Below are 42,286 nucleotides of genomic sequence, written 5' to 3'. Positions count from 1 at the left end.
CCCTTTTTTCAAGATTAGATAGTTCTTTTTTGCTGTGTGATATATTAAAGCCCGTGGGCTTCCATATCGAGGGAATCCACGGGCTTTGTTGCGCTTTTTTTACAGCGTCAATATTTTGTGTTGTGATCTTTAGTTAAGTATCCAAATCTGAGCTGAGTTTTCAGGCTCAAGGTCAGCAAAGGAGAGCTTTCCGCCCTTTGAGTTTGCAAGCACCTTTACATAGTCTGTGGACTCAGTGGATATTCTGAAACGTCTTTTTCCCAGTGCAGTTACCCTGAACTGAACAGGCTTGCCGTCTATCTTCAGATAGTCATAGCCCTTGCATGAAGCGTTTACATATCCGCCGTCGCCTATCTTTAAACCAAATGTGCCGTCCTCTGTAAGACAGACCGTCAGCTTCTGTTCAAGCTCCTTGTCAGGCTTTTCAAGCTGTAATCCCTTAGGAGTAACAGTGAGTACAAGACCTGATATCTCGTTTTTGAATGTGTAAGCCTTGCCGTCAAGTATGTAATTTCCTGCGTCAGAGGTGCAATCGTCATAGAATTTCAGAAGAAGCGCTGTGACATTCTGCTGTGTAACAGGCAGAGTGTTCTTTGCAACGTCATCGAAAGCTCTTGGGTCAAGGTGAGAAATGGTGTCAACGAACTTGCCTGCGTATTTTACAAGCTTGTTTGAAGCCTCGCCAAAGTTATCCTTGCCGTAGTATTTCAGCAGACGCTTGTCGAAGCTGTCGGCTGTGTGTCTTGTGCAGGTGGTGGAAACGTGCTTCTCAAAAGCGTAATGCACGTTGTTTGCCTTGTCCTGATATTTCATGTTTGCAACGTGAACAGTGCAGCCCATGTCTGAAATAAAATGTGCGGCTCTGCCGAGAACACGCATGGCGTTTTTTATGTCACCGCTTTTGTAAAGAGATACTGCGGCGGTGTAGTTTTCTTCGAGGCAAGTTCTTGCGCTCACTGCAAGGTCACCAAAGCGGTTGCGGTAATAGCCGTTAGTTTCAGGAAGCTCCTTGCCCTTTGGATTAACGCAGGAGTAATAATGCTTGCCATGACCTTTGTCCATATCGTTCTCCTCGTCAGGCTGTGTGCAGCCCTTGAGTATCTCGCTGTGATAGTCTTTATAGAATGTCACCTGCTTCTGCTTTTTCTCCTTTTCCAGAAGTGCAAGTGATTTTTTTACAATGTCCTCGTGAGTAGTGCCGCTCCATGCGTACGCTTTGATAGGTCTGAGCCTATAGCATACAGCCAGCGCAACTGCGGCTGTGAGAATTTTTTTCATAACTCTATTTTCCTTTTCTGATATTTTTGTTGTTTTTCTTTTTCCTTACTGAGTAGCCGAACGTTCCAAGCTTTTTGCCAAGACCGTAATACTCTCCGTGAGCGTAGGCAAGAAGCCCCGCTTTGTCAAGGCAAAGCTTTCCTTTTTCGTCAAGCAATTCTTTTGCAACGTCAAGCCCCACGATATCCGCAATGAACATATCATGTGTTCCAAGGCTCACGACCTCTCTTACTTTGCACTCGATATTCACAGGAGATTCTGCCAGCAAAGGTGCCGATACCTTTGCGGACGGCTCTGCGGTAAGGTGCATTTCCTTGAACTTATCCACTTTTCTGCCGGTTTTCACACCGCACCAATCCACAGCTTTCACAAGCTCTCTTGTTGGCAGATTTATGACAAACTCACCGCTTTGATTGATAAGCTCGTGGGAATATCTCTCAGGTCTGACGGAGATGTAGGTGACAGGCGGCTGAGTGCAGAGAATGCCTGTCCACGCAACTGTGAACACATTAGGCTTCTCCATATTGCCGCAGGTAACGAGAGTAGGCGGCAGGGGAGAGGTTATGACGCTGCCTTTCCACTGTTCCTTGGTGTATTTTGTGTACTCCATTATTTCACGCCTTTCTCGTTGTCGAGTTCAAAATTATGTACTCGTCTGTATATCTTGTCATAGTCCTTATAAAGAAGCTGAGTCTGATTTTCAAGAAAATAGTAGTGCTTTATATAAGGCACAAGCAGTACGAGAAACGCAATGGCAAGGGGTAAGAGTATCATGACCTGCCAAACTGCAATGGCAATGAACGTCATGACAGTACAAAGTGCAAAAAGCACCGTCACGATAAGATGTATCAGCCGTTCGTGCTGAAAAAAAGCGATATGTTCTTTGTGATAATCAAGGAGCTTTGCAAAGTCGCAGTCTTTATCATCAAGACAGCTTGCAACAAAACTGCGGTAACGCTTGAAATATTCCGTCATGATATCACCTACAGTTCAATAAACTCAGCGTCTTGTATCTCAAGGTCACGGAGCTTGGTCTTGTATGAATTTTTCTTTTTAAGAGCCGCACGTTCCTGCTCTTTTTTCTTGACGTCCTTTGCAACTGTCATAAGCATTATATTGTCGATAGTTTTATAGTGCTTTGAAACACGCTGAGCAAAGCTTTTGCGCTTTGCAGGCTTTTTCTTTTTGCCGTCAAAAATAATGGCAAGAACAACGGATATCGTCATTGCAATAATAGTTTTCTCTGCATTTGAGTTCACAGAGATAACTCCTTTTTTCATACTATCACCATTCCTTCTGCCTGAGTTTTCCTATCAGGATAACAACATATAAGGCTATTATACTATATTATCCCGAAGATTTCAAGTATTATCTATTAATAAAAAAGTAACGGTGTTATTATGAGAGCTATCGTTTTTGTTGTGCTTTAATGGTCACGGAGATGCTGGACTGTCAAAAAATGAATGCCATATGTATCAAAAAAACTACCGCTTGTGCATTATTATTACCACTTGTGCAAATGTTGTTGACTTTTTGTTAATAACAATGTACTATTATTGTGAACATTAATGCTATTTGGCAGGAATGTCTGGCTAATGCACAAGCAGGAGGATAATGATGGAGAATAATGAGAATAAAGCAAAAAAACAAAAGATCATAATAGCTGCACTTATTCTGGGCATGATGTTTTGCATAGGCATTACGATTTGGGCTGTGTTTTTCAGAAAGTCAGAAACAAAATCTCTAGTACCTGATTATGCACCTCAGCAGACAGAGCAGAATGCTGAACCTTTGGAGGACAACAGCAGAAGTCTTGATGTGCCTGAGGGTGGCGGAGGAATTTCTCTTGAATACGAAAATACAGTGAATATCAAGCTATCTGATAAAACAGCTTATTTTAGTTATAAGCATCCAAGCAGTTCAACTCAGGATATCGTGCTTTGTATCGAGGTAAATGGTGAGATCATCGCACGCTCAGGTACTATAAAACCAGGCAATCAGCTTAAAACGCTTCCTTTGCTTGAGGGCGAGGCGGACAAACTTAGTGAAGGCACTTATTCAGACGCAAATTTCAGAGTTTTAAGTTATGATCCGCAATCAGGTGAAAAAGCAATGGTCGATACTGTGGCAAAAATAACTGTCACTGTGGAAAAATAAATAACGGAGGAATTTATCATGAAAAGCAAATTGGCGATCATTGCCGCATTAGTGCTAGCAAGCACTAGCGTGGTTACAGCATATGCGGTAAATTCAGAAAAAAATGACGGCAGCGAACCAACAAATATCAAGGTTACAGGAAGCTATATTGATTCCAAGTCAACGACAATTTCTGTGGACGTTGAGTGGGAGGAAATGAATTTTACCTACTTTGGCGGATATAAGGTATGGGATCCTGAAACACATAGCTATACCACAGAGTCTGCATGCTGGTGGAATGAGCCTAAGGAGATAACTGTAACAAACCATTCAAATTCGGCTATTAAAGCACAGATGAATTTTACATCAAAGGTCGAAGGACTTAACGGCATGTTTGATGAAGATGTTATTTTATTGGAAACAGCCGAAGGCACCACTGTTGACGCCGCACCTAAAGTTTCAGCACATTTCAGTGTAAGTGGAGCAGGGATAGAAACAAACAATACGGATCTTGGCACTATCACAGTAACGATCTCTGAAGACATTCAATAAGTAACTGACGCAATGGTTGCTTCTACCCATGTTGATACAACTCTTTATTATGTAACAGGATCAAATGTAGCATGGAGGGTAGTAAGAAACAATGATATTGAGATTGTACCGATAGCGTAATTAAAAAAGTATTCATATCAGGGGGCTTATGATGGATAAGCAAAAAAATGACGGAAAGCTGATCGTATCAGTGCTTATGGTCTGTTTTGCAGTTACCATTGGCGTGATGATATTTGCATTGTGCCGTCCAAATGATAAAAAAAGTGCAGAATTTACCCCACCGCCTTTTGAAAGCACAGCACAGCATGGCAAGCCTGAGGTTTCGGAAAATTTAGGCTATAGCTCTCCGAACAGAGATGATATGAGCTATGATTTTGCGGTGTGCGGAAACGTCACTATGGAAGGCGATAAGGCAATAGTATATCTTACAAATATCGAGGGCAACAATGCCTGGATAAAGCTCAGAGTGTTTGACGAACAGGGAAATATGCTTGGAGAAACTGGTCTTATCAAGCCAAACGAGTATGTGAAATATGTTACGCTCTCAAAGACGCCGGAGGTCGGTACAAAGATAAAGCTTAAGATCATGGGTTACGAGCCGCACACTTATTATAGTGCAGGTGCAGCTTCCTTGAATACACAGATAGGGGGTCAAATAGGCCAATGAAAAAAATGACTTCATTTCTTGCTCTTGTGCTTGCATTAAGCGTACCTTCTGGTGCTTATGCGGCCGAGGCAAAGCTTGATGATAATAATACAACTGCAAATGGAAATGTTTATGCGGTCTATACAGAAGATGTTCCATGGAACAGTGTGCCTGTGGACGACGATGGAAATGCTGTTATTGATTTTCCAGATGGCACAAGCGTGAAGATCGAGAATGCCGATAAAGATAAAAATCTTGCGGTGGATCAGGTCACAGAGAAGGAAGCTCTTGACTGGTTAAACAGCGTCATGGGAAAAAAGTCTGAAAACACCGTAGCATTTCATATTTATTACATTGACGGAGATTCTATTCTGCCGGCAAATGGAATAAAGGTAACGATAAACACAGACAAAGATCAGGTAAATTCCGTTAAAGGTGATGGTACAGTAAGCAGTCTTAAATGTGAAGAGTCTGATGCAGAAATATCCTTTGTCACAGACGATGCACCTTTCTATGTCCTTGGTACAAAAACGCCTGAAAGTTCATCAGATATATCACCAGACAGCACAGGCAAAATAGATGATAGCTTACAAAACAGTTCACAGACAGCAGTTCAAAATGTAAACAAAGATGGTGATAAGTCACCTAACACAGGCTTAGGAGCAGGTGCAGCATTGACAATGTTGCTCCTTGGTGCCGTTGCTGTAAGCGTGTCAAAAAAAACAAAGGATAAATGATCTGTTATTCATAAGGCTCGCCGTTTGCATTGGCGTTATTAAGCAAAAAAAGACTCGCACGAAAAAGGGCAACTCAATAAGGGATTTGTAATCCTGTAAAATATCGGCATAGTCGTAATAATCGGCTATGCCTTTTTTACATTGCTTGGAATATGTACTTCACCAATGAAGTTGAAAATTATCTTTAGCTTTTTAGTGTTTCTGTCCCATGGCTTCTCATTTCCGTAAACATATATCTTTTCAATAAAAGTTCTGATGATCTCAGCATTAAGTTCCTTGATATCTGTGTAAGTCTTAACCAATCGAAGGAAACTGTCTGCGTTAGAGGATTTCTGTTTGGCTGCATCAATGATATGTCGAAGTTCTGCAAGACGATGCGTTAGTAGATTCTGCTCGGTTTCATAAGTTGCTAACATTTTCGCAAAACGCTCATCACTGATTTTACCTTCAACATTGTCTTCGTACAACTTTTGAATGATGGTATCGAGCTTGCTGATCCTTGTCTGTGATTGTTCGTATTCTTTCTTGCTTTCACGAATTTCACGTTCGACTGCTTTGGCGTTGGATTTTGTAACCATCTCAACAAACTCATCTTCATGCTCTCTAGCAAACGCTGTCACCTGCTGAATCATGTAAAGCAGGACATTTTCAATATCCACATTGCGTATTTGATGAGAGGTGCAGATGTCTTTACTTCGTTTGCGATAGTTGGCACAGACCATATATTCTTTGTCATGACTCCAGTCTTTGCCTCTGACTTGATATAACTTTGAACCACAGTCTGCACAGAATACCATGCCGGACAATACTGGCATTTCTCCGAGCGGTGTAGGTCTGCGTCTTCCGTCACGAATTCGCTTTACCGTCTGAAATGTATCTTCATCAATAATAGCTTCATGTGTATTTTTGAAAATTTGCCACTCTGATGGATCGTTCTTGATTGTTTTCTTTAACTTATAGGATTTTTTCCTTGTCTTGAAATTGATCGTATGACCAAGGTATTCCTGCCTGTCGAGAATATCTGCTACCGTCCTAGGCACCCATGCATAAGGCTCTTCGGTGGTAGGTGCTGTCGGATACAAGCCGATTTCTTTGAAATAGGATGAAGGTGTAAGTACCTTGTCATTCTCAAGTTTCTTTGCAATCTGACTTGGACCATATCCCTCAATACATAGTTGAAATATTCTTTTTACGATCTCTGCGGCAGGTTCATCCAAGATCCAATGATTCTTATCCTTAGGGCCTTTCATATATCCATAAGGTGGATTTGTACACAATGGCTTTCCCGATTCACCCTTAGCCTTAAACACGGCTTTGATTTTCTTGCTCGTGTCCTTGGCGTACCATTCATTAATAATATTAAGAAATGGTGTAAAATCACTTTCTTGCTGATTGGCACTGTCAACTCCATTGTTGATGGCAATAAATCTGACTTCAGCTTCCGGAAAAGCAATCTCCGTGTAATAACCTACCTTGAGATAATCTCTACCGAGTCTGCTCATATCTTTTACAATAATCGTTGCGATATGACCTGCGTCCATTTCTGCTATCATTCTTTGAAAACTCGGTCTGTCAAAGGTTGTACCACTCACACCGTCATCAACAAAAAATTCAGTTTTAGTAAATCCGTTATCATCAGCGTATTTTTTTAATATTGCTTTTTGATTCTTTATACTGTTGCTGTCACCCTGAAGTTCATCATCACGAGATAATCTGCAATAAAGTGCAGTTTTCTTTTCAGGGGCTGCATCATAAGGCTGTCTGTTTAAATTATTCACTTTCTATTCCTTTCCGACAGCCTTCAAGCGGAACACCCTATATAGGGTATTGTCATATTACCGTACTATTCGGCATTAGTCGAGTTATATTACGCTGATAATTGTGTTATTTCTGATAACTTTTCATGGTCGGTTGCATGGCTTGTAATAAGCCTTTTTACCTTATCATAGGCTGTTTCTGTAGCCGTATCACTTGTTTCGTACTCAACGATGAATAAGGTATTCCCGATCTGAAGTTCAGTTACACCGGATTTACTTTCCACTGAATCCACCTCGTTTCGTTTGTTCTTATTTAAGCTGAAGCACCCTGACAGCTTCAGAACGTATTAGTTTTGCATCAAGATACTCATGTGCAAGATATCCCACTTGATGGTGCATGGTAAATAACTCTGTTAAAGCACGTACGCTGATTGGCATACGGTTGATGATCCAGTAATAGCTGAAATCACCAAATGCGATAATCTTATCTGTGCTTGGCATTGCATTGCAGATGTACACAGGTCTGCTCATGATAGTGTCATTGCTGTGATTCCAAATATAGTTACCATCCTTATCCTTAAGAGTGCGTAACTTCTGTGCAGTTTCATCATTCATTAGCCATACACTCTTAGTGCGATATTCTGGTTTTGCCGAGAAGTAAAGTGCAATGACATCATCATAGGTAAGTGCTTCTGCCGTTACTCCGGCCTCAGCACCATCGGCATCGTGTAGAATTCCTGTAGGCATATCTACACCAGTACCATTTACAAATGCATCTTCCTCAGCTTTACCAAATCTTTTAGCAAAGCGGTTTACAAGGAAGTCTTCCATGTCGAATTTCATATCCTGCATAAAATCCATATCCATTCTGTCGATGATGGCAAGTTTGTGGCATTTCACCTTTTTCTTAGTGAAAGATGATGCTACATCTTTGATAAAACGGTCGGTATTGCTTACTATCCATTCGGCTGGCTCATCACTATCAGAAAGCCAAATATCCAAATCAGAGTCAATAGTGGTAATGCTTGTACCGATATTTCTGAAGATACATTCTTTCTTTAATGCATCCATAAACATACGATTACTGTCGTATGGAATAACGAACATATCACTTCCGGCGTTTCCTTTTCCCATGGTGCTATACGGAACACCTTTTCCTTTCATCATCGTGTTCCAGAATGCTTTTCTGTAGGATTCGGATTCAATTGTAAAAGTGTCGTAATTCATAATCTTAAATCTCCTTTGCATTGGTGTTAATATATTTTTTCTTAAGAGAATCAGCTTCTCCGGGTGAGATATGTCTGCACTCTATAAGTGCATCCATCATATGATCAAATGACTGATAAGGATACTGTTTACCCTGATACCAGACAAAGAACACTTTGTCTTCAGTTGGATATAGTGGGCAAAGAATAACAACAGCCTCATCTTTGTTTTGAGGGATGATATCCAGAATATAGAATGTCTGAAAATCGATCCATGTATTGCGTAAATAATGTGCAACTTTCTTATCAATGTTCATGTGTTAATTCCTCCATTTTCTCATAAAAAATTAATGTGTTTGATTTGGGTTTAATTACCCCTTTGATTTCGCCTTGTTTGTACACAAAACCCCACGCCGTTCCACGATAAAAGAAAGCGTTGAGATTTGCACCGCCCCTAGGGGTTAAAGTTCAATGCGACACTTGTTCTGACAGAAATTAGAAAGCTTTTTATTGTATATCCTGTCATCTTCTTCCGTCCACTCGTGAAGGTTGTTGCTGATAATAAAATCTTCTAAGTCCTTACGGGATAGAAATGTCGCATCGAATAAATCTCCGACAATGCTCCAGCAAGCATGGTCTGCCTTGGTGCTGCACTGTACAAGAAAAGCTTTTCCTTTACGGTTTGCAAGCATAACCACAGGCTGGTATTGAGCTGTTTGTTTCATGTCATGTACATATCGGTCGAAGATAGATGTATCAAATCTGTATTTGCTCATGTGTCTGCTCCTTTCCAGGCTGTTGCCTTAATCGTTGATGTTCTTAGGTTATCTAGCACATACGCATCACCTCCTGTTACAATATAATTAGTCGGGTAAGACCTTACAAGCCGGTAAGGGTTTACACGCACTTGTTACTTAAGCTATACTGAAAGCAGTAATTGGACTGACGATCACCTCCCTGGGACAAAGCGCCCGTAACGAAGACAGTCACCCATGCTTTCATTATAGCGTTCGGTTTATGCAGGTTGAGCCACAGAATAATGTGCGTTCGTGTCACCAAACAGATTGAATAGGTAATGAGTAAAGCATGGTTTGCCCGATTACAATATCAAATCAGGAGATGTAGATTATTATGAACGCAGTAGGTATTGATGTTTCCAAAGGTAAAAGTACAGTTGCTGTACTTCGCCCTTATGGTGAGGTTGTGGCTTCGCCTTTTGATGTTGCTCACACCGGAAGTGATTTAAGAGCGTTAGCTGATTCAATCAAGAAACTTCCTGGTGAGACAAAGGTTGTCATGGAGGCAACTGGAAACTATTTTGAACCCATTGCCCGCTGCCTCCACGAACAAAATATATTTGTTTCCGTAGTCAATCCTGTGTTGATAAGTGACTTCGGTGGAAACACGTTAAGAAAGCCAAAAACAGATAAAAAGGATTCGGTAAAAATCGCTTCATATGCGTTAACTTACTGGCATGACTCGAAGAAATATACTCCTCAGGAAGATTTGAGAAAATCCTTAAAACTGCTGAACAGACAATATCAGCAGTCAATCAAGTTGAAAACCATGATGAATAATAATCTGATTTCGTTACTTGACCTTACTTTTCCGGGAGTCAATAAACTGTTTACATCACCTTCCAGAGAATCAGATGGGCATGAAAAGTGGGTGGACTTTGTATTGGAATTCCCTCACTGTGACATAATTTCCAAGCTTACCATAAGGGCTTTTGCAAGGAAATACAAGAAGTGGTGCAGCAACAACTCATATCACTTCACAGAATCACCATGTGAGAAAATATACGCTTTTTCAAAGGAATGTGTCAGCAGCGTTTCTTCTGATGAAGCAATAGTTTTCTCTGTTGTACAAGCTGCTAAAATGCTTGTTTCTGCTACAGAGAACTGTCATGCCATCCAGACTGAAATGAACCGTGTTGCTTCTCAGCTTCCCGAATACGATACTGTAATGAATATGTATGGTGTTGGAAAAGCTGTAGGTCCTCAGCTTATGGCTGAAATCGGAGATCCAAGACGTTTTCACAGCAGAAAAGCAATTACTGCTTATTTTGGCTATGACAGCGAGAATAACGATTCAGGTCAGAAAACTACCAGATCAAATCCGATGACAAAGAAAGGTTCCGGAGCTCTCCGACGCACGTTGTTCATTATTATGAAGGTACTGCTGCAGAATAAGCCACAGGACAATCCTGTTTATGATTTCCTGATCAGGAAACAGTCAGAAGGCAAGCACTATTACTCGTACATGAACGCAGCTGCAAACAAGTTTCTGCGCATTTATTATGCGAAAGTAAAAGAAGTACTACATACTACAGAAACACCCCTTACATGATTGTCTATTCATAGATTCTGAACCGGGGACAACCCAGGCACGGCGCAGCCGCTTGACCTTGACAGGTTATCATAAAAATGCTAAAATGGCTGACTCGACGGTAACTGGATTTGTCTATTCATGAGTTCCTCACCGTCGGCACGACATACAGGGCATTTTTATGATGTTCTGTCAAGGTTGCCAACCCACTTTTATTTTTTTAGGCTGCTGAGGCAGTCTTTTTGTCGTACCAATTTTTATTCAGAAAATTTTTTCTGTTTTTTCATTTTAGGGCTTGACTTTTATTTGCAGGTCTTCACAGTTGGGGCAATGGGGCAGATAAATATATATTTTCTCTATAGAGAGTAGAATTTTAAATTAACTGTATATACTTGCCACAATGCCCCAAATACTTATTCAAGAAAATCCGAAAGCAATCTGTACCCTGTGACCATTGTGGTTTTTTCTCCGCCACCTTTCGGTCTTTTCCTGACTACGGTTGCCACGGTTTCAAGGCTTTGTTTAAAGTTCTTCATGCTTTCGGCATAGTGACCGTTCTCGGCGCACCAATCCTTATAGCGTCTGTATACAGAAGAAGTCCTTTCTTCAAAGTCCCCTTGTTCCATGCAGTCTTCCATAAAGAGGACCATCTTATCGCTGTCATGCTGATATCTTGCCGTTGCATCTTTTACGGACTGTGGAAGTACAAGTCCTTCTTTTTGTAGTAGTGCATAACCTTCAAGTAGCCAATTCAAAATAGCACTTTGTACTTCTGGCTTTGAAAATTCCTGCTTTAAAGACTTGTCCTGTTCCGACTCATCAAAATGCCTTTCAAAAGGAACAATGATGACTCGACCACTTGTAAAAATGGTCGTATCATTGACTGCAGGCAGATAATTGGTATTGATGTAAAGTTTGAACAATGGCTGAAAATCAAAACTGTTCTCATGAAGAAAACGGGCATTTATTGTGTCATTACCTGTCATACTTTTTACCTGTGCAGCATTAAGGACAAGTCCTTTACCGGGTTCCGAGATATTGACAAATCGCACTCCTGCAAGACGGGCAATGTCTTCGGTTGGCTGAGAACTGTTTGCATTATTCTTTTGAGCAAGTGTTTCGGGCCTTGCCGTACAACCATAAGAGCCAAGTACCTTTAATACACTTTCACAGAGTGTTCCTTTGCCATTGCGTGTACTTGCACCATAGAGAATGGTCATACACTCATGTCTTGTATCTCCTGTAAGTCCGTAACCAAATAGTTTCTGCAGAAATTTTGCTTTTTCCTTATCTCCGGACATGATCTCTGAGATAAACTTATCCCATCTATGACTTTTGGCATTTGGGTCATATATGACATTGGAAAATTTCGTTAATTTATCACTGCTTTTATGCTCCAGACATTCAAAGGTATCCACACGAAGTGTTCCGTTTTTACAGTTGAAGATATATGGATCGGTATCAAATTCTGATACGGAAATGGGATGATACACCTGTGCATCTTTTAGAATATTGACTCTGCACCCATGTGACTGCCATCGTTTGGAATAGTCCATATAGCTTTTTCGTTTATGCTCGTCTGTAATTTTCAAAGCATACATATGTAGAAGATTTGCAAGATTCATACATAACTTCATGGCTTTCAGTCCGCCGACATCCTGTTTCCATATGCCGTTTTCGTAATAAAACCACGACTTTCGCTCAGGCACATAGCGAAGACAGTTTCTATAAAAATCTGCAAAAAGCATTCCTGCACCGATATCCGTCCAAGGATACTTTGTAATATCTTCAGGATTTAAAGCAATAAGCCTATTCATTTCATCATCAAAATCTTCATTTGCAGGAGCAGGAACTATCGGAGAATAGAAGTTTTTCATACCCGACAATGCTTTATCTATCGTCATTTCTCCATAAGTTTTGCTTCCATGTCTTTCGTCCCATTTGCTACGAAACAAGGCAGACTCACGAAACATTCTGTCAATCTGTTCTTTATTTCCGTTGCAATAGAATGAGAGTATAGATACAAGTCCTAAGTCTGCTTCACTCTGTGACGGATAATCGGAAATATCACCGTGCCACAGCTTTTGAAATTTCTCACTTTGCTTAGATACCGTTGCTTTAGCAATGACACTTTCATCAGATAACAGGGATGGCCTGTTTTCAAAATTCAAATCGTTAATTGTCGGTACTTTTCTTTTCATATATGTATCAAGCAGCCACTGTAAACCATCTGTATTTTCTGCTATTTCATTTTTAAGATATACATCACCTGTGATAGTGACAAATCGATTGGTAGCACCTGCAACATAAACCTCAATATCACCTTTCTTGACATGGTAAGTGTCTTTGTCATAGACATAAGCGTCAGATGCAAATACGATGATACGCAGTCCTGCTCCGCTAGGACTTATCTCTATGTATGTATTTCCGAAATGAGATGTAATATCTTCAGCCCAAGAACTGAGCTTTCCGTCTTCAATACAGTGGTCTAGGTCAATAGCAATCAACTTACCGTCCACACGAATTCCAATACCATCGTAACCATTCAGTGCATTAATTACTGAATCAAAGTCAGTAAAAGAGCTTGGGATTTTCACTGAAGCGTGAGCGTTAGTCATTGGATTGTATGGAACTTTTGTCATTCCAGAATCTCTATTCTCGTACCTCCAGTTGCACCATTTGGCATTTGCTTTTAGATATGGCGGTATATTTTCAGCTTTTACCATATGAATTCCCTCCTTTATTTCGTCTTCAATAGTGGAAGGACAAAACCGATACGTTTAAGTACCAATTCTTAAAATCTTTTTTCCTTACAAGTTACAGGCAAAGAAAAATGTTTGCTTTTTTACCCCTTCAAGAAAAATTTTTAAATTTCCCTCTAACTAATAGCCACGGGAAGATAACTAAAAGGACGTTCTTGAAGAATAAAAATAAAAAATCCTCCAAGTCATATAGACCGGAGGATCTAAGAGGTAGAAAAATTCATAAGTTTGTGCTATAATAACGCTATATCGTTGACATACAGCACAAGGAGAAATAAACATGACTTATTCAGAAGAAATAAAGAAAATTCGTCAGAAATGTTTTTTATCACAAGAAGCATTTGGCCGAGAACTTGGAGTTTCCTTTTCATCAGTAAATAGATGGGAAACCGGAAAGAGTAAGCCAAATATGATTGCTATGAAGAAAATCAAAGATTTTTGCGAATCACATGAATTAGATTTTAACAGCTTAGAAAAGGCATGGAATGAAATATAGATAAAACAGGTAGAGAGGTTGTTTAAGATGACACCAGAACAAGAAGCAAGAATTATAATTGATGAAAAATTAAATCAGTCGGGATGGATAATTCAAAACGTATCACAGCTTAATCTTAGTGCGTCCGCAGGTGTAGCAATAAGAGAATTTCCTACCAGCACTGGACCTGTTGATTACGCTCTTTTTGTGGATGGAAACCCAGTAGGTGTTATTGAAGCTAAAAAGAGTTCAGTCGGAGAAAATATTACTACTGTTGAGGAGCAGTCTGCTAGATATGCAAACAGTACCTTCAAGTGGATTAACCATGAATATGAAATTAGATTTGCTTATGAGGCAACTGACAAGCTGATTCGATTTACTGACTATAAGGATATTAAGTATAGATCCCGAAAGGTTTTCTCTTTTCATAGACCGGAATATTTACGTTCTTTGCTTGCTGCACCAGACACAATTCGTAATAATATGAAGAATTTCCCAGAGCTTGATACTACGAGATTTCGTGATTGCCAGATAAATGCTATAAAAAATATGGATAAGTCATTCTCAGAGAACAGACCTCGTGCTCTTGTGCAGATGGCTACTGGTGCTGGAAAGACTTTTACTGCTATTACGGAAGCATATCGATTATTAAAATATGCAAAAATGAATCGAATTCTTTTCCTTGTTGATACTAAAAGTCTTGGAGAACAAGCAGAAAGAGAATTTCTTGCCTATACTCCAAATGATGATACACGCTCTTTTTCACAGTTGTACGGAGTTCGAAGATTAAAGAGTTCATATATACCAAACGATGTACAAATATGCATAAGTACAATCCAGAGAATGTATTCTATTTTAAAAGAGGAAGATATGGATGAATCTGCAGAAGAAGAATCATTCAATGAATATGTAACTGCTGACACTAAAGCTCCTAAAGAAGTTGTTTATAACGAGAAGTATCCACCAGAATTTTTTGACTGTATTATCATTGATGAATGTCACAGATCTATTTACAACGTATGGCAGCAGGTGCTTACATACTTTGATGCTTTTTTAGTTGGACTTACTGCAACACCGGACAAAAGAACATTTGCTTTCTTTGACGAGAATGTTGTCAGCGAGTATCGAAGAGAACAGGCTATTATCGATGGTGTAAATGTCGGAGAGGATATTTTCCTTATTGAAACGGAGGTTTCTCAGAAAGGCGGTCATATTTTAAAAAGGTTAATCGAATACCGTGACCGTTTATCAAGAGAAAAACGCTGGGAACAAATGGACGAGGATGTGGATTACGACAAAAACAAGCTTGATAAAGATGTCGTAAATCCAAGTCAGATAAGAACCATCGTCAAAACTTACAAAGATGCACTGTTTACAACACTGTTTCCAAGAAGAAAAGAAGTTCCTAAGACTCTAATTTTTGCAAAAACGGATAGCCATGCAGATGATATTATCAATATTGTCCGTGAAGAATTTGGAGAAGGAAATGAATTCTGCAAAAAGATAACTTACTCTGTTGAGAATGCTGAAGGTGTTTTAAGTTCATTTAGGAATGACTATTATCCTCGTATTGCAGTTACTGTGGATATGATAGCGACCGGAACAGATGTCAAACCTATTGAATGCTTAATTTTCATGAGAGATGTGCGTAGTAAGAATTACTTTGAACAGATGGTTGGACGAGGAACCAGAACAATCGGTGTAGATGACCTTCAGAAGGTTACTCCTTCTGCTACAGAGAATAAAGACCACTTTGTTATTGTTGATGCAGTCGGTGTTACAAAATCAAAGAAATCGGAAACAAGAAGCCTTGAGCGTAAACCTACTGTTTCAATGAGAGAATTAATGATGAATGTTGCCTTAGGTGATAAGAGCGAAGACACTCTGACATCTCTTGCAAATCGTGTGTCTCGTTTGGATAAGCAGATGACAGAAAAGGAACATAGGGAATTTACAGAGAATGTTGGTGCGTCTGCCCGTAACATTGCAAATAATCTTCTCAATGCATTTGATGAAGATGTAATCAATGATAGAGCAAAAACTATAGCTTCAAGTGGTATTCCGTCTGATGATGATATTGCAAACGCTCAGAAAGAATTAATTAAAGAGGCAACACAGCCTTTCTTTAATTCGGATGTAAGAGATTTCATTGAGAACATTCGCAGGAGCCATGATCAAATCATTGATACCGTTACCCTTGATTCAGTCATCTTTGCAGGCTTTGATTCACAGAAAGAAGAAAATGCAGATAAGGTTATTCAGACATTTAAAGAATTCATTGAAGATAACAAGAATGAGATTATTGCACTTCGCATCATTTACAATGAAGCTTATAAAGACAGACCTATGGTCATTGAGCAACTCAAAGCATTATATGAAAAATTAAAAAAGAAAAATATAACTATTGAGCGTCTATGGGATTGTTATTATATTAAGTATACGGATAAGGTCAAGCGTGGTACTACAGCACAGATTACCGACCTTATCTCAATCATAAGATTTGAAATTGGAGCAACAGACGAACTAACAACATTTTCCGATAAGGTAAATGCCAATTTCAAAGAATGGACGTTCAAGAAAAATGCCGGACATACTCAGTTTACTGAAGAACAAATGGAATGGCTTAGACTAATAAAAGATCACATTATTTCTTCGCTAAGCATTTTAGACGAAGATCTGGATTATACTCCTTTTGACCATAAAGGAGGGCTTCTTGGATTCTATGAGGCGTTCGGCGATAACTATAAAAATATATTAAATGAATTAAATGCCGCATTGGTGGCTTAAGGAGGATACCGAATGGAACTAATTGAATTGGGCACCATCCTTCATATGGAAAAAGGTAAAAAACCACTATCACAAGTAAAAGAACCCACTGAAGGATATCTTCCTTATGTGGATATTAAGGCTTTTGAACAAGGAGTAATAGATAATTACGCATCACCAGAAAAGTCTCTTCTTTGCGAGGAAGGAGATTTGTTGATTGTTGGTGATGGTTCACGTTCGGGTTTGACTGGACGTGCCATTAAAGGGGTTGTAGGTTCGACTCTTTTTAAGATTTATGCGGACGGAGTATCTACAGATTACTTAAGGTACTTTATTGAAAGTAAATATCTATTGTTAAACACAAAAAAGAAAGGCACTGGCACACCACATTTAAATGCAAATATTCTTAAAGAATCTAAAATTTTTGTTCCTTCACTTGAAGAACAAGAACGCATTGTAGCAAGGATTGAAGAATTGTTTTCAGATTTGGATGATGCTGTAAAGACCTTAAAAGCAACACAGCAACAATTGAATTTATATAAACAGGCAGTGCTGAAAGATGCGTTTGAAGGAAAGCTAACTTTTTCTTGGAGAGATAAACATCATAACGAAAATCCAAGAGACGATTTTGAAAGAATAAAACGCAATAATGAAGTTTTTAAGGATACGTCAGGTGATGAAAATGAAATATCTCTCACAATGCCTAAAGAATGGAAGAAAGTTAGATTAGGCGAAGTGTTCGAGGTTCAAGTCGGTGCAACACCTAGTAGACGAGTTCCAGAATATTGGAACGGAAATATTAACTGGGTAAGTAGCGGTGAGGTGCATTTTAACAATATATATTCTACAAGGGAGCAGGTGACAGAAGATGGAATATTACATTCATCCACTAATATACATCCTATTGGTACAGTTATGCTTGCTATGATTGGGGAAGGAAAAACAAGAGGACAGGCAGCTATTCTAAATACCAAAGCTGCCCATAACCAAAATACTGCTGCAATATTAGTATCAGAAACACCTTGTTCGTCCAAATATATTTATTATTTTTTACTTTTGAATTATGAGAACACAAGACGTGTTGGTTCTGGTAATAATCAAAAGGCTCTAAATAAGGAAAGGGTTCGTGCACTACGGTTTCCATTTACATCTTTTAAAGAGCAAGAAGAAATAGTTGCAGAAATCGAATCTCGTTTATCTGTTTTCGATAGCATTGAACAAACCATAGATTGCACACTGTCACAGGCAGAGGCACTGAGACAAAGTATTCTAAAACAAGCATTTGAAGGGAGACTAATATAATGGCAAATGAAAATTCATCAGCAATCATCTCCAAAGTCTGGGGAATGTGTAACCCTCTTAGAGATGACGGAGTCTCTCACGGAGACTACTTGGAACAATTAACCTATCTGCTTTTTCTCAAAATGGCAGACGAGTATTCAAGACCGCCTTATAACAGAGATGCAGGTATTCCAGAAGGATACCAATGGAAAGACCTTAACTCTCTTAAAGGTGCTGAACTTGAGGAACAATATAAAAACACTTTAGAAACACTTGGTGAAAAACCTGGTATGCTCGGACAGATTTTTAAAGGAGCAACCAATAAGATTAGTAATGCTGCAATTCTCTATCGAGTTGTTCAAATGATTGAAAGCGAAAAATGGGTAGCAATGTCTTCCGATGTCAAAGGTGAAATCTACGAAGGACTATTACAGAAAAACGCTGAAGATATCAAAAGTGGTGCCGGACAATACTTTACTCCTCGTCCTTTGATTAAGGCAATGGTTGAATGTATTGCACCTGAGCCAATGAAAACCATTGCAGACCCTTGTTGTGGCAGCGGTGGTTTTTTCCTTGCTTCTCAGTCATACATTTCTGATCCGAATAATTATACGCTAGACAGAGAGCAAAAAGCATTCTTAAAAGATCATACTTTCTATGGAAACGAGATTGTTGGTGCAACTTTCAAGACAGCTTTAATGAACCTATATCTGCATAACATAGGAGATATTTACACAGAAGCTCCAATTACTCTTGGAGATGCGTTACTAACAGACCCTGGCTATCGTGTGGATTATGTATTAACTAATCCGCCATTTGGAAAGAAATCATCTATCACTTTTACAAATGAATACGGTGAGCAAGAAGATGAAGATCTTGTATATAATCGTCAGGACTTTTGGACGTCAAGTTCCAATAAACAGCTTAATTTTATTCAGCATATCAACACGATTTTGAAATCTACAGGTAAAGCTGCAGTGGTTCTTCCGGATAATGTTTTGTTCGAGGGAGGTGCGGGAGAAATTATTCGAAAGAAACTTCTTGAAACAACAGAACTTCATACTATTCTTAGACTACCTACAGGAATTTTCTATAAACCAGGTGTAAAAGCTAATGTATTATTCTTTGATAAAAGGCCTGCAAGTCCTGAAAGACAGACAAAGGAAATATGGATATACGATTTCCGAACCAATGTACATTTTACTTTGAAACAACATCCAATGACTGATGCAGATTTACAGGATTTCATAAGATGCTATAATCCATCTAATCGTCACGAACGCACCGAAACTTGGTCAGAAAACAATCCAGACGGACGCTTTAGAAAGTTTAGCGTTGAAGAAATATTGGAACGTGATAAGACAAGTCTTGATATCTTTTGGATTAAGGATAAGTCGCTCGCTGACCTTGATAATCTTCCTTCTCCAGATGAATTGGCAGAAGACATTATAGAAAACTTGCAGAGTGCCTTAGATAGCTTTAGAGAGTTACAAGCACAGTTGGAAAAGTAAGGATGGTGAAATTATTACGGAAAATAATTATAAAACTTTGGAAACCTCAGTTAAACGCAGCTATGCAAGTGTCGTATGGTCGCATAAAATTCAAGAGAAGCAATGCGATATTTACACAAGGCAGTATAAGCTTTTAGAAACACTTAATATTATTGCCGCATCTGCAACATCGGTTGGTATATTATCATTGATATTCACTAATCAATTTTGGATTAAAATAATATCTGCAATATTATCGTTTGTTACAATATTTGTCAGTGCTTATTTTAAATCGTTTGATTTACATCAGATGACACTAAGTAATAAAGATACAGCAAATAAGCTGCTATGTATTCGTGACCAATTGTATTTAATCATTTTAAAAATACACATGGGGTGTGATTCGGTAAATAATTTGCTAACACAGTACGAGGACGTACTTAAAGAATTAGATAAAATATATCAATCTGCTCCGAATACTACGAATAAAGCGGTGAAATTGGCAAGAAAGGCATTAAATGTAGATAAGGATAACAGTTTTTCTGAAGATGAAATAAATGCCTTCCTTCCAGATGAGCTGAGAATGGAGGAAAAACATGAGTGATTTAGTTTGTAAGCACGGAGAGATTATAGCTTTAGATACTAGGCGTAAAATTTCTCAAAGATATCACACTGTTACAAAAGCGATTAATAAAGAGTTTTGGAATAGTTTCAGTGACACTGCAAATAGTTTGTATGTCGGTTCATATGGAAGAGGTACAGCAATAGATACAAGCGATTTAGATATTTTAGTGTGCCTTCCAGAATCAGAATATAATCGTTATGATGTGATGAAAGGTAATGGTCAATCAAGATTGTTACAAAGTGTTAAGAACGCAATATTAGATGTATATCCTAGAAGTGATGTACGAGCTGATGGGCAAGTAGTAAAAACTAATTTCTCAGATGGAATGAAATTTGAAATATTACCTGCATTCAAGGTGTTTGATTGGTTTGGTAATTGGACTGGCACATATAGATATCCAGATACAAATATGGGTGGAAATTGGAAATCTACAAATCCTAAAGCTGAACAAGATGCTATATCAAATAAAAACAAGAGTAGTAACGGCCTGCTGTATGACACTTGTAAACATATTCGTAGGATAAGAGATAACCATTTTAGCAGTTACCATTTATCGGGAATTGTGATTGACAGTTTTGTTTATCACGCTATCGGAGGATGGCAATGGACTGAACCCGGAAGTTCTTCTGCATCAAGAGGTTCATATGAGCAGGTATTGATTGATTATTATAATAGTCACCTTGCATGGGGATTTCCTATCAATGCACCAGGAAGCAATGACTCAGTTTCTACTGATACAAGCATTGAATGTTTAAAAAAGGTTCTTGATTATATGGTTAAATAAGAAATGACCACACTGGAGTAAATCAATACTCTAGTGTGGTCGTTTTGTTTTGAGTTTCGTTTGAAGGCTACACTTAAAAATAGTTATTTTATCAAATCCCTAAGTGAGCCTCATAAATGTGCGAGTTCTTTTTTTATGTAGCAGATATAAAATACAGTTATATTTCAATATAATCCCAAAGCTCGGAAACAAGTTTCTCTGTAAAGCCCTTGCACAAAAGAAGCTCGTTAGGGCTTTCGTAATAGGATATAAGCTCACGAAGTTCTATGACAGCATTCGCCTTGTCAATATCAATTAGCAGCTTGTCTGATATCTCCTGAGCGTCAGCCTTGTTTATGTTCACTTTCTGCCTGACTTTCTCAGTAGTTTCAGCCGTTGTAACAGTTTGCTCCTCTGTGACCGGAGGCTCTGTTACAGTATCAGCAGGGATTTCTGTCTGAACAGGCTGAGTTTCTGCGGCTTTCGTTTCCTGTGGCATATCATGGTAGTCTGCGCTGTCAACATAAAAATAGCCTTTGAGAAGTGCAAGTGTAGAGTCTCCGATGCCGTTTACTTCAAGAAGCATATCCATGTTACTGATAACACCAACTCTGTCACGATATGCTATTATCCTGTCGGCTGTTACCTCGCCTATGCCGCTCACCGCCATGAGCATTTCCTTGTCAGCCTTGTTTATGTCAGCAGGAAAGCTGTATTCCTCTTTGGTTTCAGCAATACTGCTTGTGACGGCTTTTGATGTCACTGTTTTCTTTGTGGTGTGTGCCTTTGCAGTCTTGCTAATGACCTTTTCACTGCCTGAATTGTCCACCTTGTCAGCCTGAGAGCTGTCAGCAGGCGGTGTGAGTATCACCACATCATCACGCTGTGGTCTGTTAACAAGTGCAGAAGCGATCGCTGTAGTAATGGCGACCGCAACTGCGATCACGCCTACAAAAAGTTTTATTCTGCTTGTTTTTGCTTTTGAAGCATCATTTTCTGTCACATTCGATTTTTCGTCTTTGTTGCTGTCTAACTTGCTGTCCATAATTGGTTATTTTTCTGCAAGCATTTCGTTGAGATTTTCCACCATTTCTGACATCTTCGCTCTTGTGATGTCAGGAACATTTGCAAATGTAACAAGGGTTCTCAGTGGCATATCTCTTATCATTGCTTCCATCATTTCCTTTGCAGAAGCGCCAAGATCGTCGGAAGCCGTGTCGCCAAAACCGCAGTCTATTTGGCTTAAAATGTCCTCGAACATAGCTCTGCCCTCTGGGATAGAATTTATCTCGCCACAGGTGGTGTTCAAGGTGAAATGCACTGGGAGTTTTGTATCTGAAGATACATAAACAGAAGTCGAAAGTCTGATATCTCTTGAAGAAGAGCCTGCCTCTATAATAAACTCACCGTATTCAACGAACCAATCGTGTATATCAGGCTCATAGTATGCAAATGAACGCTTATCAAGGTGGAACACAGCCTTTTTGGTCTCGCCAGCTTTAAGGAAAAGCTTTTCAAAGCCCTTAAGCTCACGGACAGGTCTGCGAACTGAGCTTTCCTTGTCTGAAACGTAAAGCTGAACGATCTCCATACCGTCTCTGTCGCCTGTGTTTGTTATGTCCACCATGACCGTCAGGGTCTTGTCGTCTTTTATCTCGTTTTCTGAAACAGTAAGATTGCTGTATTCAAAGGTTGTGTATGAAAGTCCGTGACCAAATGGGAACAGTGGCTTTATGCCCTTTTCATCATAATATCTGTAGCCCACGAAAATTCCCTCGGCATAGTCAACATCGTCCATATTTCCCGGGAAATTAAGATAAGAAGGATTATGTGAAAGCTTTTCAGGGAAAGTTTCCGCAAGCTTTCCGCTAGGGTTAGCTTCGCCAAAAAGCAGAGCCTTTTCAGCAGTGCCGATGTTCTGTCCGCCAAGATACATTTCAAGTATGCCCTTCACCTTATCTGCAAACGGCATTTCAACAGCCGAGCCGTTGTGGAGAACGATAACAACGTTTTCATTTACCTTAGCAACTTCATCAATAAGCTTGAGCTGACAATCAGGCATTCTCATATGCTTTCTGTCAAAGCCCTCAGACTCAAAGCTTTCGGGCAGACCTGCGAAGATAACGGCAATATCGCTGTTCTTGGCAAGCTCCACAGCTTCATCGAGAAGCTCGTCAACAGTTTCGTCACGGTCTGTGACGAAGCCCTGTGCGTATGTGATATTATCCATGCCCTTGACTGCTTCAAGAGCAGAAGTCACCTTAAATGAATTTATGTGAGAGCTTCCGCCGCCCTGATAACGTGGCTTGTCGGCAAATTCGCCAATGAAAGCTATCTTTGCAGACTTGTCAAGCGGCAGTATCTTATCATCATTTTTGAGCAGTACCGCACATTCGGACTCTATCTTGCCTGCAAGTTCATGCTGTTTTTCTTTATCCCACTTTGTTGCAGGGGCATAGCCGTCCTCGGCTTTCTGAATAAGCGTAAGCACGTTTCTAACAGCCTTGTCAAGGTCTTTCATTGAAAGTGAGCCGTTGTTTACGGCTTCTATGATAAGCTCATCATTTTTGCCGTTGCTGGTAGGCATCTCAAGGTCAAGACCTGCAGCAACGCCAAGAGGTCTGTCATCAACTGCGCCCCAATCGCTAACTACAAGTCCATCATAGCCCCATTCGTTTCTGAGTATATCAGTAAGCAGAAGCTTGTTCTGTGAGGAGTATTCGCCGTTTATGCGGTTGTATGAACACATCACTGTCCAAGGCTTTGCTTCCTTGACTGGTGTTTCAAAGGCACTTAAATATATCTCATGGAACGTTCTCTCATCAACGTTGGCAGAATAGCTCATACGTCTTGTTTCCTGATTGTTCATGGCAAAGTGTTTAAGGGAAGTTCCTACGCCCTTGCTCTGAACGCCCTTTATGTGTGCTGTGGCAAGCTGTGAAGCAAGATAAGGGTCTTCTGAGAAGTATTCAAAGTTTCTGCCGCAAAGTGGTGAACGCTTTATGTTACAGCCGGGACCAAGTATAACGGAAACGTCCTCAGCCTGACACTCCTCGCCAAGAGCCTTGCCGAGAGTTGTAAGCAGCTTTCTGTCAAAAGAGCAGGCAAGTGCGCAGGCACATGGGAAGCATACTGCCTTGATAGCTTCGTTAGGATTGTCTGTATCATCACGCATTTTTCTAAGTCCGTGAGGGCCGTCAGACACCATTATGCTTGGTATATCCAGCCTTTTTATTTCCTCAGTGTGCCAGAAGTCAGAGCCTGAGCACAATGAAGCTTTTTCTTCAAGTGTGAGTTCCTTCAAAATCTTGTCTATGTTCATTGTGAAAACCTCTTTTCTATAAAACTATAGTTTGATTGTAACACAATTTTCTATGAAATTCTATATATTTTGTGCATATTTTACATAAAGTTAATATTATCTTCGATTAGTTTGGTAAGAGCCACCCTGAAATCCTCGTCCTGCTGTTTGGTGCGCTTTGGCGGACCTTTGAGCCTGCCACCGCTTCTGCGTATCTTCTTTGCAGTATGTCTTGATAGAAGCAGTGCGTCAATGTTGGAGCTGTCATATATCCTGCCGTTCTGGTCCAGAGCAAGGACGTTTCTTGCAAGACACATTGCCGCAAGACCATAATCCTGCGTCACGGCAATATCGCCCTTTAGAGCGATGTTCACAAGCTTCATGTCTGCACTGTCTGCACCCTTGTCGACAGTTATCACTTGTGCATAGTCAGAGCTGAAAATATGCGAGCTGTCGCAAACTATGATACATTCAAGCCCATGGCTTTTGCTTATAGAAACTGAGATATTCGTAACAGGACAGCCGTCAGCGTCTATAAGTATCCTCACGCCTTGCCGCCTTCTATACAAAATGTAGATTCCATATCTGCAATGTGGGTCGCCAGTGCGAGGGGATACATTTCAAGGGCAAGACCGATACTGTTCTTGTTTTCTTCTCCTGAAAAGCCCATGTGCCAGCGTATAGCCATGGCTTCCTCACGGGTCAGTCGCATATAGCTGCTTACTATGTAGACCGACTTTTCGCCGTGACCATATGGCAGTGTTTCGTGAAATTCATAGTATGGGACTTTCTCCCACACGCCCTGTTCGTTCTTGGCGTTGCGGTAGCTTACTCTGTAAAGATTTACCTTGCAGATGTCATGAAGCAGTGAAACGATAGCAATGCTCTCGTCAGAGTATTCCATGTTGTAATCTTCCTTTACACGCTCACGCTCCAGATAGCTTTTCAGGCACTCATAAACGTGTATGCTGTGTTCGCACAAGCCACCCTCGTATGCTCCGTGGTATCTTGTAGAAGCAGGTGCAACAAAGAAGTCGCTGCTTTCTGAAAGCAGATAATTGAGCAGCTTTTCCGAACCCGGGCGCTTTATGTTTTCTGTGTAGATCTCAACGAATTTGTCTTTAAGTTCTGTTACCTTTGACATAGTTGACCTCCTGTAAAAATATTATATTATGATAAGCTTTAGCGTTTTAGTTTTACCAAACTAATTATAACATATTTTTTGTAAGATTAACAGTACTTTTCGCTAATTTTTGCATTTGCTATTGCTTTTTCATGCAAAATATGCTATGATATATTATATTTATGTGGATATGGTTTGGAAAAATATAAGAAATTTAATGATTTTTAACAAATGAGAATGAAAGGAGTTGCTTATACATGTGCGGAATAGTAGGCTATGTGGGAAAAAAGGATTGTACAAAGGTGCTGCTTGACTCACTGTCAAAGCTTGAATACAGAGGTTATGACTCAGCAGGAATAGCTGTTTTTGAGAACGATGCTATCAAGACAAAAAAGACAAAGGGCAGACTTGCTGACCTTGAAGAAAAGCTTAAAAGAGAGGGCTGGCTCAACGGTACTTGCGGTATAGGTCACACACGCTGGGCTACACACGGCGAGCCGTCTGATATAAATTCACACCCTCACGGAAATGCGAATATTTCTATCGTTCATAATGGTATCATTGAAAACTACAGAACTATCAAGGATTTTCTGCTGAAAAAGGGATATATCTTTGAATCTCAGACAGATACAGAAACAGTTGCAAAGCTTCTTGATTATTATTATGAGGGCGACCCTATGGCGACAATACAGAAGGTTCTTGCTGAGATAGAGGGTTCATATGCTCTCGGCATCATATTCAAGGATTTTCCAAGAAGAATATATGCAGTAAGAAAGGATTCTCCTCTTATCGTTGCAGTTGGCGAGGACGAAGCTTTTATAGCTTCTGATGTGCCTGCAATACTGAAATATACGAAGAATTACTATCTTCTTGACGAGAACGAGATAGCTGTTCTTGACGATGGCAAGGTGGGGTTTTTTGACGTTCACGGAATGCCAGTTGAGAAAGAGATGCTCGTTGCTGACTTTGATATGGAAGCCGCTGAGAAAGGCGGATATGCTCACTTTATGCTCAAAGAGATTCACGAACAGCCAACAGCCATAAAAACAACTATCACACCAAGAATAGTTGACGGTATGCCAAACCTTGAAGAGTGTGGTCTTACATATGACAGACTCAAGGGCTATAACAACATCTTCGTTGTTGCCTGCGGTACTGCTATGCACGCAGGTCTTGTGGGCAAGTATGTGCTTGAAAAGATTGGCAGGGTGCCTGTTACAGTGGATATGGCTTCCGAGTTCAGATACAGAGATCCTATCATTGCAAAGGGAGATCTTGTTATTCTTGTTTCACAGTCAGGAGAAACAGCCGATACTCTCGCAGCCCTTAGAATGGCTAAGGAGAGAGGTGCTGAAACACTTTCTATCGTAAACGTAAAAGGTTCGTCTATCGCAAGAGAGTCTGATATGGTGCTTTACACCCATGCAGGCCCTGAGATATCTGTAGCTTCCACAAAGGCTTATATAGTTCAGCTTTCTGTGTTCTATCTGCTGAGCTTTGCTATAGCATACGCTCACGGGGCTATCTCAAAAGAGGAGTGCATGAGACTTACAGCAGAGCTTCAGAACGTTCCTAATATGCTTGAAGTTGTTCTTAAAACACCTGATAATTGTCAGTATGTTGCTTCACAGCTTGTAAACAAGGAAAATCTTCTTTATATCGGCAGAGGTCTTGACTATGCGCTTTCTATGGAAGGCTCATTGAAGCTTAAGGAGATATCATATATCCACTCTGAGTCGTATGCCGCAGGCGAGCTTAAGCATGGCACTATCTCACTGGTAACGAACAATATGCCTGTTATCGCAGTTGCAACACAAAGAGAGCTTCTTGACAAGACCATAAGCAACGTCAAGGAGGTCAAGGCAAGAGGAGCATACGTTGTCCTTGTTACTCACGGATATATCAACGTTGATGATGAGGTGGCAGATTATAAGATCGGTCTGCCGACAATAGACGATCTGCTCATGCCTATGCTGACAGTGGTTCCTTTGCAGCTTATCGCTTACTATACCTCAGTTCTCAGAGGCAATGATGTTGATAAGCCGAGAAATCTTGCAAAATCAGTTACAGTTGAATAAAATACAGGGCAATCCGCAAAGGGTTGCCCTTGCTGTTTGAAAAGGAGTTTATTATGAGCAAATACAGATATTTTGTTTTCGATTTTGACCTTACTCTTGCAGACTCTTCCGAGGGCATTCTGGAGTGCTTTAAGCACGTTTTGAAAGAGTTTGGTTATCCGCCAAAGGACGACAGGACTATCTACAACACCATAGGCATGACCCTTGTTGACGCTTTCGACCTGCTGACAGATATGCCTGACAATCCTCAGCGTGAGGATATGCGCAAGGCGTATGTAAAAAAGGCAGACGAGGTAATGGTGAAGAAAACATATTTTTATGACGATACTATCGCAATTTTGCAGACCTTGCAGAACGCAGGGGTAAAAGTCGGCATAGTTTCCACGAAATATCGCTATAGGATAGTCAATACTTTCAATGGGCAGGCAGGCTCTTTGCCTGTGGATATCATAGTTGGAGGCGAGGACGTCACAAGGGCAAAGCCTGACCCGCAGGGACTTGACCTGATAATAGAGCGTTTCGGTGCGGATAAATCGGACGTGCTTTATATAGGCGACAGCTACATCGACGCTGAAACTGCACTCAATTCAGGGGTGGATTTTGCAGGAGTAACAACTGGCTCTACCACTAAAGAGGATTTTGAAAAATACCCTCATATCTATATCGGCTCGTCGCTGTTGGACATATTTCAGAATATATAAATTTTAAGTAAATATAATTTTAAATAAATGTGAAAAACTATTGCTATTTACGGAGCTTGATGTTATAATATAATTTGATGTACTATGTTAAGTACCAAGCGGATAACATAAATATTATTATATGAAAGGACGGGTATGCTATGATAAAAAGCATGACCGGTTTCGGCAGAGAGCATATCGTGGCAAACGGCAGAGAGATAATCGTTGAGATTCGCTCTGTAAACCACAGATATTATGAATTTACTTCGAGAACTCCGAGAGCCTACGGCTATCTTGATGAAAAGCTGAAAGGCTTTCTTAAAAGCGGTATTTCCCGTGGCAAGGTAGAGGCGTCTGTTTCTATCTATAATCAGGAGGGTACTGACGCTGAGATAGAGCTTAACAAGGCTGTTGCAAAGGGCTATCTTGACGCACTGAGAGGTGCGGCTGACGAGCTTGACCTTGATGACGATATAACACTGTCACATATCATGAAGCTTCCTGATGTGTTCACAGTTGTTAAGAAAACAGATGATGAGGAAGTAATCTGGAACGAGGTCAAGGACGTGGCTCAGGTGGCGTTGGACAGATTTGTTCAGATGCGTGAAACTGAGGGCGTCAAGATGTATGACGATATCAGCGGCAGACTTGATTATATCGAGGAAACTGTGGGCAAGATAGAAGATCAGTCACCTAGCGTTACTGAAAGCTACAGAGAAAGACTTTATGCAAAGATAAAGGAAACTCTCGGCGATAAGGACATAGACGAGCAGAGGATACTTACAGAAGTGGCTATTTTCGCCGATAAGGTGGCAATAGACGAGGAAACAGTAAGGCTCAGAAGCCATATCTCACAGTTCAGAGGGCTTATCAAGTCGGACGAGCCTGTGGGAAGAAAGCTTGACTTCCTTGTGCAGGAGCTTAACCGTGAGGTGAATACTATCGGCTCAAAGGCTAACGACCTCACTATCACAAAAATGGTGGTGGATCTTAAGGCTGAGATCGAAAAGATCAGAGAGCAGATACAGAATATCGAATAACGGCGGTGTGAGATATGCAGCTTATTAATATCGGTTTTGGAAATATGGTGTCCTCCGCAAGGGTCATTGCCATAGTTTCCCCTGAGTCTGCGCCTATAAAGCGTATCATTCAGGAAGCTAAGGATAAGGGTACTCTTATAGACGCCACCTACGGCAGAAGAACAAGAGCGGTGCTTATTATGGACAGCGACCATGTGGTGCTGTCGGCAGTTGCACCTGAAACTGTAGGCGGACGTGCCGCTGTTGACGAGGAGGACGATGACAATGTATAAGAACAATGCAAAGCTGTTTGTTATATCAGCTCCCTCAGGCTGTGGCAAGGGAACTATACTTGCAGAGGTCTTTAAAAACAGAGATGTGTTCTATTCTATATCCTGCACTACAAGAAAGCCCAGAGAGGGCGAAAAGGACGGCGTTCATTATCATTTTATAAGCGATGACAGCTTTAAGAAAATGATAGACAGCGGTGAATTTCTTGAACACGCAGGCTATGTTGGTCATTATTACGGAACGCCAAAGAAGCCTGTTCTCGCTAATCTTGAGCAGGGCAGAGATGTTATACTTGAAATTGAAACTAACGGTGCGTTTCAGGTGAAGAAAGCCTTTCCTGAAGCTGTGCTGATGTTTATACTTCCACCATCTGTTAAGGAGATAGACAGACGGCTTAGAAAGCGTGGAACTGAGTCTGATGATGTTATTGCTGACCGTGTAAGTCAGGCTGCCGGTGAGATCGGCAAAGCCGGCGGTTATGATTATGTGATAATGAACGACGGACTAGAGGACGCTGTGGAAGATTTTGTTGCAGTTATGAACTCCGTGAAAGCCGAAGACGGCAAGGCGGATAAATTCAGATCAGAAAATGATGATACAAAGAAATTAATTGACGAGGTGCTTAATTATGATGCTTAGACCGGCCGTAAGCCAGATTTTGAAGAACAATGAAAGCTATTATTCTCTAGTTATTGCAGTTGCAAAGAGAGCAAGAGAGATCACAAGTGACGCTTTTGACAACAAGCTTGTGCTTGATGAAAAGCCAGTAAAGACAGCAGTTGACGAGCTTTATAATGGCGAATACAAAATAATCGAGGATCCAAGCCTCAGAAAATAATCGAGGCTTTTTATGGGGAGGTGTACGGCTGTGCGTGGAGTTTTTATCGTGGCAAAGGTTGCAATAAGCCGTGCATCATACAGCTTTGACGCACTGTATAGCTATAGTGTGCCAGAGGAGCTGGCTCAGAAAGTGAAAAGCGGAGTGCGTGTGCTTGTGCCTTTTGGCAGAGGAAACCGCAAAGCCGTAGGGTTTGTTTCGAGAACGTATACGGAAGCCGAGTATAACGATAAGCTGAAGCCTGTTATTTCAGTGGTGGACGGGGAAAGCCTTGTCACCGAGGAAATGATGAGGATAATAATGTGGCTGAAAGAAAACACTTTCTGCACCTATTATGACGCTTACAAATCCGTTGTGCCTACAGGCTTTTCCTACACTTTTTCACAGCATTACAGCCTTGTCAATACCTACATTGACGAGGATACTTTAAATGAAGATGAGAAAAATGTGGTGGACTTTCTCCGATGTGCAAAAAGTCAGAGGGAGATAGACAGCTTTCTTGACGTGCATAATGACGCACGAAAGAAGAAAACTGTCGACTCTCTTGTGGATAAGGGCTATGTTGAGATCAGCGACGCTTTGAAAAGAAAAGTCGGTGATGAGAATGTCAGCATGGTAAGGCTTTCTGACGAGTATGTGTCAGGGGAGATACAGACCACTCTTACCCCGAAGCAGACCCTTGTGGTGAAGCTTCTTGAGGAGGGTGGCTGTGCCTCTGTGAAAGAAGTCTGCTATATGACCAACTGCACTTCAAGCATATTAAAAAGGCTTGCTGACAAGAAAGTTATCGTGCAGTATAAATACGAGGTCATGCGTGACGCCATAGGCGAGCTTGGCGAAAGGCAGGACCCTGACGATATCATATTAAATGAAGAACAATCAGCGGCATATGAGGGCATAATGGGGCTTATAAAAGCCGAAAAGCCCGCAGGTGCGTTGCTTTACGGTGTTACGGGAAGCGGCAAGACGTCTGTGTTCATAAAGCTTATAAAAAGCGTTATGGATATGGGTAAAACAGCGGTCATGCTCGTGCCTGAAATATCCCTTACACCGCAGATGCTCGGCAGATTCAAGTCACTTTTCGGTGATAAGATAGCCGTTATGCACTCGTCATTGTCGTTGGGACAGCGTACTGACGAGTTCAAGCGTATCAAGCGTGGGGAAGCAAGAATAGTTATCGGCACAAGAAGTGCAATATTTGCTCCTGTCACTAACGTGGGAATAATCATCATGGACGAGGAGGGCGAGCCGTCATATAAGTCGGACTCAACGCCTAGATACCATGCACGAGATGTTGCCATACAGCGGTGCGGATTTAATAACTGCGTGCTGTTGATGGCTTCTGCAACGCCGTCGCTGGAGAGCTTTTATTATGCGAAAAAGGGCAGATATCACTTGTTTGAACTTAAAAACAGATATTCAAAGTCGCCCCTGCCGGCAGTTGAGATAGTCGATATGCAGGAGGAAGCGGCAGAGGGCAATGACAGCTTGCTAAGCCGTGTTATGTGTGATAAGCTCACAGAAGTGCTTGCGAAAAAAGAGCAGGCTATCCTGCTTTTAAACAGGCGTGGCTATACAACGTATATCACTTGCATGGACTGCCGACAGCCTGTGGCTTGCCCTAATTGCAATATACCCCTGACCTATCACAAGAAAAATGATCGGTATATGTGCCACTACTGCGGATATACCATGGATAATATAGAGCACTGTCCACAGTGCGGCTCACAGCGGCTCAAATCAAGCGGTGTGGGAACTCAGCGTGTGGAGGACGAGCTTGAAAGGCTTTTTCCGCAGGCAAGGCTTCTTCGAATGGACGCTGACACCACTTCTTCAAGATATTCCTATGAGGAGAATTTTAAGGCGTTTGAGAAAGGCGAGTATGATATAATGCTTGGCACTCAAATGATAGCAAAGGGACTTAATTTCCCGAACGTCACAATGGTGGGTGTCATATCCCTTGACAAGGCACTGTTCACAGGGGATTTTCGCAGCTATGAGAGAACATTCTCACTGCTCACTCAGGTGGCAGGAAGAAGCGGCAGAGGAGATAAACCAGGGGTCGCATACATTCAGACCTTTGTGCCTGACCATTATGTGCTGAACCTTGCGGCAGAGCAAAATTATGATGAGTTTTATAAAGAGGAGATAGCACTGAGAAAGTCGCTGACATATCCGCCTTTTTGCGATATATGCGTTATAGGTTTTTCAGCACCCCTTGAAAGCAAGGTAATAGGCGCTTCACGCTGGGTGACTCAGCTTATAAAAGAGTATATCTCACAGCATAGGGTGAATTTTCCCCTTAGAGCGCTAGGCCCTGCACCATGCACATTTGAAATGATAAATAATCGCTACAGATACAGACTTATCCTGAAAACACGCAATACTGCGGATTTTCGTGAGATGATAAAGCACGTTCTGGGCGAGTTCTATAAAAATAAAGATTATCAGACAGTTCGTATATATGCCGACATAAACGGCGATATCGGGCTTTAAGAAAGGATAGTTAAATAAATGGCACTCAGAAAAATACTTAATAAGAGCGACGAGATTCTTCACAAGGTCTGCAAGCCTGTTACAGAATTTGACGACAAGCTTGGTCAGCTTCTTGACGATATGACAGAAACCCTGAAAAACGCCAACGGCGTTGGTCTTGCAGGTCCACAGGTGGCAAAGCTGAGAAGAGTGGTCGTTATAATAATCGACGATAAGGTTTACGAGCTTATCAACCTGAGATAACATGGCAGAGCGAGGAAAAGCAGAGAGTTCTGGAGGGCTGTCTTTCATGCCCGAACGAGTGGGGCTATGTTACAAGACCTATGAGAGTTAAGTTCAAGGCGCAGGACAGACACGGCAAGTGGTACGAAATGGAAGTATCAGAGCTGTTTGCACAGTGCGTTTGCCATGAGCTTGCACACCTTGAGGGTCATCTGTTTACTGAGATAGTTGAAGAATTTGTAGAGGTCGAGGACTAATGAAAATAATCTTCATGGGTACGCCTGATTTTGCCGTACCAACGCTGAAAAAGCTTTATGATAGCGGATATGAGGTGCAGGCTGTTTTCACTCAGCCTGATAAGCCAAAGGGCAGAGGCTATAAGCTTACTCCGCCCCCTGTAAAGGTGCTTGCGCAGGAGCATGACACTCCTGTTTATCAGCCGCAAAGCCTTAAAAAAGACGGCGAGGAGTATGTTAAAATTATCAATGACCTTGCCCCTGATTGTATCGTGGTGGCGGCTTATGGCAAAATGCTCCCTAAGTCGGTGCTTGATATACCAAGGCTTGGCTGTGTGAACGTCCATGGCTCGCTGCTTCCTAAATATCGTGGAGCAGGTCCGATACAGTGGGCTGTGCTTAATGACGAAGCTGAAACTGGAATTACAACGATGCTTATGGGAGAGGGCATGGATACGGGAGATATCCTTGTGGAAAAGTCTACTCCTATTGGCGAGAACGAAACAGCCGCTGAGCTTTTTGACAGACTTGCTGAAATGGGTGCAGAGGTGCTTGTTGATACCCTTGAAAAGCTCGATAAGGGTGAGATAACTCCTGTTAAGCAGGACGAGAGCCTTGCGACTTATGCACCAATGCTCTCAAAGGAGCTTTGCCCTATAGATTTCACAAAGCCAGTGAAAAAGATACACAAGCAGATATGCGGTCTGTCTGATTGGCCATGCGCTACTACAGTGCTTGAGGGCAAAAGGCTGAAAGTATATAAGTCTGAGATAGCTTCCACAAAGCCTTGCGGAAAGCCTGCGGGCACTGTGGTGGATAACAGCGACTTTTCCGTTGCCTGCTCAGACGGAGTGATAAGATTTACTCAGGTGCAGGCTGAAGGCTCAAAGAGAATGGATACCTCTGATTTTCTCAGAGGCAGACATATCGAGAACGGCACTGTGCTGGGATAATTCGGAGGAACTATGGGAAACGCCAGAAAAACGGTTTTAAGGCTGCTTACAAGGCTTGAAAACAGCGGCTCATATTCAAATATACTTCTTGACGAGGGCCTTGAAAGGTCAGACCTTTCACCTCAGGACAAGAAATTCGCCGCAGCACTTTTCTACGGCGTTTTGGAAAGACAGATAACTCTTGATAACATTATTCGGGAATATTCACGCAACCCTAAGAATAAGCTTGGTACTGAGGTCAGAGTTATCCTGAGAATGGGTCTTTATCAGCTTTTATATATGGACTCCGTTCCTGACAATGCGGCTGTGGACGAGTCTGTGAAGCTTGCAAAGAAAAACAGAAATCCTGCGGCAAGCGGATTTGTGAACGCAATGCTAAGGGAGTTTATAAGAAGCGACAAAAAGCTTCCAAAGGGCAGAAATGCCACGGAGGAGCTTTCTATAGAATACTCCGCACCTGTATGGCTGACGGAGAAGTGGACAAGGGAATATGGTAAGGATATCTGCCTTGAAATGCTGAAAACCTCTGTGGGACAGGCACCTGTCACCGGAAGAGTGAACACGGTCTTTCATTCTCTTGAAAGCACACTGGATATGCTCGCTGAGGAGGGCATTACCTTTGAAAGGCTGTCCGTCCTGCCTGATTGCATAAGGATATGCGGTGCAGGAGCGGTGGAGCATACTAAGGCTTACAAAGAGGGCAGGATACACGTTCAGGATCTTTCGAGCCAGCTTTGCTGTGCGGCGCTTGATCCTAAGGAGAACGATACAGCTCTTGACCTGTGTGCCGCACCTGGTGGAAAGACCTTTACAATTGCCGAGCGTATGAACAACAAGGGCAGAGTGCTTGCTTTTGATCTGCATAAAAATCGTGCAGGGCTAATTGAAAGCGGTGCCAAAAGGCTTGGACTTGACTGCATAAGGGCAGGTGTCAACAATGCTAAGGTCTATGACGAGAAAATGCCAAAGGCTGACAAAGTGCTTTGCGACGCACCCTGTTCGGGGCTTGGTGTAATAAGAAGAAAACCTGAGATAAAGTATAAAGAACCCTCAGATTTCGACAGGCTTCCCGAAATACAGTATGATATACTGAAAACGTCAGCGGAGTATGTAAAAGTCGGCGGAACGCTGGTGTATTCTACCTGCACGCTGTCAAGGGCGGAAAATGATGAGGTGGCAGACAGATTTTTGGCTGAACACCCTGATTTTGAGCCTGCACCGCTAGGCGAGGCTTTCGGCAGCGACAGCGGTCTTTGCAGAATGTCTATTACACCTGCAAAATATAATTCAGACGGATTTTTTATTGCTAAGTTTATCAGGCTGAGGTGATCTTTTGGTAGCATTTGATGATAATGGAAAAATAGATATATTGGGGCTTCTGCCTGACGAGCTGGAAGCCGAGATACTAAAGCTTGGAGAAAAGAAGTTCCGTGCAGGGCAGATATTTGATTGGCTTCATGTAAAGCGAGTGTCAAGTTTTGATGAAATGACTAATCTATCTGTACAATTACGGAATCTACTTAATGAAAAATTTTGTTTAAAATCACTATTTGTGTCAAAAAAGCTTGAATCTCATACCGATAATACTGTAAAATATCTATATGAGCTTGAGGACGGAAATCATGTGGAATCCGTAATAATGGAATACAACTACGGAAACACCATTTGCGTGTCAACTCAGGTGGGCTGTAAAATGGGCTGTCGCTTTTGTGCGTCAACTATTGCAGGCTTCAAGCGTGATCTGACTTCCTCGGAGATTCTGGGACAGATATACGCTTCTGAGCGTGACAGCGGAAGAAAGATATCAGGCGTGGTGCTTATGGGAATAGGCGAGCCTATGGATAACTTTGATAATGTGGTGAATTTCCTTGAAGTGCTGTCCTGTCCAAAGGGCTTTAATATGTCGCTAAGGCACGTTTCAGTGTCTACCTGCGGCATTGTGCCGAGGATATATGAGCTTGCAGAGAAAAAGCTGGGCATAACATTGTCTATCTCTTTGCACGCTTCCAATAATAAGAGCAGGAGCGAGATAATGCCTGTTAATGACAGGTATGATATTAACGAACTTCTTGCCGCCTGCCGATACTATTTTAAGGTAACAGGCAGGAGAATTTCTTTTGAATATGCTTTGATAGACGGGCATAACGATTCTATGGAGGACGCAAGAGAGCTTGCGGAGCTTCTGGGCGGATTTGTCTGTCATGTGAATATAATCCCTGTTAATAAGATAAAGGAGCGTAATTATCATTCTGACAGAAAGTCAGCCAACAGATTCAGAGGATATCTGGAGAAGCTTGGGATAAACGCTACTGTTAGGCGGACCTTGGGTGCGGATATAGACGCTGCCTGCGGTCAGCTAAGACGAGAATATGAGATCTGATAAAAGGTGGTGAATCGCTTGTTTATAGCGTCTGATACAGACATCGGAAAAAAACGCAGTGAAAATCAGGACAGAGTGCATGCTGAATTTCTAGCTGACAATGTTGCCGTTGCGGTGGTCTGTGACGGTATGGGCGGAGCGTCATCAGGCGGAGTTGCCAGTCAGCTTGCCATTGACGCAGTAGTAAAACGTATCAAGGAAAATTTCCGAAAAGATATGAAACCAAATTCCATAAGAAATCTTATGCTCACTTCAGTGCATTATGCGAATACGATCGTGTATGGCAAGAGCAAGGAGGATATTGATAAAAACGGTATGGGTACTACCTGCGTTGCGGCATTGGTGGTGGATAAGACCGTCTATATGGTGAGCGTGGGCGACAGTCGTGGATATCTTCTTACCAAGGACGGTATAGCTCAGATAACCACTGACCATACTTATGTGGAAATGCTTTATAGGTCGGGTCAGATAACCAAAGAAGAAGCGAAAAATCATCATATGAGAAACGTTATCACAAAGGCTGTGGGCGTTGAATCAGATGTTGAGGTCGATTATTTCGAGCTTGAAGAAAATGATAATTTTGCGGTGCTGCTTTGCTCTGACGGTCTGACCAATTATTGCACAGACAATATGATATATGAAACTGTGTTTGGCAATAATCTTGACGAGGCTATAAAACAGCTTATTGCTTTCGCAAACGAATGCGGCGGTAAAGATAATATTACTGCTGCGGTAATAGCAAATTAATGGAATGACAATAAAACATGAATAATATAGGAGTTGAATTACATGGATTCTAATATCGGCAAAAAGCTAGACGGCAGATATGAGATAACCGAGCTTATCGGCGTGGGCGGAATGGCTGACGTTTATAAGGCAGTTGACGTTATGGAAAACCGTACTGTTGCGGTAAAGATACTTAAGCCTGAGTTTTCACAGAACGAGGAATTTCTCAGACGCTTCAGAAACGAGAGCAAGGCTATCGCTGTACTTTCTCACCCTAATATCGTAAAGATATATGACGTGGGATTTTCTGACGAGATACAGTTTATCGTTATGGAGTATATCGACGGCATCACCCTTAAAGAGTTTATCGAGCAGCAGGGCGTGCTTAGGTGGAAAGACGCTTTGCACTTTGTAACTCAGATACTCCGTGCTTTACAGCACGCTCATGACAAGGGTATCGTTCACAGAGATATCAAACCGCAGAACATAATGCTTTTCCCTGACGGAACTATCAAGGTCATGGACTTTGGTATCGCAAGATTTTCAAGGATCGACGGAAAGACACTTTCTGACAAGACTATCGGTTCTGTTCACTATATCTCACCTGAGCAGGCAAGGGGCGATATGACAGATGAAAGATCTGACATATACTCTGTAGGCGTTATGCTCTATGAGATGCTCACAGGCAGAAAGCCTTTTGACGGTGAAAATCCTGTGGCTATCGCTCTCAAGCATATGCAGGAGGACCCAGTTCCGCCAAGAGAGATCATGCCTTCTATCCCGGAAGCTCTTGAAGAAATAGTTATGCACGCTATGGAGAGAGATCCTGCAAGACGTTATCAGTCAGCAGCAGAGATGATAAAGGATATAGACACATTCAAGCTCAATCCATCTGTTGTTTTCGGATATAAGAACAGCCCTGTTCCTATCCCTGTGGCTGATAACAATAACAAATATTTTGACGATGAGCATAGTGAGAACTATGACGACGATGAAGAATATGAGGACGATGACGAAGAAAACGATGACGAGGAAGAAGAGGAAGAAAAGAAGCGTTCTTACGTTGTTCCGATACTCCTTGCTGTTACAGTTGCAGTAGTTATCATTGCAGCGTTCGTTATCGTAGGAGTTGTATTCAAGTCATTCAGCGGTTCAAACGGTATGCACACAGGCACAGTTACACTGCCAAACTTTGTGGGCAAGAATATCGTTCAGGTTGAGCAGGATTATAAGGATAAGCTTAAATTTGATATCACCGAAGAGTATAATGACCAGTATGACGAGGGAATAATCACATTCCAGGGTCAGGCAGCAGGAAAGTCTGTTAAGGAAGGCTTCACGGTTACACTTACTGTAAGTAAGGGCAAAAAAATGGCAACTATCCCTGACATGGTGAAGAAAGACGGCACTGTGGCTGAAAGCGAGCTTAAGGCTGCAGGATTTATGGTCGTTAAGAGAGATATATGGTCTGAGGATATAGCTTCAGGTCTTGTTGTGAAAACACAGCCGGCAGCAGGCGAGCAGTATGCCGTAGGTGCGACTGTTGCTTTGTTTGTAAGTAAGGGTCCTGTTGAAACAAGAGTCAAAGTACCAAGCGTTGTAGGTCTTACAGAAGAAAAGGCAGTTGCAATGCTCAAGGAGAACAAGCTCAAGGCTGAGGTCAAGGAGATCGAGCATGAGGGCGATAAGGGCAAGGTCATCGAGCAGGATACAGACGAAGGCACATATGTTGAGCGTGACACAACTGTTACTATTTACGTTTCGACCGGAGAAACTTCACCTGTTGAGGTAACATTCTCACTGCCACTTCCAAGTGGTATCCACGGCTCATATTCTATAGACATCTACAATAACGGCAACGTTGCATATACACAGAAGATCGGTAGTGGAGAATCTGTTGCAGGCGGTTCTGTAAATATAACTGTAAAGGGCAAGAAGACAGAAACTCTGACTATCTTCATCACAAATGACGAAAATCAGCAGAAGTGCCGTTATGCAGTATATGACATAGATTATGATAAGCAGACAGCTACTCTTAGCGGAAGCCTGAATGAAAGCGGTCTGATCGACATTACTCCGACAACGACCACAACAACTACAACTACGACCACAACAACTACTACAACTACCACTACTGAAGCACCTGCACCGGAGCCTCAGGAGCCAGACGAGCAGGGTCAGTAGTTCATGAATGGAATAATCGTTAAAGCTATCGGAGGCATCTACTATGTAGAAGCCTCGACGGCATTTATGAATGTAAGGCAAGAGGAGTATTCAGAAGAAAGAACATTTCTCCTGTAGGCGGCGACAGAGTTGAATTTTCATTGGAGGACGACGGAAGCGGAGTTATCGAGAAGATAGAGGAAAGACGCTCATTGCTTATAAGACCGCCTCTTGCAAATCTTGATATGCTTGTGTTCGTTTCGTCTACCTGCGAACCAAGACCTAATCTGCTGTTGCTAGATAAGTTTATTGCAATAGCTGTTTTCAAAAAAATAGAGCCTGTGGTAGTCTTTACAAAGATAGACAAGGAAAGCTGTGACGAGCTTGTGGACATATACAAGGGCGCAGGGATAAAGACCTTTCAGGTAGACAATACCACCGGCGAGGGCAGTGAAGCTGTTAAGGCTGTGCTGGAGGGCAAGCTGTCGGCATTTACAGGAAACACGGGTGTTGGCAAATCGTCACTGCTCAATAATATGTTTCCTGCATTGGGGCTTGCCACCAACGAGATAAGCAAAAAGCTTGGCAGGGGAAAGCATACCACACGCCATGTAGAGCTATATAAGCTGGAGGGCGGTGGTTATATTGCCGATACCCCTGGCTTTTCGTCGTTTGATACCAACAGATATGATATTATTTTCAAAGACAAGCTTGCAGGCTGTTTTCCTGAGTTTCAGAAATACGAGGGCAAGTGCAGATTTCCTGATTGCAGCCACACAAAGGAAAAGGGCTGTGCGGTCATAGAGGCGGTAAAAAATGGCGAGATTGCAAAGTCAAGGCATGAAAGTTATGTGGAAATGTACGAGCAGGCAAAGCAGCTTAAGGAGTGGGAATACAAAAATGACTAAGAAATGCACTATCTTTTCAGGCGGTGAAGCGGTGTCGGCTCAGTGCGTGGCAGAATATAAGCCTTTTATCGACGATTCTCTTGTGATATCCGCTGACAAGGGCTATAAGCTTGCACAGGCAGTGGGCGTAAAGTCGGACATTATTATGGGCGATTTTGATTCCGCTGAAAAACCTGTTTTTGATAATATCGAGATCTTCCCCTCAGAAAAGGACGATACCGACCTTATGCTTGCCATAAAGCAGGGCTTTGAGTCGGGTTGTGATGATTTTCTCATATTTGGTGCAACAGGCGGACGAGTAGACCACTTACTTGGAAATATCCAATCTCTGGGATATATTTTATCTTGTGGCGGTGAGGGAATGATAGCCGCAGATAGGGAGATAATTCGGCTTTATCGTGCAGGCAGTTACAGGATATATGACCGTGAGGGCTTTTCGTTCTCACTGGTGGCATATACCGATAAGGTAGAGGGTCTGACCATAAAGGGTGCGAAATATGAAGTAGAGGACTGTCTGCTGACCAATGCTTTCCCACTTGGCATATCAAACGTGGTGAAAGGCTTTGATGGGCAGGATAGAAAATACGCTGAGATATCATTCAAAAGTGGCTATCTGCTGTCAGTACAGTCAAAAATGGTAACCGATTTTTGATTTTTGAATAATATAAACTATAACTATTCGGGAGGTAATACTTATGAAAGTTGTAGTTGTAAAAAGTCCAAAGGTCATATCGGGTTTAATGAGGCTTATTTTCAAGATCAAAAAGGAAGAAGAATAGGATAACTGGCGGTACTCGTGTGAGTGCCGCCAATTTTTTTGCAATAGCAGAAAAGCTCTTAGATCACAGGAACGATCTAAGAGCTTTTTATTTTGTTATGTTATGATTCATCATGATGTGCTTTTGACGGCAAAATTACGTTATTCGTATAACGATAAATAACTATTTTACGATCCTTTATAGCTTTGCTCTGTCGAATTTCGTCAAATCCTCTATTTTACGAAAATATTCAATTATCTTGTTGCAATTCTATTGCGGAAAGCAAGAGTGTAGGAAGCCCTAATACGGCTGATGACATGAAGAAATAAAAGAAATGTGACTAATTGGTAGATAAACGGACAAAAAAATAAAATCGGACTTCAAAAAAGCCCGATTTTACGATGATTTCTGGTGCCGCTAACCGGACTTGAACCGGTACGGGTTTTACCCCGAGGGATTTTAAGTCCCTTGTGTCTGCCTATTCCACCACAGCGGCATGCAAGATATATTATAACACTTTTTTTGCAAAATGTCAACGCTTTTTTTGCAAATTACAAGTTGTTAAACAGAAATAAATGGTAATTGTGGAATGGCAACGGTGTTTATTTTAAATCTTTTTGCCTTGAAACTGAAAACCTGTAGATAAATACAGATATCAAAGCGGTGACGACTTCTGTTATCCAGAATGCGTTCCATACGCCTGTTGGTCCCGTGAGCTTGCAGAGGAAGAACGCAAGTGGCAGTATTATCGCAATAAATCTGCACAGAGATATCATAAGCGACGGAATGCCCATGCCAAGCCCCTCCAGCGCACCTGATGAGGTGACGGATACTGCGGAGATAACAAAGCCGATACAAATTAGGCGCAGTGCTGTTTTGCCTATGGCGATAGTGTCAGCGTTTTCCGTGAAAAGCCTATGAGCTTGGCTGGGAAAAGTGCGCATATGATAGTTCCTGCCGCCAATATCACACCTGTCATGTAAAGAACAATGCGGTAAATTTTCTTCACACGCTCCTTCTCGCCTGCTCCGTAGTTAAAACTGATAACTGGTCGCATACCCTGAATAACACCGTTTGCGGGTAGATAAAGAAAGGTCTGGAGCTTGTAGTAAATTCCAAGAACAAGCACATAGCTTTGTGAATATGCCGCAAGTATGCCGTTGAGGGCGGATATGAGAAGTGACGGCAGTGCAAGATTAAGTGTTGCAGGAATGCCTATGGAGTACATCTTTGCGATTATCATGCCGTCAGGACGCTTGTGTTTTGCTGAAAGCTTAACAGGAAGCTCACAGCGAAGATATGCTATTATGTAT

At 41.5% G+C, this 42,286-nt stretch carries 42 protein-coding genes, 1 tRNA gene and 2 pseudogenes (1 of these 45 running past the window's edge); 29 read left to right on the top strand and 16 right to left on the bottom strand.

The features are described from left to right. Positions 1-129: 129 nt before the first annotated feature. The 4 genes from DW793_RS02770 to DW793_RS02755 are packed head-to-tail and all read right to left on the bottom strand — an operon-like array spanning position 130 to position 2,558. A complete protein-coding gene (locus DW793_RS02770; protein ID WP_117865864.1) occupies positions 130-1,278 on the bottom strand; it encodes a zinc dependent phospholipase C family protein in 1,149 nt (382 codons plus the stop codon). A 4-nt stretch (positions 1,279-1,282) separates the two neighbouring features. Then, positions 1,283-1,888, bottom strand: coding sequence for a flavin reductase family protein (locus DW793_RS02765; RefSeq protein WP_118156996.1), 606 nt, complete (start codon positions 1,886-1,888; stop codon positions 1,283-1,285). Then, entirely contained in the window at positions 1,888-2,253 is a 366-nt protein-coding gene (locus tag DW793_RS02760; protein ID WP_118156995.1) for a hypothetical protein, read from the bottom strand. The genes DW793_RS02765 and DW793_RS02760 overlap by 1 nt, the downstream gene beginning before the upstream one ends. Before the next feature lie 8 nt (positions 2,254-2,261). After that, positions 2,262-2,558, bottom strand: a complete 297-nt coding sequence (locus DW793_RS02755; RefSeq protein WP_022287830.1) for a hypothetical protein — start codon at positions 2,556-2,558, stop codon at positions 2,262-2,264. A 337-nt stretch (positions 2,559-2,895) separates the two neighbouring features. On the opposite strand from DW793_RS02755, the gene DW793_RS02750 reads away from it, so the two are divergent. From DW793_RS02750 to DW793_RS02735, 4 genes are all read left to right on the top strand, one after another. Continuing rightward, complete coding sequence (locus tag DW793_RS02750) at positions 2,896-3,435, top strand: hypothetical protein (protein ID WP_118156994.1); 540 nt, start codon at positions 2,896-2,898, stop codon at positions 3,433-3,435. Between the two features lie 18 nt (positions 3,436-3,453). Then, on the top strand, positions 3,454-3,966 hold the full coding sequence (locus DW793_RS02745; protein ID WP_118156993.1) for a hypothetical protein: 513 nt from the start codon (positions 3,454-3,456) through the stop codon (positions 3,964-3,966). A gap of 151 nt (positions 3,967-4,117) precedes the next feature. Then, positions 4,118-4,633, top strand: a complete 516-nt coding sequence (locus DW793_RS02740) for a hypothetical protein (RefSeq protein WP_118156992.1) — start codon at positions 4,118-4,120, stop codon at positions 4,631-4,633. Beyond that, positions 4,630-5,349 (top strand): NPXTG-anchored protein, encoded by a 720-nt coding sequence (locus tag DW793_RS02735; RefSeq protein WP_118156991.1) that lies wholly within the window; start codon positions 4,630-4,632, stop codon positions 5,347-5,349. The genes DW793_RS02740 and DW793_RS02735 overlap by 4 nt, the downstream gene beginning before the upstream one ends. Before the next feature lie 125 nt (positions 5,350-5,474). On the opposite strand, the gene DW793_RS02730 is transcribed toward DW793_RS02735, so the two are convergent. From DW793_RS02730 to DW793_RS02710, 5 genes are all read right to left on the bottom strand, one after another. Further along, positions 5,475-7,127, bottom strand: coding sequence for a recombinase family protein (locus DW793_RS02730; protein WP_118124177.1), 1,653 nt, complete (start codon positions 7,125-7,127; stop codon positions 5,475-5,477). An 89-nt stretch (positions 7,128-7,216) separates the two neighbouring features. After that, positions 7,217-7,390, bottom strand: coding sequence for a transposon-encoded TnpW family protein (locus DW793_RS02725; protein WP_181983466.1), 174 nt, complete (start codon positions 7,388-7,390; stop codon positions 7,217-7,219). Between the two features lie 25 nt (positions 7,391-7,415). Further along, on the bottom strand, positions 7,416-8,333 hold the full coding sequence (locus DW793_RS02720; protein ID WP_181983465.1) for a phage major capsid protein: 918 nt from the start codon (positions 8,331-8,333) through the stop codon (positions 7,416-7,418). A gap of 4 nt (positions 8,334-8,337) precedes the next feature. Next, positions 8,338-8,628 (bottom strand): hypothetical protein, encoded by a 291-nt coding sequence (locus DW793_RS02715; protein ID WP_118124180.1) that lies wholly within the window; start codon positions 8,626-8,628, stop codon positions 8,338-8,340. Positions 8,629-8,772: 144 nt separating this feature from the next. Next, on the bottom strand, positions 8,773-9,087 hold the full coding sequence (locus tag DW793_RS02710; protein WP_118124181.1) for a hypothetical protein: 315 nt from the start codon (positions 9,085-9,087) through the stop codon (positions 8,773-8,775). Positions 9,088-9,442: 355 nt separating this feature from the next. Between DW793_RS02710 and DW793_RS02705 the strand changes: the two genes are divergently transcribed. Then, complete coding sequence (locus DW793_RS02705; RefSeq protein ID WP_118124182.1) at positions 9,443-10,660, top strand: IS110 family transposase; 1,218 nt, start codon at positions 9,443-9,445, stop codon at positions 10,658-10,660. Positions 10,661-11,052: 392 nt separating this feature from the next. Here DW793_RS02705 and DW793_RS02700 read toward each other — a convergent pair whose 3' ends face one another. Then, the gene (locus DW793_RS02700) at positions 11,053-13,365 is read right to left on the bottom strand and encodes a phage/plasmid primase, P4 family (RefSeq protein WP_118124183.1); all 2,313 of its coding nucleotides are present in this window, start codon (positions 13,363-13,365) and stop codon (positions 11,053-11,055) included. Positions 13,366-13,681: 316 nt separating this feature from the next. On the opposite strand from DW793_RS02700, the gene DW793_RS02695 reads away from it, so the two are divergent. From DW793_RS02695 to DW793_RS02665, 6 genes are read left to right on the top strand one after another with little or no spacing between them, the layout of a single operon-like run. Beyond that, positions 13,682-13,897, top strand: coding sequence for a helix-turn-helix domain-containing protein (locus DW793_RS02695; protein ID WP_118124184.1), 216 nt, complete (start codon positions 13,682-13,684; stop codon positions 13,895-13,897). A gap of 27 nt (positions 13,898-13,924) precedes the next feature. Continuing rightward, the gene (locus DW793_RS02690; protein WP_118124185.1) at positions 13,925-16,663 is read left to right on the top strand and encodes a type I restriction endonuclease subunit R; all 2,739 of its coding nucleotides are present in this window, start codon (positions 13,925-13,927) and stop codon (positions 16,661-16,663) included. Positions 16,664-16,675: 12 nt separating this feature from the next. Further along, on the top strand, positions 16,676-17,944 hold the full coding sequence (locus DW793_RS15050; protein WP_252969627.1) for a restriction endonuclease subunit S: 1,269 nt from the start codon (positions 16,676-16,678) through the stop codon (positions 17,942-17,944). Next, a complete protein-coding gene (locus tag DW793_RS02675) occupies positions 17,944-19,434 on the top strand; it encodes a class I SAM-dependent DNA methyltransferase (RefSeq protein ID WP_118124186.1) in 1,491 nt (496 codons plus the stop codon). The genes DW793_RS15050 and DW793_RS02675 overlap by 1 nt, the downstream gene beginning before the upstream one ends. A gap of 37 nt (positions 19,435-19,471) precedes the next feature. Then, on the top strand, positions 19,472-20,017 hold the full coding sequence (locus DW793_RS02670; RefSeq protein ID WP_181983464.1) for an SLATT domain-containing protein: 546 nt from the start codon (positions 19,472-19,474) through the stop codon (positions 20,015-20,017). Further along, positions 20,010-20,822: an SMODS domain-containing nucleotidyltransferase gene (locus DW793_RS02665; protein ID WP_118124188.1), complete on the top strand. Its 813-nt coding sequence runs from the start codon at positions 20,010-20,012 to the stop codon at positions 20,820-20,822. The genes DW793_RS02670 and DW793_RS02665 overlap by 8 nt, the downstream gene beginning before the upstream one ends. A gap of 157 nt (positions 20,823-20,979) precedes the next feature. On the opposite strand, the gene DW793_RS02660 is transcribed toward DW793_RS02665, so the two are convergent. From DW793_RS02660 to DW793_RS02645, 4 genes are all read right to left on the bottom strand, one after another. Beyond that, positions 20,980-21,846, bottom strand: a complete 867-nt coding sequence (locus tag DW793_RS02660; RefSeq protein WP_118156988.1) for a helix-hairpin-helix domain-containing protein — start codon at positions 21,844-21,846, stop codon at positions 20,980-20,982. 6 nt (positions 21,847-21,852) lie between these two features. Beyond that, complete coding sequence (locus tag DW793_RS02655) at positions 21,853-24,123, bottom strand: glycoside hydrolase family 3 C-terminal domain-containing protein (protein ID WP_118156987.1); 2,271 nt, start codon at positions 24,121-24,123, stop codon at positions 21,853-21,855. A gap of 80 nt (positions 24,124-24,203) precedes the next feature. Further along, positions 24,204-24,650, bottom strand: a complete 447-nt coding sequence (locus DW793_RS02650; protein ID WP_118156986.1) for a YaiI/YqxD family protein — start codon at positions 24,648-24,650, stop codon at positions 24,204-24,206. Next, positions 24,647-25,246 (bottom strand): hydrolase, encoded by a 600-nt coding sequence (locus tag DW793_RS02645; RefSeq protein WP_117924342.1) that lies wholly within the window; start codon positions 25,244-25,246, stop codon positions 24,647-24,649. Before DW793_RS02645 ends, DW793_RS02650 begins: the two co-directional genes overlap by 4 nt. Before the next feature lie 236 nt (positions 25,247-25,482). Between DW793_RS02645 and glmS the strand changes: the two genes are divergently transcribed. From glmS to spoVM, 18 genes and pseudogenes are all read left to right on the top strand, one after another. Beyond that, entirely contained in the window at positions 25,483-27,303 is a 1,821-nt protein-coding gene (glmS, locus tag DW793_RS02640) for a glutamine--fructose-6-phosphate transaminase (isomerizing) (protein ID WP_118156985.1), read from the top strand. A 53-nt stretch (positions 27,304-27,356) separates the two neighbouring features. Then, positions 27,357-28,004: an HAD family hydrolase gene (locus tag DW793_RS02635; RefSeq protein WP_118156984.1), complete on the top strand. Its 648-nt coding sequence runs from the start codon at positions 27,357-27,359 to the stop codon at positions 28,002-28,004. Between the two features lie 140 nt (positions 28,005-28,144). Next, positions 28,145-29,023: a YicC/YloC family endoribonuclease gene (locus tag DW793_RS02630; protein ID WP_022287841.1), complete on the top strand. Its 879-nt coding sequence runs from the start codon at positions 28,145-28,147 to the stop codon at positions 29,021-29,023. Positions 29,024-29,037: 14 nt separating this feature from the next. Further along, positions 29,038-29,295: an extracellular matrix/biofilm regulator RemA gene (gene remA / locus DW793_RS02625; protein ID WP_022287842.1), complete on the top strand. Its 258-nt coding sequence runs from the start codon at positions 29,038-29,040 to the stop codon at positions 29,293-29,295. Continuing rightward, positions 29,288-29,932, top strand: a complete 645-nt coding sequence (gmk, locus tag DW793_RS02620) for a guanylate kinase (RefSeq protein ID WP_022287843.1) — start codon at positions 29,288-29,290, stop codon at positions 29,930-29,932. Before remA ends, gmk begins: the two co-directional genes overlap by 8 nt. After that, entirely contained in the window at positions 29,922-30,131 is a 210-nt protein-coding gene (gene rpoZ / locus DW793_RS02615; protein WP_022287844.1) for a DNA-directed RNA polymerase subunit omega, read from the top strand. The genes gmk and rpoZ overlap by 11 nt, the downstream gene beginning before the upstream one ends. Positions 30,132-30,161: 30 nt before the next feature. Beyond that, on the top strand, positions 30,162-32,627 hold the full coding sequence (gene priA, locus DW793_RS02610; protein WP_252969626.1) for a primosomal protein N': 2,466 nt from the start codon (positions 30,162-30,164) through the stop codon (positions 32,625-32,627). Between the two features lie 18 nt (positions 32,628-32,645). After that, the gene (locus DW793_RS15830; RefSeq protein ID WP_390624605.1) at positions 32,646-32,870 is read left to right on the top strand and encodes a peptide deformylase; all 225 of its coding nucleotides are present in this window, start codon (positions 32,646-32,648) and stop codon (positions 32,868-32,870) included. Beyond that, positions 32,867-33,106 carry a peptide deformylase gene (locus tag DW793_RS15825; protein ID WP_390624610.1) on the top strand — a complete coding sequence of 80 codons (240 nt, stop codon included), beginning with the start codon at positions 32,867-32,869 and terminating at the stop codon, positions 33,104-33,106. The genes DW793_RS15830 and DW793_RS15825 overlap by 4 nt, the downstream gene beginning before the upstream one ends. After that, positions 33,106-34,038 carry a methionyl-tRNA formyltransferase gene (gene fmt, locus DW793_RS02600; RefSeq protein ID WP_118156982.1) on the top strand — a complete coding sequence of 311 codons (933 nt, stop codon included), beginning with the start codon at positions 33,106-33,108 and terminating at the stop codon, positions 34,036-34,038. Before DW793_RS15825 ends, fmt begins: the two co-directional genes overlap by 1 nt. A 12-nt stretch (positions 34,039-34,050) precedes the next feature. Continuing rightward, a complete protein-coding gene (rsmB, locus tag DW793_RS02595; RefSeq protein ID WP_118156981.1) occupies positions 34,051-35,367 on the top strand; it encodes a 16S rRNA (cytosine(967)-C(5))-methyltransferase RsmB in 1,317 nt (438 codons plus the stop codon). A 4-nt stretch (positions 35,368-35,371) separates the two neighbouring features. Next, a complete protein-coding gene (gene rlmN / locus DW793_RS02590) occupies positions 35,372-36,418 on the top strand; it encodes a 23S rRNA (adenine(2503)-C(2))-methyltransferase RlmN (RefSeq protein WP_022287849.1) in 1,047 nt (348 codons plus the stop codon). A gap of 18 nt (positions 36,419-36,436) precedes the next feature. Continuing rightward, a complete protein-coding gene (locus DW793_RS02585; protein ID WP_022287850.1) occupies positions 36,437-37,165 on the top strand; it encodes a Stp1/IreP family PP2C-type Ser/Thr phosphatase in 729 nt (242 codons plus the stop codon). Between the two features lie 42 nt (positions 37,166-37,207). Continuing rightward, the gene (gene pknB / locus DW793_RS02580) at positions 37,208-39,328 is read left to right on the top strand and encodes a Stk1 family PASTA domain-containing Ser/Thr kinase (RefSeq protein WP_117897509.1); all 2,121 of its coding nucleotides are present in this window, start codon (positions 37,208-37,210) and stop codon (positions 39,326-39,328) included. A gap of 62 nt (positions 39,329-39,390) precedes the next feature. Continuing rightward, positions 39,391-39,444: pseudogene (locus DW793_RS15820) on the top strand (hypothetical protein); the annotation flags it as partial. Between the two features lie 24 nt (positions 39,445-39,468). Further along, positions 39,469-40,215, top strand: coding sequence for a ribosome small subunit-dependent GTPase A (gene rsgA / locus DW793_RS02575; protein WP_390624604.1), 747 nt, complete (start codon positions 39,469-39,471; stop codon positions 40,213-40,215). Next, entirely contained in the window at positions 40,208-40,867 is a 660-nt protein-coding gene (locus tag DW793_RS02570; protein ID WP_181983746.1) for a thiamine diphosphokinase, read from the top strand. Before rsgA ends, DW793_RS02570 begins: the two co-directional genes overlap by 8 nt. Before the next feature lie 43 nt (positions 40,868-40,910). Next, a complete protein-coding gene (gene spoVM, locus DW793_RS15815) occupies positions 40,911-40,994 on the top strand; it encodes a stage V sporulation protein SpoVM (protein ID WP_117856231.1) in 84 nt (27 codons plus the stop codon). A 388-nt stretch (positions 40,995-41,382) separates the two neighbouring features. On the opposite strand, the gene DW793_RS02560 is transcribed toward spoVM, so the two are convergent. Next, positions 41,383-41,469 (bottom strand) — tRNA-Leu (locus DW793_RS02560). 106 nt (positions 41,470-41,575) lie between these two features. Next, positions 41,576-42,286, bottom strand: a pseudogene (locus DW793_RS02555) (MATE family efflux transporter) (it continues 557 nt past the right edge of the window).

It is taken from the genome of Ruminococcus sp. AM31-15AC, assembly GCF_003462045.1.
GTDB lineage: Bacteria > Bacillota > Clostridia > Oscillospirales > Ruminococcaceae > Hominimerdicola > Hominimerdicola aceti.
Note: the sequence above shows the minus strand (reverse complement) of the source record. Positions and strands in the feature narration are given on the sequence as shown.

What these genes read in the sequence shown, in the direction of transcription:
- DW793_RS02645 (WP_117924342.1), bottom strand. Translation starts at nt 25,246, where the DNA reads ATGTCAAAGGTAACAGAACTTAAAGACAAATTCGTTGAGATCTACACA.
- DW793_RS02700 (WP_118124183.1), bottom strand. Translation starts at nt 13,365, where the DNA reads ATGGTAAAAGCTGAAAATATACCGCCATATCTAAAAGCAAATGCCAAA.
- DW793_RS02690 (WP_118124185.1), top strand. Translation starts at nt 13,925, where the DNA reads ATGACACCAGAACAAGAAGCAAGAATTATAATTGATGAAAAATTAAAT.
- DW793_RS02750 (WP_118156994.1), top strand. Translation starts at nt 2,896, where the DNA reads ATGGAGAATAATGAGAATAAAGCAAAAAAACAAAAGATCATAATAGCT.
- spoVM (WP_117856231.1), top strand. Translation starts at nt 40,911, where the DNA reads ATGAAAGTTGTAGTTGTAAAAAGTCCAAAGGTCATATCGGGTTTAATG.
- DW793_RS02735 (WP_118156991.1), top strand. Translation starts at nt 4,630, where the DNA reads ATGAAAAAAATGACTTCATTTCTTGCTCTTGTGCTTGCATTAAGCGTA.
- pknB (WP_117897509.1), top strand. Translation starts at nt 37,208, where the DNA reads ATGGATTCTAATATCGGCAAAAAGCTAGACGGCAGATATGAGATAACC.
- DW793_RS02675 (WP_118124186.1), top strand. Translation starts at nt 17,944, where the DNA reads ATGGCAAATGAAAATTCATCAGCAATCATCTCCAAAGTCTGGGGAATG.
- DW793_RS02660 (WP_118156988.1), bottom strand. Translation starts at nt 21,846, where the DNA reads ATGGACAGCAAGTTAGACAGCAACAAAGACGAAAAATCGAATGTGACA.
- glmS (WP_118156985.1), top strand. Translation starts at nt 25,483, where the DNA reads ATGTGCGGAATAGTAGGCTATGTGGGAAAAAAGGATTGTACAAAGGTG.
- DW793_RS02710 (WP_118124181.1), bottom strand. Translation starts at nt 9,087, where the DNA reads ATGAGCAAATACAGATTTGATACATCTATCTTCGACCGATATGTACAT.
- DW793_RS02755 (WP_022287830.1), bottom strand. Translation starts at nt 2,558, where the DNA reads ATGAAAAAAGGAGTTATCTCTGTGAACTCAAATGCAGAGAAAACTATT.
- DW793_RS02665 (WP_118124188.1), top strand. Translation starts at nt 20,010, where the DNA reads ATGAGTGATTTAGTTTGTAAGCACGGAGAGATTATAGCTTTAGATACT.
- gmk (WP_022287843.1), top strand. Translation starts at nt 29,288, where the DNA reads ATGTATAAGAACAATGCAAAGCTGTTTGTTATATCAGCTCCCTCAGGC.
- DW793_RS02745 (WP_118156993.1), top strand. Translation starts at nt 3,454, where the DNA reads ATGAAAAGCAAATTGGCGATCATTGCCGCATTAGTGCTAGCAAGCACT.
- rpoZ (WP_022287844.1), top strand. Translation starts at nt 29,922, where the DNA reads ATGATGCTTAGACCGGCCGTAAGCCAGATTTTGAAGAACAATGAAAGC.
- DW793_RS02740 (WP_118156992.1), top strand. Translation starts at nt 4,118, where the DNA reads ATGGATAAGCAAAAAAATGACGGAAAGCTGATCGTATCAGTGCTTATG.
- remA (WP_022287842.1), top strand. Translation starts at nt 29,038, where the DNA reads ATGCAGCTTATTAATATCGGTTTTGGAAATATGGTGTCCTCCGCAAGG.
- DW793_RS02770 (WP_117865864.1), bottom strand. Translation starts at nt 1,278, where the DNA reads ATGAAAAAAATTCTCACAGCCGCAGTTGCGCTGGCTGTATGCTATAGG.
- DW793_RS15830 (WP_390624605.1), top strand. Translation starts at nt 32,646, where the DNA reads ATGGCACTCAGAAAAATACTTAATAAGAGCGACGAGATTCTTCACAAG.
- DW793_RS02630 (WP_022287841.1), top strand. Translation starts at nt 28,145, where the DNA reads ATGATAAAAAGCATGACCGGTTTCGGCAGAGAGCATATCGTGGCAAAC.
- DW793_RS02715 (WP_118124180.1), bottom strand. Translation starts at nt 8,628, where the DNA reads ATGAACATTGATAAGAAAGTTGCACATTATTTACGCAATACATGGATC.
- DW793_RS02720 (WP_181983465.1), bottom strand. Translation starts at nt 8,333, where the DNA reads ATGAATTACGACACTTTTACAATTGAATCCGAATCCTACAGAAAAGCA.
- rsmB (WP_118156981.1), top strand. Translation starts at nt 34,051, where the DNA reads ATGGGAAACGCCAGAAAAACGGTTTTAAGGCTGCTTACAAGGCTTGAA.
- DW793_RS02705 (WP_118124182.1), top strand. Translation starts at nt 9,443, where the DNA reads ATGAACGCAGTAGGTATTGATGTTTCCAAAGGTAAAAGTACAGTTGCT.
- DW793_RS02655 (WP_118156987.1), bottom strand. Translation starts at nt 24,123, where the DNA reads ATGAACATAGACAAGATTTTGAAGGAACTCACACTTGAAGAAAAAGCT.
- DW793_RS02695 (WP_118124184.1), top strand. Translation starts at nt 13,682, where the DNA reads ATGACTTATTCAGAAGAAATAAAGAAAATTCGTCAGAAATGTTTTTTA.
- DW793_RS02635 (WP_118156984.1), top strand. Translation starts at nt 27,357, where the DNA reads ATGAGCAAATACAGATATTTTGTTTTCGATTTTGACCTTACTCTTGCA.
- DW793_RS02765 (WP_118156996.1), bottom strand. Translation starts at nt 1,888, where the DNA reads ATGGAGTACACAAAATACACCAAGGAACAGTGGAAAGGCAGCGTCATA.
- fmt (WP_118156982.1), top strand. Translation starts at nt 33,106, where the DNA reads ATGAAAATAATCTTCATGGGTACGCCTGATTTTGCCGTACCAACGCTG.
- DW793_RS02760 (WP_118156995.1), bottom strand. Translation starts at nt 2,253, where the DNA reads ATGACGGAATATTTCAAGCGTTACCGCAGTTTTGTTGCAAGCTGTCTT.
- DW793_RS02570 (WP_181983746.1), top strand. Translation starts at nt 40,208, where the DNA reads ATGACTAAGAAATGCACTATCTTTTCAGGCGGTGAAGCGGTGTCGGCT.
- DW793_RS15050 (WP_252969627.1), top strand. Translation starts at nt 16,676, where the DNA reads ATGGAACTAATTGAATTGGGCACCATCCTTCATATGGAAAAAGGTAAA.